This is a genomic window from uncultured Shewanella sp., assembly GCF_947491715.1.
GTDB lineage: Bacteria > Pseudomonadota > Gammaproteobacteria > Enterobacterales > Shewanellaceae > Shewanella.
Window position 1 is genome coordinate 1 of the sequence record NZ_CANLKR010000025.1, and the last position, 57,671, is coordinate 57,671.

The window sequence follows — 57,671 nt, forward strand, 5'->3', positions numbered from 1 at the left end:
AAAGGGTTAGCTGTTACGGGGGAGCAGAGATGTTTAATTGTTTTGTCTTATTTCGTCACATAGAGGGTTAGCTGTTACGAGGGAGCAGAGATGTTTAATTGTTTTGTCTTATCTCGTCACATAGAGGGTTAGCTGTTATGAGCTGTTATGGATCAATTGAGACATTAGATTGTTTCGTCATCGTCACTCATGTCACTCATCATATTGACATAAAGGGTTAGCTGTTACGAGGGAGCAGAGATGTTTAATTGTTTTGTCTTATTTCGTCACATAGAGGGTTAGCTGTTATGAATAATGAAGTGAAGCAGAATATGTTTTTGCGCTACCTGTCAAGTCGAAGTGCATTAGAAAACATCATGGTACCTATCATTCTTTATACCGTAATGTTTTGGTGTTTTGGTGCCGGCTGGGCGGTGATTTCTACAGCCATATATGGTGTTTGCGTTGCGCTCATTCGAAAGGGGGAAAACACGCTGTCTGTGGTGCTATTACTGCTTTTTTCTGGTGGGTGCCATTATGCGTTTTCTAAAGGGTTTACTCCGTTTGGTATAACACAAGAAAGTGTCTTTTTATCGGTGAGCAGTGCGGTGAGTATGTTGGTGATCTTGAGCGCTTATTCATTAGTGAATCGTCCAATGATCAAGGGATTAGCAGAATCAGGGTTACCGTATCTTAAAACCTTACCCATTAGCGAGACAGCTTTATATCACAGGGTGTGGCATGAAGTGTCAATGGTGTGGATCATCGCCCAAGCCATTAAATTGCTTGTGGTACTGATCTGGGCTCAAGAAGGCAATAAGAGCCTAGATATGATTGTTTTTTTATTTAGTTGGCCTTACACGGTGGCCTTGATAGCGTTCAGCGTGAAATGGCCTAAGAAGCGATGGCAGCGTGCTCTGTAAGGTGTGTTGTTCTTTTATTAATATTAAACAGGTATACGAATATGAAGCAAACAATGAATCAATCTGTTGTCCTAGCCAAACATCCTGAAGGGGTGGTTGAACTCAGTGATTTTCGTATTGAAGAGCAACCACTGCAAACACTTAAAGAAGGAGAAGTATTAATAGAAAATCATTGGTTATCTATTGATCCTTATGTTCGTCCTAGGCTCAATAAAGATGTATCTATGGTGAATCCCATTCATCTTGGCGAGGTGATCCAAGGTGAAGCGGTTGGATTTGTGCATGAGTCTAAAAATCCTCAAGTGAAAGCGGGGCAATGGGTCTTTCTATTGTCAGCTTGGCAGCGTTATTTTGTGACGAATGGTAAAAACACGATTATTTTACCTTTGCCTGAAACCTCATTACCTAAATCGGTCTTTTTAGGCCCCCTTGGCACAGCAGGAAGGGCGGCTTATTTTGGCATGAACCGAATAGCAAAACCTCAGAAAGGGGAAACGGTTGTGATTTCGGCCGCATCGGGTGCGGTGGGCTCAGTGGCTGGACAAATTGCGAAAATGGCTGGCGCACATGTGGTCGGTATTGCCGGAGGGGAGGAGAAATGTCGTTATGTGCTTGACGAATTAGGCTTTGATGCTTGTGTTGACTATAAAGCGAAAGATTTTAAAGTGCAGTTGCGTCAAGCCTGTCTTGATGGCGTTGATGTGTATTTTGAAAACGTGGGAGGCAAGGTGTCTACTTTTGTTGCTCAGTTACTCAATGAAGGTGCGCGTGTTCCGGTTTGCGGGAACATTTCAAAATACAATAAAGCGAATGTACAAGCCGGGGGGCCAGAGCAATTTTTCCAATCATTACCGAGTGCGCCTCATGCACAATTCTTTCTGGTGACACAATGGCTTAAAGATTACCCAGAATCTGATCCTTGGTTATTGAATGCCGTTGAATCAGGACAAATTAAATATCGAGAAACTGTTCATCATGGACTTATCCAAGCACCTCAAGCCTTTGCGGATTTATTTGAGGGGCTAAATAGGGGAAAGCAATTGGTCAAAATGTAATGGGGAGCACTGCTGACAAGGAGCTGTCAGCAAATCATTATGTGGGGGAGAATGATCGAAGTGGGTAATATTATGAAAAAAAATGTAAAAAAAATATCACTCTTTGTGTTAGCGGGATTAATGGTGATTGGTGGAAGTTATTGGTTGAGTTATGGCCGCTATTTTCAAACAACGGACAATGCTTATGTGACAAACGATATCACTAAGTTAAGTGCCAGAACATCTGGGGTGGTGATGGTGTCGTATATTCATGATAATCAAGTTGTGAAGAAAGGCCAATTGTTATTAGTGCTGGATGATAGCGATCAAAAAGTGACTTTGCAAAGAATGCAAGCCAATGTAGAACAAGTGTTGTCAGAAATTGACAATGCGAAAGCTGAGTACCAAATGCAGCTTAGCAAAGTGGCAGAGTTTCAATCACAAACAAAGTTAGACTTAGCAAATGAAGGTTATACTAAGCAACAATATCAACGCTATATGGCGTTATTGAAAAAACACTTTGTCGCGCAAGGGGATGTCGATAATGAGGAACTTAAATATACCCAAGCCAAAATCCAATATCGAAAAGATAGTCAAAGTTTAAAAACCCAGCAAGATCAATTGAAAGTCTTGGCGAGCAATGTGAAACAATCTCAAGCCAGTTTATCTGAAGCGAAGGCTAATTTAGCACAGGCCAAGTTAGATCTCAGTTACACTCGTATTATGTCCCCGATTGATGGTGTGATAAGTGATCGCAGTGAGCAAGTAGGTACTATGGTTCAATCAGGGGAAACGATTGCGAGCATTGTTTCAGCTAAACCCGTTTGGATTGTGGCCAATTTTAAAGAAACCCAGCGAGCGCATATGAAAGTGGGTCAAAATGTGAAAATAAACCTCGATGCCTATCCTGATCAAACCTTTTATGGGAAAGTGAGCAGTGTTTCCCCCGCAACAGGCTCAACCTTTGCTTTATTGCCTGTGGATAATGCAACGGGGAATTTTACTAAGGTGGTGCAGCGTCTTCCTGTACGGATTGCTTTTGATCACATTCAACATTTAGCCAGCGGTTTGTCTGCAACTGTGACTGTTGATACCCGTGTCTAATGAAGGATCATTTCCCTGTTTTTTTGTTGTCAATGCCCTCTAGTTTATGTTTTTTAACTTTATTTTTACGTAAACGAATATTTAGCATTTCAACGGTAACAGAAAAAGCCATGGCAAAGTAAATATAAGGTTTAGGAACATGAATATCGACCCCTTCAAGCATGAGAGTCAATCCAATTAATATCAGAAAAGATAAGGCTAACATTTTCAACGTGGGATTGGCATCTACGAATTCATTGATCCTTTTAGCTGCAAATAACATCACAATGACAGTGAGAATAATGGCGGTCGCCATAATAGAAAGATCTTGAACCAGTCCAATAGCGGTGAGCACAGAATCAAAGGAAAAAATGGCATCGAGCGCGGCAATTTGTAATAAGACCAATCCCATACTCGAGGCAATCCGAGTGGTTGTCATCTCGCCATGTTCATTAAAGCTATTATGAATTTCATGAGTCGATTTCGCCATTAAAAACATACCTCCGCCAATGAGGATGATGTCTCTTCCTGAAATGCCATGTTCAAAAATACTGAACCAAGGTGTGGTTAGTGAAGCGATGGCGGCTAAAGAAAACAGTAATAATAACCGTGTGCACATTGCCAGTAATAAGCCGATATTACGAGCAATATTCCGTTGATGGACAGGAAGTCGTCCCACCAAAATACCGATAAAAATAATATTATCGATCCCAAGCACAATTTCTAGAGCGGTTAATGTGGCTAACGCTACCCAAGCTTCTGGGCTGGCTAAAAGGTGATACATTAGGATAAAGATCCTTTGTTGGTAGCAGAGCGTCTGTTAGTGAAAGAGTAAACGTCAAATAATGATTAATCAAGGGGGTTATTTTTCTCAAGATCCTTAAATGTCTCGGGCTTTAGCGATAACAAACACAATGCTGAGGTAAGAGGGTTGAGTGATATGACATTTTATAAATGTCTTCTTTTATGTTGCTTCTTAAAAGTGGGTATAAAAGAAGGCAATGTCTATTAGTTTGACTGCAGTCACACACTTTAAGTGATAATAACTATATTGTTACAAATGTATCTACTTTTTATGGTGTAATGAATTAAGGTAACAATTGCTAGCTTCTATTGGCTAAAAGCAGTGTGAAGGTTCGTCTACTTTTTATTACTTTATTCATTTCTATATCAAAGTCTCATTTAAATTTTTTTTACATATGTATCCTTGTCGCGCTTTTCGATATTGCCTGTTTTGCTCTTACCTAACTCAAGTGCGGAGTGATAATAGTGGAATACTCCGAAAGACGAATAGAAATGGTTATTTTGTGTTATCTAGGAGTTGTATTATGTTATTTCGTACTCAATGTGCGGCACTGCTTGTTGCCTCTTTGTTTGCGGGTCAATCTTTCGCTGAAACCTATGGTGTTAGAGGCAGTATTTTGCATTTTTTAAGTGATCCTGCACAAACAGCGGAAGTGGAAAACAGCTATGAATATATTGAAGATGGTTTATTGGTGGTCAGAAATGGTAAAGTTGTGGATGTGAAGCCTTATCGCCAACGTCACTCTCAGCGCTTTTCACGTATCGAAGATTACAGTGGTAAGTTGATCATGCCCGGTTTTATTGATACCCACGTGCATTACCCACAAACACAAATGATAGCCTCTTATGGAGAGCAATTATTGGAGTGGTTAGAGACGTATACTTTTCCGACAGAAAGGCAATTTGAGGACAAGGCACATGCTACAAAAGTGTCGAAGCTATTCTTAAATGAGTTGGTGAAAAATGGCACAACCAGTGCACTCGTCTTTGGCACGGTTCACCCGCAATCGGTTGATGCATTATTTGAGGAAACAGAGAAGTTAAATATGCGCTTGATTGCTGGTAAAGTGATGATGGACAGAAATGCGCCGAGTTATTTATTGGATACCGCCGATTCTAGCTATGAACAGAGTAAGGCGCTTATCGAAAAATGGCATAATAAAGGACGTTTACAATACGCTATTACCCCGCGTTTTGCGCCTACCTCAACACCTGAGCAGTTAACGGCTGCTGGTCGATTGAAAGCTGAATATCCTGATGTTTATGTACATACGCATTTATCTGAAAATACGAATGAAATTGCTTGGGTGAATGAGCTATTTCCAGCTAGAGACGGGTACTTCGATGTTTATCAGCATTATGGTTTAGCGGGTGATAAATCTGTTTTTGCTCACAGTATTCATTTAACCGATGAAGAATGGGATGAATTTGAACGTACTGACTCTGTGATTTCATTTTGCCCGACCTCTAATATGTTCCTTGGCAGTGGCTTATTTAAGTTAGGAGAAGCGGAAGAACATCATGTGAGAGTCGGCTTGGGTACTGACGTCGGCGCGGGAACCAGCTTCTCTCAGCTTCGCTCTTTGAGTGAGGCTTATGGCATTATGCAATTACAGTCTAAGAAAATGTCAGCATTTAAAGGCTTGTATTTAGCCACATTAGGAAGCGCTGAAGCATTGAGCCTAGAGGACAAAATTGGCAACTTTAGCCGTCGTAAAGAAGCGGACTTTGTTGTGCTTGATTGGGCGGCGACCGATTTTCAAAAATTGCGCTATCAAGAGACCAATACATTAGAAGAGAAGCTCTTTGCGTTAATGTTACTTGGTGATGATCGTAATGTGGTTGCGACTTATGTCGCCGGTGAAAAAGTCTACCCTCAATAAAGGTTGAGTGAATAAAAAAGCCCTCAATTGATTGAGGGCGATTCATTGATTGAGAGTCGCTCATTTTTTATCATTGAAAAACCAATCATCATGGCGATGGCGTAACTGACAGGAATTAAGAATAACATGATGTGAAATTCTTTTAAGTCGGGATAAAGGCTTGGCATATCAAACCATTTAAATAGGCCTGCTATCACAAGTAGAGCGAGTGCGCCTCCTAGATTTGAACATACACAGTTTATACTTAATGCATAGGATTGCTTCGTTGTAGGCGCAAGATCGGCTGTAATAGACACAGCGGTGACGATAAAACCACTCACAATACCGAGTAAGCATAGCAATAAAAGCGTTAATACATCATTAATGGGGAAATAAATGACAAGGAGACTGATCACTAATCCTATTCCACTGATATAGGTGAGTATGATTGATCGCATATGATAGAAAGTTTTCGTGAGCCAGCCCGCAAAGGGGGAGCCAATGATATACCCAACAAAAACGGCTGCAGTGGATGATTTTGCATATAGGCTACTTGCACCGAGTTTATCTGACATGAAAGGCAATAGCCAAGAAGAGTAAAATGACACCATAGGCAGGCCGTGAAATAGCACATAAGCATAGGATCTGCTGAGATTGGGATGAGTATGATTTTTTAGCTGACTTGTTAATGCTTCATGCTGATGTAAGATGCAGGGGTAGGTCAGTGGATTGCCTTGTTTGACTTGTATGATCAACAACACCAACATAATAATCACAAGAATGCTTGGGATAATAGTAAAGAGCTTTAACGCATAGGTTGGCCCAACATTGGTTGCAAGTGGTGTGAAAAGCAGGCTTGCAAGAATGGCTGCAGCGCCGCCAAGGCTAAAAATGAAACCCGATGCCAGTGGGTAAAAGGTGGGCTTAAAGCATTTTTTAGCGACAAATAAGCTTAATACGAGGGAAAAGCTTGATGCTATGCCCATAAGCAATAAGGCAAAGGCGATGATATAAAATACTGATGAGCTGGCAAGGAGTAAAATGGCCAAGATATGTAATGTTAATACAGTGACTAAGGTGAGAAGGTAAGACAAGCGATTAATGATCAATCCCGCAAAGGGTTGAAACCCGACAAAAGCAATCCAAAAAATAAACAAGACAATATTATATTCTACCGATGATAAGTGCACGATCTCTTTGTCATTCATGGCGGGGAGGGCAATACTGGGAATAATTCGAAACATATACTGATGAAAGTAGAAACAAAGGGATAATAGCCAAGTAAACAACAGTGACGATAATCCCAGTAATGCGGGGCGTCCTTGAGTAACAGAAGTGGGACTATAGGCCATAAATTTGATTCATTTCCTCATGGTAAGAAAGCATTGTTTGACGTCAGTATTACGATTGTTAATCGTACACTTTTAGGTGGTTTCAATTATTGTTATCTTAGATGATAATAAACTTTCTGTAAAAGTTGCGTGATTTAACGCTGTGTCGTGATGAAAAATAATTGAGAATGTTTATATAAATAAAAGGATTTTATTATGTTTAAATATTTAGGGATATTATTGACCTGCTTATTTTCTTTTATGGTGCAAGCCGCTGATTATCAAATTCGTATTTATAATGGTACCGATAAGAGGGTGAGTCGTGGTAGTTTTTCTTGTATTGGAATGGATTGTTCTTTTCCAAGTAGCATTGGAGCGGGAAGTTCTGGAACGATATATGCTGATGTTGATTCAAATACAAGTTCTGCAATGATTATTTTTGAATATGGGTCTTATCAGTATGAATGCCGAGGAACCATTCGGTTTACTATTAGCAGTGGAGATATTTATGCCATATCAGGCACCCCGTCTTATATTGCTTCAGCTGGTAGCGCCGGGAATTTACCCGATTGCAATAGTGATTATTACAGTTCTAGTTCATGGCAAGTGAGTATGTATTAATGAGTCAAACCAATCTGATCAAGATCAGATTGGTTTTTATTAAAATTAATTGATTTGATTTTTAAAGGTAAAACTTGACAGTGCGTTATTCACTATTTGTTCAGCAATAATATGGTGAGCTTGGGTTGTTGGGTGGGTGATCCCCCAAAATAAATACGAATCAGAGCCATTAACGGTACAATCTGATCGTAGCGGATGTGTCTGCAAATAGTCACTTGAGGCACTGCGGTTTATATCTAAGCATGAATCGGTGACATTTTTTAGTCCATAACTTTCTGGAGAATCAATCACATTATTAAATAATGTGTAAGTATCATATAAAACAAAGTTATATCCTTGAGCTTGATAATTCGCGACTTGGTTTTTGATAAAAGCATTATATTCAGATATTTTATCTTTCACTTTAATGGCTTCTGCTGCACTGGCATATTTAAATTGTGGCGCATGGCTAGCATCGGGTAAGTTTAAAACCACCATGTTGGTAATGCCGCTGTCGATGAGCTTTTCAATGATTTCGGTAAAATCACTACTGACTTCTGCCACGCTGCGATCATAGTTGACAAAATCATTGAGGCCAAATTCAAGTGTGACTAGGCTGTCTTTAGGATCGTAGTTTTCAGCGAGTTGCATATATTGAACATATGAGTCAATTTGATCGGTCACACCGGGTAAAATAACGTATTGATCTTCACCCGCTGCACCACTAATAGCCCAATTATAAAGTGGTAAGCCCATTTGTTCAGCTAGATATTCTGTCCAGACATCACCATTTGAAAAGTGACCCAAAAACCATGAGTTATTATTTGGAAATAACCACTGGGAGGCATTATATAAATTGCCAGTATCAGAAATACTGTCGCCAAAGCTGATGACTTTATTGACTAAACTTTTATCATCATTGTCGCTGCTGATATCATTGGTCCAAATAGTTTGGTTATAGGAAAAGCGTGTGTCTGCTGCAAAAAAGGTCATATCGGAAGCGGCATAATCGGTATTTAAGGTTTTTTGGCAGCGTTCGAGTAAGGTCTCCTGACTCGTTTGGGTGTAAAACATATTTTTCCAAGAGAGACTTGAATACCAATAACCTTTGACTTTGTAATAGCTACCGTCATCGTTTAGTCCCCATTCCCAATCCGTTGCAACATCATCATGACTGTCGCTGGGTCTGTACCAACATCTCAAGTAAGTGTAGGTTTCTTTAGATTGTAATTTAACGATCTGTGAACTTGATAATGTGCTGTTAGCGGCAAAAGCTGAAAAAGAGAGTAGGCATAATGTGAGGTAGACGGCATTTTTTAGGATCATATAATGGTTTCTCCATTGCAGTTCAGGCCAATGATGTGGCTTATTAACAGCCTGAATCGATATTGTTGTCAGTTATCATCTTTGAGGAAATGTGGTTTATTGTTTTATGTATTAGGTTTTTCTAATTCAATTGATAACAATTAAATGCTATTGACGCTATTTTTATTTTGAGTTTTAACTCTAAATTGGTTTTGTTGTGTCTTTATATGGGGTTGTGTTTTCTTTTTGATTTAAACTTGTTTCAAATAATTTGTTATTTGGTTTGTTTGTGGTTTGGATGTAGATGATCCCATTCACTTACTTTCAATGCATAACTTTGTGGTAGGGATTGAAATAACAAAAATAACCACCATCTCTTTATAAATATAAGAATAAGCGCTTTGTCTCGCATTGTGGTATTTAAGGTGCAGTGATAAGCGGTAGAGGGAAGGTGATCGTTTGAACTTTAGTCATATTCGCTGGCTTGATGAGAAAGGGCAGGTTAAACCGCCAATTTATCTCTATGGAATGTTGATTTTTCTGGCTCGAGCTTGGTGCATTTGGATAGTTTCATTAACACAAGCAAGTGATAGGGCTGGGTTAGTGAGTTTACTTTATCCCCATAAAGCTGACTTTATCATGTCGTTAATGGCGGGACTGGGTGCTGTGCTTGTTTATATTTTTATTATTGCGGAACGTAAGCGTAGTCCTGAGTGGCTTCGTATTCCCTTTGGCCAAATCAAGTGGTTGTTGTTAGGATTATTATTACTTGATGGGGGATTACTCATCTCTCGGGTTATCAATAGCCACTTTTTGTACAGTTGGAGTATGGGGTTAGATGCATTACTTTTATTTTGGAGTACGCTGTATTTAGTGAAGTCAAAACGGTTATCTTTGTATTTATCAGATTGGAAAGTAGCGTCGTAATTGTACAAGATCAATGCACTTTCATGATGAAAGCGCATTGGTCTATATTGAAATATTAAGTGCACATTGAGCAATAAGGCTAATGGCTTTTTAGGGCATTATTTTTTGACCCAATTGCCTTTTTTGTTTTGATAAAATTGACCTTTCTTCGTGGCTGAAATGGCTTTTTTCGCTGCAAGGTTAGCCACTTCTGCTAATGGAATACCATTCTTTTTAGCTATTCTTTGATAAGAACTGCGACGTTCATCATTGACTCTTTTTGTTAACTTATTCACTTCGGGACTGGTTTTAACGACACCAAGGTAGCCGTTTTGCTGTTCGCCGACTTTGCCTTGCATTTTTGCATCTTGTAAGGATAGGGCAAAGGCATTAAGGCTGAAGAGTAAGACTGTTAACAGTGTTAAAATGCGCGTTTTCATGAGAGCTCCATTTGTAGGGTTAAAATAATTCATCATTAGTGAGGAGTTGATCCAGCTCTTTGTCTACTTTGATTTTAATTTCGTGTTCGATTTTCACATTTAGGTTGATCACAATCGGTTTATCTGGCGGTGCGAGTTGAACCTTTGGGGTACAGGCACTGATTAAAAACAAGGCCAGTAAACTTGTTAATCTATATTGAGGTAACGCCCTGTTAAACATTCAATTTCCTTACATCATAAAATGGCTTTTTGGTGAGTACTCTAGCGTAAGTTTAACCATATTTATTGATTGAGTGAAATATTATCGGTATTGTATTTCATCGAATGTTTTGAAGTTCATTTACTTAATTGATTTTTCTATCTCACTTTGTAATTTTCCACTGAGCTGTAGACTTCTGAGTAACTGTAAGAGGTTTTCTTCTTGGGTGTAATTAAAGTGAATAGGACGTTGAACACCTCTACTTTTTCCTTTTATGTGTGCTTTTAAAATAGCATCACCATTCGATTTCATATTTAAGTGACTGGTTAATTCACTGTATTCTAGATGTTCTAATGCTGAAAAAGCAAAATCTAAGTAAGGTTGAGATACTTTCATTTGCTCTACATTGGGGTTATTGTTGATGGCAATTAATCCGCCAGGGGGACGAGCGATAAGTTCTCCATTATTGATCGTTAGTTTATTATATTCAAACTGGATAGGTAATACCGCATCAAATAGGCCATCAGCATAGACTCCTTCCACAGGGTGCAGAGTCATTAACTGGTTTAGACTGACGCCCTGTAATAATATGTAGGCGGTTGTTTCGCCCTTTGTATTAAGCTGAAACTCCGGAATAGCTAATGTGCCTTTTAATGTATTGGCTTTGAGATTGAGTTCGAGTTGTGTGTGGTTGAGCCCTAGCGTTTTCCATAATGTTTGCCAAGCACTCGAGTGTTGAGTGATATGCTCTGATAATTTCGGTTCCGTTATTGGGTTGAGTCTTGCTTGAATATTGAGATCCGTGATGATAATGCCGGGATTAAATGCCTCGAGTGATAAGGTTAATGTGTCACATTTTAGTGGCAATTTGACTGTTTTCGTTTGCTTTTGAGCCAATTGAGAAAATTGGTAATGACATTGGGCTTGTAATTGTCCGCCTTCAAAAGGGAGGCCATTAAATTGGCCTGCAATATTATCGCTATGGGTCTTGAGTTCAAACAACCAGGGGACTGCTTTTTCCCCTTTCTGGTAACTGAGCTCAAATTGACTCATTCCTGTGAGCGATAGATCCAATGGGGTCGTTTGCGCTTCTTTTATTAAAGTGACTAATTTATTCAGTGGTCGAGTAAAGGTCAACTGGCCTGTTATTGATTGTATATTGGCGAGTGAGTTTAGTTGCACCTGATGCCGACTGTTTAAGTCAAATTCGTTGATTTTCCAGCTTTCTTTGCTGCTGATAAGGTGTTTATTGAGAGTAATGGATTGGTTTAACGAGAGGTTTTTAACATGCGCTAACTGTTGTCGTGTACCTACTTTTTTTAGTGGTAGAGATGGCTGGTTTTCCTGTAAGGGAGTGGAAGCTGGCTTGGTTTTATCGATGTTTAGATCATCAATATAAAGGGTAATTACTTGCTGTTGTGGCTGATCAATCGATGTCAAGAATGTTTGTAAGACACGTGTTGGTTCAATCGTCTCTGATTGAGGCTGTATTGAGGGCAAATCATAGGTGAGCGATAGGGCATCGGATAAGGTTATATCTAATTGTTTAACACGGGCTTGATAGTCAATGATTGCGCTTTTTTGACTCAGACTCCTTGATTGTTTAGTTATTGAATGTTCCTTATTTGTTAGGCTCTTATCGGTTAAACTTGTGTCACTTTTTCGCCATAAGGCATTCACTTTGTATGACTTAAGGTGAGTGGGGGGGACAGTGAGTGCGATAGACTGCTTTGGAAGGTAAGTGAGTCGGGTACCTGTTTCAATTGTTAAGTCATTTTTTTCGGTATCGAATTTGCGAAAATAATCTAAGGTATTGACGGTATCGCTGCTTTTGGGCGAGTCAGTTAATGGAGCAGTATTATCAATGACATTATCAAGTGTGATGGCGCCGGTACTGAGTTTGATGGGCGCGTCAAATCGAAGCTGGAATTGCTGTTGTTCCTGTTTCTTTTGTTGAACAAAAGTACCTTGGGTTGAGAGGCTAAGTTTATTCAAGGTGATATTGGTTTGAGTATGTTGCTGACTTTTGGAAGGTGAGTCTTTTTGCTCAATATTGAATACTGAGGAGTTATCGGCATGATAACTTTTTTCTGTATGGATTTTGTGTTTAATGGGCACAGGCAGTGAAAGTGTAATGGGAGAATGTTGCTGAGCATTAAATGTCCATTCTGTCGTCATATTAGATACGGAATGGGCATATGGAATGTGCAGTTCGCGCAATGTTAAGTGAGCGGTTACTTGCGGCAAGTCTATTCGAATATTCCCACGTGGTAATGTGAGTTTTTTAGCGGCAAAATTGACAGTTAAAGGCTCGGTAATCGACAGTGTGAGCAAGAAGGAAGCGTTACCTGTTGGCTTGTTTTGATTTGCTTGACTCAACTGTGTTAACAAGGTCTGTGCTTGATGAGGTAATTGAAAATAAGTGGCTAATGTCGTCAGTTGAGCCTTATTGGGCTGGAGAGTCAGAACCATGGGCTTTATTGATAAGGTTGGCTGAGTAATCGAACCAAAAATATCTATCTGCAATTGAGAGTCCTTACAACGCGAAGTGTTTACTTGCTTGTTTGTTTTAATTGCAGCCATGTTCAGTGGAATACTATTGTGATTATTCGAGTTTGTCGGTTGGGTTGTTATCAATGCATCAAGGGGAGAAATATAGAGCGGTATACCACAAAGTTGATGCATTGATTCTAGAGTGAGGGGCGCTATTCCTAGCTTTATTTGACTGTAAAGCTTGCCTGATTGTGGCAATGTTGAGTCAATAAGTTTTGATAATCGATGAGATAATAATCTCATGTCTTTGTTATTTAGTGCCGAGAGCTGGGCTTTTGCGTGTGGTTGATTGACTGTTGGCGATTGAGAAAGTGATTGTATTAAGCTTGGATCATCTAGTTGATGTGACAATCTCTTTAAACCATGTGTTAACGCGGTAAATGATATTTGACTCGAGAATGCCCATTGTGTTTCGGTGAATTGACCGGACAGTGTCCAAGTCGGCAGGTTGTCCATCAGTACCTGTGTTGAAAACTGTCCTTGATGTAAATTCAGAGATTTGAGCGTAGCGAGTTGAATAGCCTTGTGGTGATCGAGCTTTTTAAGAGAAAGGTTAATGCGTTCTATATTGAACTTAGGGAACTTTGCGAGTAATGCGACGAGATCAGAGCTGGGTGGTTGAACCTTAGGGCTTGTATTTGAGGTTCTACTGTCGTCCATCAAGGCATTCATTTTTTTGATTAGTGGTAAAAGGGTGAGGGCAATGTCGATTTTTTTTATGGTCACATTTTGAATATCATTACTTGAAAGTTGAAAAAGCGACGTTTCTTTTTTGAATTGGATATCAATATCATTTAGAGTCAATTTATCTTGGTTGATATTAATGGTGAGGTTTTCAATAGACCAGTGAGTGAGACTCTCTGCTGAGACATCTATCTTAGTAATTTGAGCGTTAAAAGGGGCTAAATAGTGATTAATGAGTTCTTTTATTAATCGTTCAACATTAAAGCTTGCCATGATAGCTAAGCCAATAAGGAAGCCAGAAGCTATAAATAAAGTCACTATAATACGCCGTTTCACTGACGGTTCTCCCTGTTACGATACATTAATCTTGTTATTACCTTTATGCTTAAGCCATTTAGCGCCCTGTTATCAAGTGGCTTAGGAATGAACTAAGGGGTTGTTTGCCATCGAATGTGGGTGGTCAACGTGTGGGTTTCATTGGGGGCCAAGGTGACACTATCATCGAGGACATTGGCCGCTTCTAAGCAGATCATAGAAAGGTAATCATCATCTCTAAAGCGTGATAAGCGTGTCGATTTTTCAATCCAAGGGTTCCATAATATCGCAGAGTGGCTGTTTTGACGTGAGACTTCGATAATGCCCTTTGGCGTGTGTAATTGCTGCAGCGGCCTTAGTTGGGTAAATACTTTATCTGTTTCTTGGGTAATCACTAGGTTATCTTGCTCTTGTGTAAAAGGGCCTTGATTGAATTCAATGAACTGGGCTTGCCCAAAACCTGTGGCTGAAAATTGATGAATATCACCAATAGAAAAATAACTGTGTAAAGCTTGGGAGAAGGTGATGGTTTTGTCATCGAGATTGGTATTAATCAGTGAGAGGCTTAAGGTGTCACTTAAGCGAAATCGGGCGCTTAATTGGGTACGGTGAGGCCAATATTCTTGTGTGCTGTCATTCAATGTTAATGTAAAGAGTAAATCGACTTCAGTCTCATTAATGTTGACTTCACTGAGTTGCCAAATTTGGGTTCGAGCAAAACCATGTTGAGGCCAATCAGGATTAGCGTGCATGCCAAACCAAGGCCAACAAATGGGGATCCCACCTCGAATGGCGCTGCCGACTTGATAATCATTGTCGCTTGAGCGCCAAAGCAGGGGCTGTTGGCCTTTAGGTTTAAAAAAATCAATTTGAGCACCTTGTTTGAAAATACGAGCCTGACAATGTTGTGTATCAATGTCGATGTATTCCAAACCGTTTTCATGCATTTTGGTGGTGACGGAGCCCATAATGCTTCCTTAATGCTACTAATTATTTGATTTTGTATAAGCTTACCGTATCTTAAGAGGAAGTGAAATCTTCATTTCAAATGCCTAAATAAAAATATGGTTTTGGATAGGTATTGGGTTTTTAAGTTGAAAGTGAATTGTATTTATTCGATGAGTGTAAACATAATTATAATTGTCAGAGGGGCAATAGCGTTGAGTGTGTATCAATTGCCACATAATTGACTCGCTTGTAAGCCAATTATGTGGCGTGGGTCTTTATTGCATTTGATTAAGCGGTAAGGTTGCGCTGAAATTGTCACCAGTTATGTTCATCTGGGTTAATTTATCCCCCTGATAGGATGTTGAGACGGTAACGTTTATCGTTTCAGTTGTATCACCTGTAAAACCTCTCGATTTGATGGTCAGTAAGCCATGACCATTAAAAGGGCCACTTTTTACTGGTAACATATTGATTTGCGTTAATGTAAATGTGTATTCTGTGATGGATGTAATATCCATGGCGCCCCAATAGGCACCTGATAGCAAAATTAACGGAGAGGTCTGACTAATACCGCTACGTTCAAAATACCAGTTACCGCTATTGTTAACCGTTATAACCGAGCTTGGAAAGTGTATGCCATTATAATCAGTGGTGCTGTTTTCTCTGCTGATATTATAAAAAAGCTGCCCTTTGATATCATTTCCATATTCATCTTCTTGTGTTGGGTTAATGTTTAATGCGGGCTCAAAAATAATTTGCCCGAAAAGGGAGGTGCCAGTTTTATAAATATTCAGGTATTGAACGATATTTTCTTCACTTTCAATGGCTTCTATGGTGACTTCTTCGTAGACTTCTGGAAATGAACCAGTTACGGCAGGTGGCAGCATAGCATCTTCTGAATCGCATTCATCAAGGGGGTAGAATACAGTGCAATAGGTCTCTATCCAAGCATAACTGGTGGTGTTTATTCTTGTACTTTCATTGATTAGCTGGTTATTGCTATTACGTGAGAGAACAAGTGGCGTTTCAAAGCGCCAGTCAGAGGTATTACTCATATTCTCCGTATGGTACACCCGCTCACTGATGATACCTAAGTCTTCGATAGCAAAGCCACTTTTATTGCTATCGATTGAATAAGTGAGTACATCCTGTATTTCATCACGCTGAAATTGAATGTTTTGACCGTTGATATCAGTAAAATTAATAGGGGTAACGTTAATACTTTTACCATTGACTATAATATCTTCATCGGCAGCTGCATAAGGAAAATTTCTTATTCCTGTGGCAAAAACCGTAAAGTTGATTTCTGTGATGTCATCTTCAAAGAAGGGGACTTCATTTTCATTGTCTGATATTGAATTAACTTCGTCTTCGTCGGCATAAAAAATGGGCGCGTATTGGATCTTTATGTTTTCCTTTTTTGGATAAAGGTTTACATTGGCTTGAAATGCTATATCGGTACTGGTTGTGTTGTTATCTTCTTCATTGCAGTTTGGGCTTGTTTCTGGGTTAAGTACATCATTAAAAATATATTGATCATCAATGATGTTTGTTGTTTCCATGCTTATGGGCATGAATAAAAATTGTGTATTTTCAGCTGAAGAGTAAGAACAAAATGAATTAGTGATTAAACTGGCAGTGTTTTTACCATGAAAGCCAAATGCCAGATCCCAGTTTTTATCGTGTTTTACGGTGTAAGTTTGGCCATTATTATGCTCAGGGTTGACCTTTGCATAATAGACTTTATCGGCGGGCAGCTGAAATAGGTTAACTGGGTTGTCATTGTTATCAGGGCTAATATTGGTTATAAAAAAATCAACCGTCATGGGGGTATTGGGGTTTTCGCCTACGGCTTTAGTGACGGTCATATAATCATTGACCTGACTTAATGGTACTTCCCAAGCATAATTAGTGGGAGGGTTAACTTGCTTTCCTGATTCATCCGAGACTTTGAAGTATGTAATAACATTGCTTTGTGAGCCATCATTATTGTTTTTGATATAGCTTAAAAACATGCTGTGGGTATGGTTTTCAAAAGGATCTTCTTCAATGTGCACAATTTCTGCAGAATGTCCTTTTAGTTTGCTTATATCATGACTGTTTTCCCAACTAATGTTATGTTTATGGGCTGAGATTTTACCGACTTTAAATTGGATGGTATTATTGTTACTGTTACCATTAGAGCCTGCGACAATCACTGTATCATTATTTAAAAAGGAAACACTGGGTTTATTGATGTTTCCTAAACCCACTGCGTCTCTTTCACTCCATTCAAGACTGTTGTCTTTGTCGTTGAATGTACCGACATGATAACGAACCTTACCGTCTATCTTATACACTAAAATGGCGGTTTTGCCATCATGGGACAGGGCGATGTTGGGAGTTTTGCCTTTATATCCATTAAAGTCGTTATTATCTTTAAAGCAGGTTTTGGAGGCTTCTATAATACATGACCAGTTTGTATTCCATTCAATAATGCCGCCATTAAGGTTACCTCGCTTAAAAAACAGCTCTTCGTTTTCATTTTGTCCTATCACAAATAGTTCACGTGTTGTGGCAGATAAAGTGCTTTTTAGGTATTCAAATGACTGATTTTCTGAATCATCATTAATGCTTGTTTCAGCATTCCACTCGATTTGATTGTATGGAGTGCGTAATCCAGAGCGATAGGCGACTGATGATGCAGTGTTACTTGTATCTGTTTTATAAAAGCTAAACAGATAATTTTCATCTGCAATCAGGCTACTTAACTGTTTTGGCGTAAAATCATGACTGAATGATGAGTTTTGGATTTGTTGCCAGTCAAATAAATGTGGATTATACAGCTCCCAGACACTTTTTAATTGAAATGAAGTTTTATTATTTTTCTCTACAAAATAGCCACTGTCATAAAAGTTATTTTTTATACTGGTTTTTCCGCTTTCGTTTTTGACCCCGGTGCAAAGGCCACCTGGTTTACATCCGGAACTTTGAACTTTTGTAAATTTAATTTCAGATATTATTTGATTTTCTGTATTTTTGACTTGATAGGTAACTTTAACCTTACTACTACAAAGGGTACTGTCATGATCCTGAAAATAGAGACCAAAATTATTGGTAAATCCAGACATGATGGTCACAGTTTCTGTTGTTTTTGAATCAATGCACTTATTTTCCCATTTATTAAAGTCATCTCTATCGATAGGGTACCATCCTGTTTTGGTAACTGGATAGCTTATACCTTTCCATTCTTTTAAGATGGTGAATTCTTGTCGTGAATATACTTCTATTTTTTTTATACTAACGCTAACTGGTTCATTGGATAAGTTTTTTAATTTTGCTTCAAGTCTTTTTCTGGTATCATCAGCTAAAGAGGAAAAAGAAAAAAATGTAATTAAGCTCAATATTAATATTAAATGATATTTATATTTTGGGTTGAATTTTTTCATACTGCCTTCTCAAATCATATTGGATTAACTTTAGTTAATTTTATCTTTATTTATATTTAATACTGTAAGTTTTAGTAACAAAATATTTAGGCTTTATATTCTAAAAATATGAGGCTGAATTCATATTTACATTTCACTATTTGAATACCTGATAAAAATAGGTTTTGGGAGTACATTGTCTGATAGTATCGAAATCTAATAAAAATTATTGGTAAATATAAAGGAATGGTGATTTTATTAGAGTCTATTTTATTCTGTGTTTTATTCTTTTCAGTTTCATATGCTAATTACCCAATTCATGTGGTAAATGTATGATTTCCATTAGGCCGTAGTCGAGTATTGTCCTTTAAAGCGTTGACACTGAATGATTAACATCATGGGGCCTGTTCTATAGACTTAAAGTACGCTATTTGGGGGTCTTGTTTAAATATACTTGGTTTACAATAGCGATTGCTGACTTCGTATGATGAGTCATTGGAGTATTGAGTGTGCTTAATCCCCATTTTTCATATAGTTTACTGATTTTTATTAATTTATCTTACTTTAAAAGGATGTAAAGCGTCCATTTCAAATGCCCAAAGAAAAATATTGGATCTTGATAGGTATTGCGTTTTTAAGCTGAAAATGAGAATAATATTGAGTTTTTACTCAAATGCATCGACAGCAATAATGACAAGAAAGGGAAGACAGTATGCCAGTTTATCAAGCACCACTGCGTGATTATCAATTTGTTTTAAATGAATTACTTAATGTATATCAGCAAGATGAGTTAAGGGGGTTTGATGAGATTGATACTGAATTAGTTAATGCCATTTTACAAGGCATGGCAGAGTTTAGTACTGAAATCATGTTGCCATTAAATCCAGTGGGGGATCTTGAAGGTTGTCGTTTGGAAGAGGGTCAAGTGAAAACAGCGACAGGGTTTAAAGTGGCTTATGAGCAATATGTTGAAAATGGTTGGGGGACGCTGACGAGTGATCCCGCTTATGGGGGCCAAGGATTACCGAATGTGGTGGGGTTGTTTATTTTAGAAATGACGGCAGCGACCAATATGTCATTTGCCATGTACCCAGGTTTAACCCATGGTGCTTATTCGGCTATTCATGCCCATGGCAGTGATGAACTCAAACAGAAGTACCTTGAAAAATTAGTCAGTGGTGAATGGGCGGGCACCATGAATTTGACGGAATCTCATGCAGGTACAGATTTAGCCTTATTGCGGACTAAAGCGCTGCCTTTGGGGGATGAAAAGTATGCCATATCGGGAGAGAAAATTTTTATCTCATCAGGCGATCATGATTTAAGTGACAATATAGTGCATTTGGTTTTGGCGAGATTACCGAATGCGCCCGCTGGCGTAAAAGGGATCTCACTATTTGCGGTGCCTAAATATTTGATTAATGATGATGGTAGTTTAGGAGAGGCAAATCAATTAAGCGCCACAGGTCTTGAACATAAAATGGGATTACACGGTAATTCCACTTGTGTGATGCTATTTGATGGTGCAGTGGGAGAGCTGGTGGGGGAAGCCCATCAAGGTTTACGAGCGATGTTTACTATGATGAATGAAGCGCGTTTAGGGGTCGGTATACAAGGATTAGCAGTGTCAAATATTGCTTATCAGAATGCGCTACTTTATGCCAAAGAGCGTATTCAGGGACGTGCGCTAAGTGGCCCTAAAGACAATGCTCAAGCTGCGGATCCCATTCTTGTACATGGTGATGTTCGCCGTATGTTATTGGCTCAAAAGGCATTCAATGAAGGTACTCGTGGATTAATGGGGCAGCAATCTTTATGGCTTGATATGGCGATAAGGCATAACGATCCTGAACAAGCTAAAGAAGGGGCAGCATTGGCGGCTTTGTTTACACCTGTTGTTAAAGGCTTTGTGACCGATCAAGCGTTTAAAGCCTGTGTCGATGCACAGCAAGTGTTTGGTGGTCATGGTTATGTCCATGAATGGGGGATGGAGCAGTTTGTTAGGGATCTGCGTATTTCAATGATCTATGAAGGGACTAATGGTGTTCAAGCATTAGATCTTGTTGGTCGTAAACTCTTGTCAGATAAAGGGGCGGCGTTGAGTTTATGGTCTGAACAGGTGAAACAGTTTATTGCTGAAAACCATCGAAATATTGCAATGCAACCTTATTTAATGGGGTTGATGCAATCGGCAGGGGATCTGGAAAAAGCCACCAGTTTTATTGCCAGTAAGGCGGAGAAATCACCTGATATCATAGGTGCAGCTTCTATGCCTTATTTACAGTTAATGGGGATCACTGTACTTGCCTGGATTTGGGCTCGAATGGCATCCATTGCGTTACAGGCATTAGATACAGGTACGCAAGAAGACGCTTTTTATCAATCTAAATTACAAACCGCGCAATTTTATATGGATTACTGGGCAGTACAAACTCAGAGTTTGCGTCTACAGGTGGAAACAAGCAGTGATAGCATTGCTGAATTTGATGACGCACTGTTTTAACATTTTACTTGTTTGCCAAGCCACACCTTGTTGTGGCTTTGTCTTTTATTGTTTTACTTTATGCGGTTTTTTGAAAGTGTAAAAAGATATTATTAGCAGGCATTTTTTCTTTTGATTGTAATGTTAATCCTTGTTTACCAGCTAATTTTTCGATCCACTCTAGTGCTTTAATGCCACTTTGGGGGTTATTTTGTTTAAGGCGTAAATCAAATTCATGATTGCTTTCACTGGTATAGTGTCCATTTTGATTAAAGGGGCCATAAATACACAGGTGACCGAGTGGCACTAAATGTTGACCCACACCATGAAAAAAGGCCTCGACCATACTATGACTCATTATGTGCAAAGTGTTTGCTGTATAGAGGGCGTCCATGGGATGGTTGATTGGCCATGGCTCTGTGACATCCAGTGATAAAGGTGGGCGCAAATTAGGGCTAGGGTATGAGGTTAACCAATATTGGATGCCTTGATGGTAAGCTGGCCTGTCACTGGTTTGCCAAATGAGGTGGGGTAAATGCTTGGCAAAATATACTGCATGTTGCCCAGTACCACTGCCAATTTCTAACACCTTATGGCTGTTGGCTAAGATCGGTAAAAGTTGCTTAAGGATAGGGGCTTTATTATTTTCACAAGCCTTTGAAAAATATTCATCTGGTATTTGTAGCATAAGGTTTTATGATCAGAAAAATAAAAAGTATGTCGTATTTTTATCTTTTTTGAAAGTGCCCCACAGCATGGGATAATTCATCGCTGTTGAAGCTTGTCGATTAGCGTATAATGACATGCCTTCTATATCAATGAGCAGTAATATGACGAAAACAGAGAAAAAAATCGACAAAAACATTCGTGAAGCACTGACGTTAGCTTGTGATGAAATCCTTGAGTTAGTCCCTGGTTTTGAATGGTTAACTCATCAAGTTGACTTTAAAAGTGTGGCGAGCACACTCAAAGTAAGCTGTATTTTTGCGACGCAAATTGCGCAAACTAACGCACTTTATGCGCAATATGATAAACAAATGAGCCAGCTGATCCAGTCGAAACTTGCGAATATAGGGATCCATTTAAAAGACATAAGGCAAATTTGTTTTGACAATGAAGAGCAGTGCTTAGCTGAGCATGGTGGTAACTGGGCATTAAGATTGGCTTGTTGAGTTCATTTTCACTTTGTTCGGTATTTCTACGCTGGATTGTAATAAATAGTCTGCTATTCCTGTCTTATACTTTAATGTTGGATGTATTAACGCTTTGATGGTAGGGAAGTATATGAATAGCTATTTATTGGTGGGCAGTATAGTGAGTTTACTTTTGTGTATTAAGCACTTGACTCTCGATAGGAAAAAAGTGCTTCTTCCTTGTTTCACCAGTGATCTAAGCTTAGAGGTTAAAACACATTTAAGTAGTTATTTCTATTTTATTGCTGTTTTTTATGTGCTTGCAACCTTAATTTTGTTGGTTTGCTGTTTAAGCCTAGTTTCGCAAATGTATGCTTATGGTTTGTTGTTATTTATCGCATTGGATTATGCCTTGTTTGCGATTTGGCAACTTTATGGAAAAATAATGAGCAGTGAAAAGCAGTCTTTTTTATTCTATTGTCATTGGATTGGTTATTTTGTTGTGACAGGATGTATTATTCTCTGGGCTTTGGATTTAGGGTAGCTGTATTCTATTTCTTGGAAGTTAACTGACTTTACCAAGCCACATTCTCATTGCCTCTTTCATTTGAAGAAATAAGGGAAGATGAAGAAATAAGGGAAGATGAAGCAAAATGTGATTAAATGACACCATTGAAAATAACTCTTCAAGTGTTACAAGTAACCACTTGAAGAGTCAGTATTATTATACAAGTGCAGACATACTTTGGTTAAAAGCTGGCTGTTAAGTTCAGGCCACTGTATGAGCTATAACCTCGGATCATAATATAATAGGTCGTTGCACTGCTCACATTAAAGGTACAGCTTTCATTATTGCCTGATAAGTATGGTCGGCAATCATAGTTTGAACGAGTAGGGTTAGTGCCTGCTCTGACATACAGGTCGGCATCTCCTGAGCCACCTGATATTTCAACCGTTAACTGACTATTGGCTGCCACGTCTATTTGATAATAAGCAGTAGAAAGCCAAGAACCACTCAAGTTTGTTTCTTCCAAGCAGTCTGTTCCACAACCTGGGTTTGGATCTGGATCTGGGTCTGGATCGGGTGTGGTTCCACCGGATAGAGAATAGACTAATTCATTTGGTGAGCTCGAAATCGCATCAGATATTTTATTTTTACTTGAACGGCTGCTGAGTAGGTTTGTCATTGCGGTGGTGGATAAACTTGGGTCTTCATCAAGATATAAAGCCACGACCCCGGCAACATGAGGCGCTGCCATAGAGGTGCCGCTAATGGTATTGGTGGCTGAATTAGAGGAGTACCAAGCAGATTTAATACTGGATCCCGGTGCATAAATGTCTAGACATGAACCGTAATTTGAGAAACTTGAACGCGAATCACTGCTAGTGGTAGAACCGACTGTGATGGCGTCTGCAGCGCGAGCAGGGGAATAGTTACAGGCATCGCTATTGTCATTGCCAGCCGCGACGACAAAGCTAATACCAGCCGCAACAGCATTATTAACAGCATTATCTAATGTTTGTGATGCACCGCCGCCTAAACTCATATTAGCGACAGAAGGGCCTGATGCATTATTCTTAACCCAGTCGATCCCTGAGACAACGCCTGATGTTGTGCCTGAACCACTACAACTTAATACTCTCACCCCGACAACATTGACATTTTTTGCAACCCCATAGGTGCTGCCACCAATTGTGCCAGCTACATGCGTTCCATGACCGTTACAGTCAGTGGCATCATTATCATTGTCGACAAAGTCATAACCACTGGATGCACGGTTGCCAAATTCGTTATGCGTATTTAATACCCCAGTGTCAACAATGTATGCAGTGACGCCAGTACCATCATAATCATAGTGATAGCTGTTGCTAAGCCCTAAATCTCTTTGATCAACTCTATCAATACCCCAGGTAGGATTGGATTGATCGCCGAGTGTATTAACAAGAGGATCAATACTGAGTATCTGATCTTGTTCTATGTACTTTACATCGGTATTTTTTTGTATTGCTGCGATTTGTTCTGCATTGGCTTTGACTAGTACACCACTAACAGTGTTGCCAAAGTTTTTAAGGACCTCAACATCATAATTATTTTCAAGTGTTATTGATTGTTGAGTAACAAAGGATTCAATTGATAGTTCGTCGTTGAGGTTTAATACACTTGGGGTGTTAAAGACAACAATATAATTATCTTTTACAGCGTTTTGCTGGTCAACTTTAATTATTTGAGCTTGATATTCGTTAGCATTAACCGAAGAACAGGAAAAAGCAGCTGCAATAGCAAGTGCGAGTAAATGTTTCTTTTGCATGATGACTCCGTATTAGGTTTAATTTTATAACGGCGTAATCAACATAGAACATTTTTATACTTGCATTCAATATCAGTATTCTTTAAATAGAATGATTTTTAAAATTAACAATAATTTAATAAAACGGTTAAATAATAACGGATTAGATGATATTTAAAGTTTTTACTTAAATATCAACTAACAATTGGTTATTTCATATTCCAAAAATAACCTATATAAAGCAACTGATTGTATTTAATTAGTTATTGCTAATATTTTGTTTTTCTATGGCTTTAAAATATATCCTTTTATTTCATGGCAAGAGGTTTTTTATTAAAAGAGTGAAATAATATTTGTATACTAGCCTATAAATACTATATTTACTTTGAATGAAGAAAGTTGTTGATAAAATTTTTTAAATTATATATGCAAAACGAACGATGATATATTTATTATGTCATTTAAAATGAAAAAGTAATGTTTTTCTGTCAAAAATGTGACCTAATACACAAATGTTCACATGACTAAGTCTCAATTGGTTTTTTATTGCTAATACGATTGCCGTAAAACGTTAGGGATAATATTCCTTGGTGAACATTAACAAGCTAAAATGAAATAAGACTGTCATCAATGGCAGTTATATTTACTGTTGCTTCTAATAACGGGAAGCCATCAATAAAAATAAAGACATTTAAGGGAATAATATGTTCATGAGAGATAGCTGCTTAATATTACTTCTAGGTTGTACATTGAATTCTGTTTATGCAGCAGAGCAGTTAATTATATCTGAGTACGTAGAAGGCAGTGGGAATAATAAGGCCGTGGAGTTATATAACACGAGTGATAATTTAATAAACTTAAATGGATACCAAATTCATTTCTATTTTAATGGAAATCAGCATTCAGGTACCAATATCGCTTTACGTGGAAGCGTTGAGGCTGGTGACGTCTTTGTTATTAGTGACGATGATGCCAGTGAGGCGATTTTGACTGTTACCGATATGACTTCATCAATGAGTTTTTTCAATGGTGATGATGCCGTTGTGTTGAGTTATCAAGGAGAAATCGTAGATAGTTTAGGCCAAGTGGGAACTGATCCTGGTGCTGAATGGGGGTCAGGGGAGCTTTCTACCAAAGATAATACCTTAAGGCGAAATGACGTTCAGCCTATAGCCGATATTATAGTGGATGATGAGGTTTCATTGGCAAATTGGTTTGGTTTCGAAAAAGATAACATCAGTGATCTAGGTTTATTTGGAGAAGGCACGCCAACAGAGCCTGAGCCAACAGAACCTTTAGTGTGTTTTGAACCTGCAATGCGTATTAATGAAATACAAGGTGCAGGTGTTGTCAGTGATTATGTTGGTGAGTCAGTGATTATAGAAGCTATTGTGGTGAGTAATAATGAATCTGGTTTTGATGGATTGTTTGTCCAGTCTCCTGATAGCGAACAAGATAGTGATCCATTCACTTCAGAAGGCATTTTTGTTTACACTGCTGACACTCCGCTAGGCTTTCAGCTGGGTGATAGAGTCCGCCTTAAAGGAACAGTGGAAGAGTATTCGACATTAACACAAGTGGCACAGGTGGAACAAAGTGTGTTGTGTGATACTCATCAAACCTTACCCAGTAGTCGGTTAGTGATGTTACCGAGAACAGATGATAGCCACTTTGAATCATTAGAAGGTATGCGAGTGCATTTTTCACAAAATCTAACGGTGAATGAAGTGTATAATTTGGGGCGCTATGGAGAAATTTTACTGGGTAGTGAGCGTCACTTTATTGGTACCCAAGTGGCAGAGCCCGGTGAGGAAGCATTAGCTATTACGGCTCGAAATGCCTTAGATTCAATCATACTAGATGATGGTTTAACAGCTCAAAATCCTGAAAGCATTCGTTTTCCTGCTCCAGAGCTAAGCGCTGAAAATACCGTAAGAGTGGGTGATATGGTGACGGATTTACATGCCATTATGCACTATGGATTTGGTGCTTATCGTCTATTACCGACAGAAAGTGTGAATTTCATTGCCATTAATCAGCGAACAGCTTCGCCGACATTACCAGAGGAAAGAGACGTTGTTTTGGCGAGTTTTAATGTGCTTAACTTTTTCAATGGTGATGGTCTTGGTGGCGGGTTTCCAACTGCTCGGGGGGCAAATGATCTGCTTGAGTTTGAACGTCAGCGGGCCAAAATTGTGGCCGCAATGTTAGCCATTAATGCCGATGTTTTCGGGTTAATGGAAATTGAAAATGATGGCTTTGATCGTTATTCTGCGATTGCGCATTTAGTTGATGCTTTAAATGACCAAGTTGGGAGTGAGCGCTATGGATTTATCTCACCTAGGCTGTCGCGTCTAGGAGATGATGAGATTTCGGTCGGTTTAATATACCGTATCGATACTGTCATGCCATTAGGTGAAGCTCAGATCTTGTCCAGTGATAATTCTCCCGTAGATGAGTTGGGTGTGCCCTTATTCAATGATGACAAGAATCGACCTATGTTAACGCAGTTATTTGGACTAGTCGATGATGACGGTGTTGTTTTTGATGAGAAATTTACGGAGCAAAATCACCAAGGTGTTATTGCACAAAATGCTTCTGCTGAATTTGTGGTGGCGGTGAATCATTTTAAATCGAAGGGAAGCAGTTGCAGCAGCATTGGGGACCCAGATCTTAATGATGGACAAGGAAACTGTAACCTGACACGAAAACGAGCTGCGATGGCTGCATCTCAGTGGTTATCGACGACGTATGCGGATAATAATATTGTATTGATGGGGGATTTAAATGCCTATGCACAAGAAGATCCTCTCACTGAATTGCGTTTATCTGGATTTTATGAGCTGTTTGATTATTTTGATAAAAATGATGCATATACCTATATTTACTCGGGGGAGTCTGGACAGTTAGATCATGCATTAGTGAATGAGGCACTCTTAGATGCTGTGATTGATGTGACACATTGGCATATTAATACCGATGAGCCTAGAGTATTAGATTATAATTTGGAGTTTAAAACTGCGTCTCAACAAGAAGATTTATATAGTGACGGTCCTTTTCGCTCGTCAGATCATGATCCCGTACTGGTTTCTTTGCAGTTTAGTGAGCCTAATCTAGCACCAATTGCTCGTTTTGATTTTTATCAAAATAGGGGATGGCTGAATGTCGAGAGTACATCTTACGATCTTGATGGTGACATTTTAAGCCATGAATGGGATTTTGGTGATGGGCACGTGGGGAGCGGTGTTAATGTTTCCCATGAGTATACGCAAAGCGGGGAATATACGGTGACATTAACGGTGACTGACGATGGTGGCTTGACGCATTCACAGACTCAAACAGTTCAAGTGATTATTACGCCTGAAGGAAAAGCACCCACTGCGATTATTCAACATCAGGCTTGGTGGTTTATTCATTTATTTACATCTTTGAGTGTTGATGAAGATGGTCATATTGAAAGCCAGTCTTGGCGTTTTGATGACGGTTTTGTATCAAGTTTTCCTTGGGTTATTCGTTTTGATAGTCAAAATCATCATGTTGAGTTGACTGTTGTGGATAATGATGGCTTAGACAATACAGCTGAGCTGTATTATTAGGTTTGTTTGCGTGGGATCTTGTTAGGTTTTATTATTGAATGATGAGTAGTACACCCTAACGCAGTGTCATGGTGATATTTTGATGTTGCGTTAGGGACTTGCCGCCTTGACATTTTTTATTCTCAATTCATCTGCAGTTTTTCTCAAATCATCTATAGTCAATAGTAGAGTGTTTATCATTAAAATCTAAGCCTTTTATTGTGTTGGATAGAATGAATGCTAAAGCAAATCAATAAATATACAGCAGTAGCAAATTTAGGAAGAGCGATATGCTACAACCCCCAATTTTTTTGAGTGCATTGATTTTAATTTGTGGGGGAGGATCTTGTTTAAAGGTGTATGGAATGAGCGATGAAAATAACATTTTTAATCGTGAGTTGAGAGGTCGCCTACTGACAGATAAGCCCACTTTAAGTGATAGCAATGTATGTAAAATGCCTGATGGACTGAATAAGTTGAAGCTCGTGTTTGTGACTGATCCCCAATATGCGCCTTATAATCCTTTTGCAAATGCACTTATTGAGATGGATTTTACCAAAAGAAGTTATGTGTTTGTGGAATTACAAAGGAAGCGATCATTTATCGGGGCATATCAATACCGAAAACTGGCTCAAAATGTGGGTTATCTTGAAGGAAAAGACGCCATTGGTTCGCATATCCTACGTTATTCGATTACTTTTGTATGTAAAAATGCATTTGAAGGACATTATATATACAGTCAGGCGCAGGAAGGGGCTTTATTTGATATTAACCAAAATATGGGGCGCTATTATATTTACCCGTAATAACATGATCTTAGTTAATTCGTTACTGGATTATATGTGTTTGAATACCGTTAACTTAATATATTAGGTTTGACCAGTATAAATGATTTTAATTGTAAGTATACATTGTTTAATAAAATGTACTCTTTTGTTTTTTATTTTGCGTTCTTAGTGTTATATTTGTTTTTTTTGGTTGCAACTATTTTGTTTTAATATTTAAAATTAAAACAAACTGAGTGAATAATATTTCTTTTCTTTCGATGAAAAAAGAAATAGGAGCTAAAAAATCAATGTTGATATTTTTATTTTGATTGTTCTTAAAGATTGTCTTATATTACTGCGTGGAAAATAAGACTGTGGGATGATAATTCCTATGAATATCGAAGTGATATCAATAGGATTAATTTATGGTTTTTCTAGTAACCCTATTGAAAACAACATCTAAAGGTCACCTTTCGATGTTTTTTTTGTATTTTAATGGGGAACTTTACACTCTCGTGTAAATATTTTGTGTTTGCTGTTATTAATTAAGTGTAAGGAAAACGAAGTCAATAACATTAAAGGTTAAAATAGATAAATAATATGACATACCCAACAATGTGTGACTGTAACGCTATTTTTAGTCGTCACTTGTGAAGGTGTGCGTACTCTTAAAACTTTCTAATCGAGTTGTAAAATGAATATATGTAAAAAATATATTTTTTGGTTAATCATACCATTAACTATGCTATTAAGTGGTTGTAATATGGGAACCCTTGATCCAAAAGGTCAAGTGGCTGCCGATGAAAAATCACTGATTATTACCGCGACATTACTCATGTTAATTGTTGTGATCCCCGTTCTCGTTATGACCTTTGTTTTTGCATGGAAATATCGGGAAAGCAATACCAAATCGACTTACTTACCCAATTGGTGTCATTCCAATAAGATTGAGTTTTGGGTATGGGGGATCCCTTGTGTCATTATTTTGATATTGGGCATCATTACATGGCGTACAACTCACGAATTAGATCCGTACAAACCGCTTGATAGCGATGTGCAGCCTATCACCATTGAGGTGGTTGCATTGGATTGGAAATGGTTGTTTATCTATCCCGAACAGAAGATTGCAACAATCAACCATATTGAGTTCCCTGAAAATGTACCAGTGAATTTCAAAATCACCTCTGATGCACCAATGAATTCGTTTTTTATTCCAAGATTGGGTGGGCAAATTTACGCCATGGCAGGAATGACGACCTTATTACATCTGATTGCTAATGAGCAGGGCACTTATCGTGGCATGTCAGCCAATATCAGTGGGGAAGGTTTCTCTGATATGACATTTACTGCTACGGCGACCTCTAAACAAGGCTTCACCGATTGGGTGAATAAAGTGAAAGCATCGGATCAGTATTTAGATAAGGAAAAATATAACACTCTGTTAGATAAGAGTATTGCCGATCCTATTCAGTATTTCTCCAATGTTGAACCGAATTTGTTTGGTCAAATTGTACATAAGTACATGATGCCAGGCATGCAAGATGATGATCATAAGTTTATTTTAAGGCAGGAATAAGATGTTTGGTAAATTAACCTGGGATTCTATCCCTTGGGATATTCCGTTACCTATGGCTGCAGTGACAATGATGATTGCTATTGTGATCTTGATTGCTGTGTTGGTAACAAAAGCGGGCAAATGGGGTTATTTGTGGCATGAGTGGATAACCTCTGTTGATCATAAGAAAATCGGTATTATGTATATGCTGGTGGCCTTTGTCATGATGTTACGGGGCTTTTCCGATGCGATTATGATGCGCCTGCAATTGGCCATTGCTTCGGGCAGCGAAGGATATCTCCCACCTGAGCATTATGACCAAATCTTTACCGCCCATGGCGTGATTATGATTTTCTTTGTGGCGATGCCACTGGTGATCGGACTTATCAATATTGTTGTTCCGCAACAAATTGGTGCACGTGATGTCGCATTTCCCTTTTTGAACTCCTTAAGTTTTTGGTTATTTTTTGTCGGTATGGCATTGGTTAACATTTCATTAGGAGTAGGAGAGTTTGCTAAAACCGGTTGGTTGGCTTATCCACCTTTGTCTGAATTAGGCACCAGTCCGGGTGTGGGGGTGGATTACTATATTTGGAGCTTACAAATCGCGGGTGTGGGCACCTTGATGACAGGGATTAACTTCTTTGTCACCATAATGAAAATGCGCTGTCCTGGTATGACATTGATGCGTATGCCCATTTTTACTTGGACGGCATTATTCACCAACATTCTGATCATTGCTGCTTTCCCTGTATTGACTGTGACGCTTGCATTATTAGCCCTGGATCGTTACATCGGGACACATTTCTTTACTGCCACTGCTGGCGGCGATCAAATGATGTACGTTAACTTGATTTGGATCTGGGGTCATCCAGAAGTTTATATTCTTATTTTGCCCGCTTTTGGTGTGTTTTCTGAAGTGGTGAGTACTTTTGCTCGCAAGAAGCTTTTTGGTTATACATCAATGGTCTATGCCTCAGCCGTGATTGCGGTATTGGCATTCAGCGTTTGGCTGCATCACTTCTTTACCATGGGGTCGGGGGCCAACGTTAACGCCTTCTTTGGTATTGCCACCATGATTATTTCTATTCCTACCGGGGTGAAAATATTTAACTGGCTGTTTACCATCTATCGTGGTCGTTTAAAAATTAACTTACCGATCATGTGGACGCTAGCCTTCTTATCGACCTTTACCATAGGCGGTATGACAGGAGTGTTATTGGCTGTTCCGGGCGCAGATTTCTTATTACACAACAGTTTGTTCCTTATTGCGCACTTCCATAACGTGATTATCGGTGGTGTGGTATTTGGTATGTTTGCGGGTTACAGCTACTGGTTCCCGAAAGCGGTTGGTTTTACCTTGGATGAGAAGTGGGGTAAACGTGCGTTTTGGTTATGGGTTTCAGGTTTCTACTTTGCCTTTATTCCGCTCTATGCACTTGGCTTCATGGGCATGACACGTCGTTTAAGCCATTATGATCCATCGACTGGATGGCAGCCGCTATTATTGGTTGCGCTAGCCGGTGCGGTGCTCATCATGTTTGGTATTGGTTGTCAACTTGTTCAGCTCTATGTGAGTATTCGTGACCGCCATTTAAATCAAGATGTGACAGGCGATCCATGGGATGGTCGTACCCTTGAATGGGCTACCAGTTCTCCTCCTGCAAACTATAACTTCCCATTCACTCCTGTGGTTGAAGATCGTGATTGTTTCTGGGATGAAAAAGAGAAAAATAATGGCAAGCGTCCAAAAGAGACACGCCAATATGTTGACATTCATATGCCGCGTAATACGGGAGCCGGCGTCATTATCTCTGCTTTTTCCTTGGTTTTTGGCTTTGCAATGATTTGGCATATTTGGTGGCTAGCGGGTGTCGGTTTACTGGGGATGTTTGTGAGCTTAATTCAACGCTGTTTTGAAACTGATGTGGATTACTACATACCAGCGGCGGAAGTGGAAGCGACTGAAAAATTGAGGGTACATAATGTCTAGTGTAGCAGTGGACACACAACAGCATCAAAGTGATCATGGCCATGATCACGAACATGATGAAAGTTCAACCACTATTTTTGGTTTTTGGATTTATATCATGAGTGACTGCATATTGTTCGCAACTTTGTTTGCAACCTATGCAGTATTGAGCAGTAACACTTTTGGTGGACCTGCAGGTCACGAAATTTTCAGTATGCCTTTCGTGCTCGTTGAAACGTTTTTACTGCTAACCAGTAGCTTTACTTATGGTTTAGCTATGCTGGCTATGCATAAAGATAAGTCTAAGCAAGTGGTAGGTTGGCTAGTGGTGACCTTCTTACTCGGGCTAGGTTTCATCTGTATGGAGCTGTATGAGTTCCATGAATTGATCACTGAGGGTCATGGCTGGCAAACCAGTGGTTTCCTATCGGCGTTCTTTGGCTTAGTGGCCACGCACGGTTTACATGTAACCTTAGGCCTTATCTGGATGATAGTGATGATGTATAGCGTATTACGTCATGGCTTAACGAAGCAGGTGAAGACACGCTTAACGTGCTTAAGTCTGTTCTGGCATTTCCTTGATATTATCTGGATTTGTGTATTTACAGTTGTTTATCTGATGGGGGCGATTACATGAGCCAGTCTAATGTCACCAGTAGCGGCGCCGATCATGGCACGTTAAAATCGTATATTGTGGGCTTTTTATTGTCGATTTTATTGACCGTTATCCCTTATTACTTAGTGGTTGAGCAAAGTCTACCGACGGTTACATTGGTTTTACTTGTCGTCGCTTTTGGTTTCGTTCAGTTATTAGTGCAATTAATTTTCTTTTTGCACTTAAACACTAAATCTGAGAAAGGTTGGAACTTTCAATCATTTGTGTTTACCGCGTTGATTGTAGTCATTCTACTTGCAGGCTCATTATGGATCATGTACAACCTCAGAATAAACATGATGTAGTCAGATTAAGCTCGCTTATTTCAGTGACAAAGCCTGGGATTATCCTGGGCAACCTTATCACTGTGATAGGCTGCTTCTTTCTTGCGTCAAAAGGAGAGTGGCATGCCGCTCTTCTGTTTAAAGTCATCATAGGGATCAGCTTAGTCATTGCCTCTGGTTGTGTTTTTAATAATTACATAGACAAAGACATTGATAAGTTGATGGAGCGTACGCAAACTCGCGTCATGGTACGTGGGTTGCTACCAGATTGGTTTGCGCTAAGTTACGGTGTGTTGTTAGGCGGTCTAGGCTTTGCCTTTTTAGCCAGCATTAACTTATTGACACTCGTAATGGGGGCTATTGGCTTTATTTTCTATGTGGGTGTATATAGCTTATGGGCTAAGCGTCATACTGAATATGGCACTGTAATCGGTGCTGTATCAGGTGCGATGCCGATGGCTGTAGGATATTGTGCAGTCAGCAATCATGTGGATGCTGGAGTGCTAACGCTGATTTTAATCAGCATTTTGTGGCAAATCCCTCATTCTTATGCGATTGGCGTGTTTCGTTCTAAGGATTATCGCAATGCGAGTATTCCTATTTTATCGGTAACAAGAGCGATATCGACAGTCAAAGTACACAGTTTGGCGTACATTATCGCGTTCAGTGTGGCATGTGTCGCACTGTATGCACTAGGGTATGCAGGTAATATTTATCTGATTTCGATGCTTGTACTCAGTGCTTGGTGGGTCAAACTGGCTTGTGAAGGTTTTTCTGCTGAAGATGATAAAAAGTGGGCGAAGAAGATGTTTTTCTTCTCCATCATTATTATCAGTATCTTTAGTTTGCTAATTGGCTTAGGTTTATAAGCGAATAGAGACTGCGTGAGTCATAAAACCATTAAAAAAGGAATGATGTTTTAAGCATCATTCCTTTTTTGTTTGGCGTATCCTAAATATGTCGATGATGTTTATCCATTCAAATTAAATGCATTTGGCCGGTTTTGGTAGACCTGCAATTTTAGTGGCTTGTTTAGCGGGGCCTTGTGGAAACAGCGTATACAAATATTTAGAGTTGCCTTTCTCACTGCCTAAGGTCTGCCCTATTGCTTTAACTAATACGCGAATGGCTGGGCTGGTTTTATATTCTAGGTAAAAATCACGTACAAAATTAATGACTTCCCAGTGAGCATCCGTAAGTTGAATATTGTCTAATTGTGCAATAACCTCGCCCAGCTCGGGAGACCAGTCGGTGACATTTTTCAAGTAACCTTGGTGATCGATTTCAATTTGTTGGTGATTAAATGTAATATGGTTTACCACGTGATGACCTTTTCGTGCTTGAGTGTTTGGTTGATAAATTCGTTATAATCTATGATGTTAAAGTGGGATAATCGAGAGGCTAATCCTCTGGCAACCACATCGTCTTTTAATAAATAAATCCTATACATTTTAAGCTGTTCTTGCCATGGTGTTTGTAATAAGGCGTAAAGCCCATTGCCGCTAAATAATAGGCTGTCATGGCTTGCAGCAAAGCGAAGGCAAGTCGCTAGGGCATTGTCTTCTGTGGCTGAATGTTGAATGTGATGTAAAATCATTAAAATACCCAAACTTGATCGGCAGTTTGTAATTGCTTTTGAATGCTGTCAGGTTGACAAACTGTGGTGGGAATAAAAAAGTCATCATCAGTTAACCCAAAAGTATCCATGCTCTCTTGGCACACGAGAATAGTGTCTATGTCGTATAAGGGTAATGCTTTAAAGGTGGCGATATAATCTTTACAGCCGATATGTTCAGGGGCCTGATTTTTGAGTAAGTTAAACAGGCCATCAGAGGTAAAAATTAAGCTGACTTCTTGCTCATAACTCGCGCTGAGTAAGGCAAGATCCAATCCTTCTCTACCCGAAGCATTATCATGGGGGCCTTTTCTGAAAATAATAGTCACTTTTTTCATTTGGTTTCCTGGACGCTTTTTCTTAAAAGCTTTTTCTTAAAAACTGAGCAATCTATCGGCTTTTTCAATACCCGTTACCAGTTCACCTAACCCTGCCATGGTAAAAGGGGGCTGCATATTCCAGTGTGAATAGCCATTGTCTTTCGCTTCGGTTTCGGCGATCACACCACGTCTTAGCGCTGCCGATGCGCAATTGACCAAAGGGATTTGGTATTGTTCGCTTAAGGTTTGCCAAGCAGCATGTAAATCAAACTCATCATTAGCCGGTGTATTAAGTTGACTGGTATTGAACACCCCGTCTTGGTAAAAGAAAATATGTAAGACATTATGGCCAGCCTCTAATACCGCTTTTGTGCAACGATAAGCTCGATAGCTAGCACTGGTACTGTATGCGGGGCTGTTGACTTGTATGATAAATTTGCTCATGTAAAAAAGGGTATACTTTAAAATAATGTGTCTATGGTAACGCAAAATCGACAATGAGGGGATTTTTTGTGTGTTAACCCTGGTTAGGAGCATTGATCTGCTTGAGGTGACTGTTTTCGATATAGTTAGCGATATTTTCAACGTTACCTGGCTGTAATTGTTTTAAATGAATATTGCCAATGCGTACGCGAATTAATCGCAACGTCGGTGATCCTACTGCGGCGGTCATTTTACGTATTTGTCGATTTTTTCCTTCACTTAGGCAGATGCTTATCCAGCTGGTGGGACCGTGTCTTGCATCGCGAATTTTTCGGCCCCGTGGTGGAAGTTTGGGCTCAGTGTTAAGTCGACGTACTTGGCAAGGCAAGGTTCGATACTTTTCGCCTTTAATGCCTATGTCCACGCCGGTTTGCAATTTTCTGATCGCATTCTCATTAATTTCGCCATCGAGCTGTACCCAATATTCTTTTTCAACATGTTTACCGCAAATATTATAGCTAAATTGACCGTCGGTGGTGAGCAATAATAACCCCTCAGAGTCATGATCGAGTCGACCAACGGCCATGGTTTTTTCAGGGAAAGGATAAAGATCACCTAATACTGGTTTGGGTCTTTTGGCTTCTTGTACAAATTGACTCAAGCATCCATAGGGTTTGAACAACTTAAAGTATTGCTGGACAGGCGCTAACTCTTCTGGATTTAAGGAGTCAATTGGCGTTGAACTCAGTATGGGAGTGGGTTGGTTATTTGTCATTGGGATCACAAGGTTTCAAGTTTGTCATGAAAGGGATAACAAAAAAGGCCCGATGAGGGCCTTTAAATGGAGCTCTGAATTATTATTCTGAGCAGTTAAACGATGATTAATCGTTATTACCAATGCCCATCAAGTTAAGCAGGGCGATAAATAGATTAATAAAATCTAAATATAATGAAACCGTTGCTCGAATATAGTTGGTTTCACCGCCATTAACGATGCGGCTCGTATCGTATAAAATAAAGCCGGTCATTAACAATGCAAGTCCAGCATTCATTGCCATAAATACCGGTCCACTACCGAGGAAAATATTGACAATAGAACCGACAATGACAATCACAAGACCTGCCACTAAGAAGCCTCTCATGAATGAAAAGTCTTTTTTAGTGGTAATGGCATAACCCGATAGTGTGATAAAAATCAGTGAGGTTAGTCCTAATGCTTGCATGATAAGCTGTGGCCCATTGGCCATGCCTGCATAATGGTTAAGGATGTAACCTAAAGAGGCACCTTGCATCCCAGTAAAAGCAAAAACCCAAAAAATACCCGATTGACCTTCGGCTTTTCTTAGCGTGACAAAAAGCAAGATTAAACTGCCAATAGAAAGTCCAAGAGACATCATTGGCCCAATTGCCATTGCCATTGCCAAGCCGGCACAAACGGCTGAAAAGGCTAATGTCATTGACAATAACATGTAGGTATTTTTTAAAAGTTTGTTTACTTGCAGTCTTGATTGATCAGCAGAATAAACCGTTTGTTGTGACATAGCTTTCTCCAAAAACAGATTGATTAAGCAAAGACAGTGTAGTGATAAAGGTGCTACTGTTCTAACATCCTGTTATTTTACAAAATCACTTACTAATTAATTAAATCATACCTCAGCCAGCGTCAAGGTTAAAGAGAGTCTGGTTAAAGTTTATACAGAAATGGCAGAAATGTCAGATAAATCGATTTTTTTGCTCATTTGTGTTCATTTAAGTCACTAACAGATCAGTAGAGTAGGCATTAAAAGAGGAATACTTTGTTAATCTAACCAATCTTTATGCAGTTTTTTGGTATCACCTAAATAATCTAATACCCAAGCCATTGCGGGAGACTGATTAGCAGCGTTCCAAGCGAGGCAACAAGGACTGGGGGCTTTTGGTCGTTCAAGTTGCTTTTCAATTAAGGCGCCGGTTTTAATAAAAGGTGCCGCAAAATGCATTGGCATATAGCCTATTCCTAGTCCTTCACGGAAACAGTTAATGGCACGGATCCAGTCTGGCACCACTAAACGGCGCTGATTTTCCAGCAGCCATGTCATGCGCTTGGGAATTTCTCTGGAGGTATCTTCTAAACAAATGGAAGGATATGGGCGCATTTCATCATCTTGCAGTGGTCGTGTAATTGCGGCTAATGGGTGGTGGTGACTCACTAGAAAAGCCCATTCAATTTCGCCCATGTCTTTAAAGTGAAACTCCCCTCCAACGGGGATGGCAGTGGTCGCCCCAATGGCAATATCACTGCGCTTAGTAGCAATGGATTCCCATACGCCATTAAATACTTCGATGCGAATAATAAGTTCGACATTTTTGAACGTACGATAAAAGTCAGCAATTAATGTGCTAATCTTGTCGGCGCGAACAATATTGTCAAAGGCGATGGACAAGGTGGGTTGCCAGCCATTGGCAATGCGTTTGGTATCACTGCGCATTTCTTCCATGTTAGTTAGCAAGCTGCGAGAATGTTTAACAAAATATTCGCCAGCAGGGGTGAGGCTGACGCTACGGTGGTGGCGCTCAAATAATATCACGCCTAATTCTTCTTCTACTTGTTTTACGGCATAACTGACCGCAGAAGGTACTTTGTGTAATTTATTGGCTGCAGCAGTGAAACTGCCGACACGCGCGACCATATCGATAAGTTGAAGTGATTGTTCTGAGAGCATTATCGGCAATTCCTTGCTATGAGATTATTTGATAGCTAAGTTCAAAAATAAACGTTTCACAAGCTTTTAGCAAATGATTAAACTGTGCTGCTGTATTACTTAGTCTTGATTTTTTAGTTTATGAATTCCATTATTGATGTTAAATATTTCTTATTTCTCGCTTATCTTGCCTTATTGAGCATGTTAGGTTTTATTGCAACCGACATGTATTTACCTGCATTCAAAGCGATCGAAACCAGCTTTGGGGCTTCATCGAGTCATGTGGCCATGTCACTAACCAGTTTTTTAGCTGGGTTAGCGTTAGGACAATTACTGTATGGCCCATTAGTGCAACGCATGGGGAAACGTGGAGCATTGATCTTAGGCTTAGTGATTTTTGGCTTAGCCAGTTTCTGGTTAGCCAGCAGTGAAACGATGCTGAGTTTTAATATAGCACGTTTTTTCCAAGCGTTGGGAGCTTGTAGCGCTGGGGTGATCTGGCAAGCCATTGTGATTGAAAAATATGATGCTGAAAAGGCACAAGGGGTCTTTGCTAATGTTATGCCTCTGGTTGCTTTATCGCCAGCATTAGCCCCTATTTTAGGTGCATTTTTATTAAACATTACGGGTTGGGAAGGGATTTTCTTTACATTAACAGGGCTGGCAATTGCACTTATTTTATTGACTTTGGTACTTGTGCCCAGTGATAAACACCTTAAAGGCACTGTCAAACCGAAAAATATTTCTTATTGCTCGATTTTAAAGAATCATCGCTATTTAGGTAATGTATTAATTTTTGGTGCTTGTTCAGGCGCCTTTTTTGCTTATTTGACCCTTTGGCCTATTGTGATGGAGCAGCATGGGTTTGCCGCAACAGAAATTGGCTTAAGCTTTATTCCACAAACTGTTATGTTTATTGTTGGGGGCTATGCCAGTAAAATTGGTATTCGTAAGCTAGGGGCAGAAAAAGCATTAAAAGTATTGCTGACTTTGTTTGCAGTATGTGTCATGGGGATAGCGGTTTGTACTCTCGTTTTTACAGGGCTCAGTTTATATCCTCTACTGATTATTTTCTCTGTATTGGCTGCCGCTAATGGGGCTATTTACCCGATTGTTGTGAACAGTGCTTTACAAGAGTTTAGTGATAATGCGGCGAAAGCAGCAGGCTTACAAAACTTTATTCAGATCAGCATTTCATTTGGCGCTTCAAGTATAGTGGCAATGTGGGCTGCAAAAGGTGAAATGGCGATTGGCGTTGGGATAAGTATTTGTGGCTTATTAGTACTCGCAGCTTATAAGCTTAGAAGCTATAAAGGTAAACGTGATTTAGCGGCAGTCGCTAGTTAGGCATTGTCCATAATAAGGCTTTGATGAGTCAATTGATGCTTAACTCATCATTCAGCCAGTTTTTTTATGCTTGGGCTTTACAAGCTAGCTTGTAGCTTATATTATTCGCCGCACTGGAGAGATGGCAGAGTGGTCGAATGCACCGGTCTTGAAAACCGGCATGGGTTTGTAGCCCATCTAGGGTTCAAATCCCTATCTCTCCGCCAAATTTAAAATAAAAAAACCTATCCTTAAAGATAGGTTTTTTTATGTCTGTAATTTAACAATGAGTTTGTAGCGCGTCTATGTAGGGTTCAAATCCCTATCTCTGTGCCAAATAAAACAAAAAAGCAACCTTAACGCTTGCCTTTTTTACATCTAGGCAATGACTCGATATAGTTGATATTGATAAGTGGGTTTGTAGCGAGTCCATGTATATGTAGGGTTCAAATCTCTATCTTTCCGCCAAATAAAACAAAAAAGCCATTGGGTAGGCAATGGGTTGATAGCATGTTCATGTTGGGGTAAGATCCTTATCTCTTTGCCACTATATAAAAATGAGCTTATAGCACCCTTATGTCGGGTTCACATTTCGTCTCTTTTTGCCCCATTCTTTTTGCATTTCGTAGGAACTTGTTTACAGCGTTATTGCTTTTGTGTAAATCGGGCGATCAATTGTGTAATGAGGCCAGGATCCCCTAAGAGTTTTGCTAATAATGCAGCGCCATCTAAGCTTGCGATAAGTTGCTGTGCACTTAATTTGGCATTTTTTTGATCAGCGAAAATGGCTACTGAGAGCCAATTGATATTATCGATAAAAAACTGTTTAACTTCTGTTTGGATCTCTTTTGGTAAGGCATCTATTTCAGCGCCTAAAATAGTACATGGACAAATTTTATTATCAATGATGATAGCGCGTTCAAAAAAGTTAGCATAGTGGTAGAGTCTTTCTTCGATATTGGTGTAATTTTCGCTGATTTTTGCTAGTGCCTCATTGACTGTAAGACGGTATCTTATTACAACGGCAATGCTTAGTTTGGCTTTGGTAGGAAAATAGTGTTCAATTTCTTCGATGCTGATATTTAATGTTGCAGCGAGTCCTGAAAAGCTAAGATTACTGTAACCACCGCTGCGGATCCCGCTTTCTGCTGAATCTAAAATTTGTTTTTTTATGCTTGTCATAGTGGTGACTCCAACGCATGGTGCTTACTTGTGGGTGGCGTTAAAAATTAAGTGGTGATCATATATTAATCACCTTCATTTGATGTGTCTAGAGAAGGAGCATCTCAGTGAGCGAAACTTCATTGGAGTTTCATTGTTTATTCTCGCTGTTATGAAGAACAAGTTGGTCGTATTATTGATTTATTGCTAATAAAGATATCCGACACATTTTAGGCTGAGTATTCCTTTAAAATATGCCAGATTTTTTCTGTTAGAGTACTTGCAGTACATCTTCTGTTGATAGGCGAGATTTTGGTAAATTTACATTATAATCTTCATCACTATGGTGATAACCAATAGCTAAAGCAACGTCACATTGATAACCGTTGAGTTCTTTTTCAAAAGCTTTGCTAATCATTTCACTATCAACACCTTCCATTGTTGTCGAATCGATACCTAAACGTGCTAAGGTATGTAAGGTGTTACCCAGTGCTAAATAAGTTTGTGCTTTTGTCCAAGTGGCATTGTTACCTGTGGCATCTGTATTACTGTCGACAAAGGCAAATCCTGCGAACGCTTGTTCTCGATTTTCGAGTTTTACACGCTTGTCTAGAATACTTTTATCCACCACTTTGGCATAGTCTTCGCGGGTATAATTGGGATTATAGGCAAACAAAATAACATGGGAACATGATTTTATATGATCTTGATTAAATTTGAATTTATTAATAAAAGTATCGTGCATACGTTGTTTTGCTTGTTCACTCTCAATGACGATGAATTTCCAAGGTTGTGAATTAATCGATGAGGCTGATAGGCGCATGGCTTCATAAATGACTTGCATCTTGTCATTTGAAACACGTTTAGAAGCATCGTAGCGTTTAGTGGTATAGCGATGGGTTAGATCGGCAAGGATGGCATGCGTCATTTTCTCTCCAAATACACATTGAGTACAAATAGAACTTTATTGAAAAGGGCATGATATTACTAAAGAGTGATGGGATAAAGAACATAACTTTAGAAACATTATCAAAGATTGATTGATAATATTCCCGTTTTCAGATTTTATGGAGAAGAGGTTGCCAATGAGCGTTGTAAAATAAAAAGAGAATAAACAGCATAGAGAGCGTTAATCGACTATGATTAATACAAACATTACTCTTTATCATATTGATAATTATTAATTTATAGGGAATGTCTATGAAAAGTTATCAAGGATTATTTCTTCTTTTCAGTACGATTATTTTGTTTGGTTGTTCTTTCAGTGACGATGCTTCTACAAATACAAATGATCGTTATTTAGTCATTGGTGGTGGTAATATCATGACTATGGCAGGTGGGATGAATGGCTCTGCTACCCCTGAGAAATATATATATGAAAAAGATTATGCTATTTTAATCAAAAATAACATCATTATCGCGATTGCTAAGTCATCTGAAATTATAGCAATGATCCCTAAAAATCAGCTAATTGATTATTTAGATTTAAAGGGGCAAACAGTATTGCCCGGTTTTATTGAACCTCATGCTCATTTGCAGTTGACCGTATCTGGGGCAGCAGTGACGAACCTAATGCCTTGCTTACCTGATAAATATCAAATTATTTATCAAAAAGACTTTGATTGGCTTTATAAGAATGAACATGTTTGTTTATTGTATATTGACGATGCTATCGAAACTTTAGCTAAGAGCAAGCCTATTAATGGTTGGTTAATTGGCAATGGACTCGATCCGTCTCGTATGATGCAAACAAAGCAATCCAAATCACTCAATGATAATCGCAATTTTTTGGCTTACCCTGCCAGTTATTTTGAAAAATATGATGATGTGTATAAGCAAACTCCGGCTTTTATTCTTGATCAATCTGGGCATCTAGCTTATGTCAATCGTATTGCTTTTGAGAAGGCTGGGATCTGTGAAAAAGTCCCCTGTGAAGGCACGAAAAATGAGATGGAACGTGCACAAATACAAGCTGCTCAATTATACGATTTCACTGATGGTGAATGGGAGATTGTCCAGACACCTGATGGGACTTGGGTTTTCTCTGGTTTGTTAAAAGAAGAGTCTGCATTTTATCCGCTTTTAGGGCATACCATCGATTGGATGAAGGGATTGCCAGGCAATCAAAAAACTGCTTTTGATCAGAAAATGCAGCAAGATATGTTACAAGTACTGAATGTCGCTTCGCAGCAGGGAGTGACGACTTTTGTTGATGGTGGAGTGTCGAGTCCACAGGTGATTACGGCTTATCAGGCGATGGCAAAATCGGCAGAGATGTCGACGCGTTTACGTGCCTTATATACCTGGGATTTTAACAAAAAAAATGCTCTGCAGGGCAAGGACAAGGATTTACCTCAAAAAGTGCCGTTCGATACTGGGTTGTTTTCAGCAGAAGGTATTAAGTTGTGGGCGGATGGCTCAACTCAAGGCTGTAGTGCCTCTCTTGTCGCTCCCTATAACACTGAAGGCTTGTGTGCTCGCTTTGGTATGGGTCATCAAAATTATACTCTGACTGAGATGAAGGATAATCTTAACGAATATGCTCAAAAAGGCTGGTATATTCATATTCATGCCAATGGCGATGCTGCCATTCGTGATGCTATTGACGCCTTATCTTCACTGGCTGATGACAATACTGCTTTTAAAAGTTTACCTAGCGTGATTATTCATTCGACGGTGAATGGAAAAAGTGGGCAAAAGGCGACGATTCCAGCACAAATTGCAGCAGCGAGAAGTCAGCGTTTACCGGCATTATCAAGTAGCCATTTAATTGGGCATGTGGCTTATTGGGGTAATGCATTTGAGAATGAGTTAGGAAAAGAGAGGGCTGCTTTTATTATTCCGACTCAAACGGAGTGGAAGGGGGGGATTCCATTGTCATTTCACAGTGATATGTCGGTGACACCACTTTATCCCTTATGGTTTGTTGAACAAGCTGTGACCCGCAGTACATGGCGCTATCCTAATTTAACTGGAGAAGGTCAACCACTCAATGAATTGGAAGTGTTAACGCCATATCAAGCATTAATGGCCGTGACAACCCATCCTGCGATGCAGCATAATATTGCAGACAAAGTGGGTTCGTTAGAGGTGGGAAAATTGGCTGATATGGTGGTATTGGCTAAAAGCCCTCTGGATGTGGATAAAACGGCTATCCATAATATTGGTGTTTCATGTACTTTTTTAAATGGTAAACGGGTTAAATGGGCAAGAATGAATAAATGGGATCATACTCGAAAAATCATTAATACATTCCAGTGCCAGATAGAAAAAGGAGTGGATAGAAGTCGTTTAATATCAAAATAATGGCAGGAAGTATTTGCTAGACACCCCGTATTAACGTTATACCCAATAGGTTAGTACAAGCGGTAAGGTAATAATGCTTAATATTGTTGAAATAAAGATAATCCCTGATATTTGAGAGGCATCTTGGGGCCTGAAAATAGAAATCCATAAGTAAGTATTAATGGCGGTTGGCATCATGCATTGTAAGATTAATATGCCTCGCATGTTGCCTTCAAAATTAAACAAGCTTGTCAATATAACGGCGACAAGTGCACCAATTAATAGATGGATTATAGAGAAGATGATCCCAATTTTAATATTGCTCAACTTAATTTGAGCCAGGCTATAGCCAAGGGTAATTAACATAAGAGGGATTGGCATACCCCCTAAGATCTGAAGTGATGAAGTAATAGGTTTAGGGAGCTGTATTTGAAAATAAATGATGCATATGGCAAGAATAACACTATAAATTGCAGGGCTGATGAAGGCTTCTTTTAAATGCCAAGTGCCAGAGGTGACTGCTGGCGTGACAATAAACATGAAAATCATGCCGATAATCACAAAAGTGACACCGTAAAGTATGCCATCATGACCAAAGGCGAGGGCACAAACGGCTAACCCGATGTTACCCACATTATTCATGCTTAAACATGAAAAATAAGTGGGAATATTCTGTTTGGTGATACGCAAAAAAAGATAAACAAACATAGCGAATAACATAAACATTAAAAATGCAGCAAAAATCATTTCTAATAACTTATTTATTTCAACATCTTGGCCAAGCATGTGAGCTAGTATCAATGCGGGGTAACCAATATGCGACATGAGTTTAGAGATCATTTTAATATCAAGCTGCTGTTTGCACATGGCAAATAAATAGCCGACAAAAGCGGCGATTAATATGGGGAATATGACTTCAATGACATTGTGAAATAACGGCAGCATAAAGGTGACATCCTATACAGAATGAATTTCTACTTATTCATTATAGGTGAATATAATGGTTGGATTATCAGGATACTGTCAAACACCACTTTTATAAGAAAAGCGGTGTTTGACATGAGATATTTTATTTTGTTTTTTTGGGGTTTTTAAATAGCTATTGGCCATTGTTTGATGAATAAATCAATACCTATGATGATTAGGGTTATTCCCATTAAACGATTAAATACCCTTTGCCATTTTCTATGCTTGATTAAGTCAGCCATTTTAGCGCCCATGATTGCCCAACTTGCGATAGAGCTGTAACAAATGACACTATAAATGCCTACAAACATAAATAATAAAATGTTTGAGTTATTGAGTCCAAAACCTGATATACCGGCAAGACAGGCTAGCCAAGCTTTAGGGTTTAACCATTGCAAAATGACTCCTTGGAAAAAGTGTGGTTTTTTACCTGCCTGTTTAAATTCAATGCTGGTTTTACTTCTGATTAATACTATCCCCATATAAACGATATAAAAGGCGCCTAAATAGCTCAATAGGATGTAGGGTAAAGAGGTCTTGAATGTGACAGTTCCTAAGCCCAAGCCAATGATAAGTAGTAATAAACTAAAACCCACAGTGGCGCCTGTAACAAAACTTAAGGTTTGACGAAAGCCATATTCAAGACCATTGGATAGGGTTATTAGGTTGACAGGCCCTGGTGTAATAGACATGGATAATGCAAAAGCACATATTGATAAGATTAATGACATAATAAAATAGATGGCTCTATAACTGATTGATAGACAGTGTAGATTGATTCAAATACAATTAAAATATCGTATAATTTGATTTCTTTGTTCGGTTTTCTTTAACTATGATTGATGAATTGAAATCTATAGCTGTGTTTGCAGAAACAGTTCGTTTTGGGTCCTTTAGAGCAGCAGCTCAACATTTAGGACTTTCTCCGTCAGTAGTGAGTCATCATATGAGCTCATTAGAATCTAGAGTGGGGTATGCACTTCTTTACCGTTCGACGCGTAAACTGTCTTTAACTCATGAGGGTAAAAAGCTATATGAGCATGCTCAGCGCATGCTTGAACAAGCCACTTTGGGTCTTCAGTCATTACCAATGGAGCCAGTAGCATTAAAAGGAAAATTGATTGTCAGTTTTCCAAGCTATTTCCTAAGTGTTGAAATTCGGGCGCGTTTAGCTCAGTTTTTAAAGAAGCATCCCCAGCTATCCATTGAATTGAAGTTTGGTGCTGAGGTTGATGATATTATTGGTAATGGTATCGATCTTGCTATTCGAGCGGGGCAGCTTAAAGACAGTGCATTAAAGTGTAAAAAAATCGCTGAAGTTGAGCGAAAGTTAGTGATTTCCAATTGTTTGTTGAAAACATTTCCTGCGCCAAAAGTATTGGAAGATATGTCAGATTTTCCTTGGATAAAACTGGCTCCTCTCCCTTTATCTCGTCCTTTTATTCATAAGCAAACAGGCCTGCAAAAAGTCATGCAATATTCGAGTCGTATTAGTGTTAATTCTTTGGACGCGATGACTGATTTTACGCTGGAAGGACTCGGTGTCAGTACGCCACCAACCAGTATGATTGATGTGGCAATTGCCAATGGGACATTAGTTGAATTACTCCCAGATTGGAAAGTCCAAAGTATCAATTTATACGCAGTATGGCCTAAAAATGTCACGACTAATAGTGCTGCATATCATTTATTGCAAGCACTGCAAGAACCCTCGTAAACATATTTTTTACTCATGACCTTTCGTCATTTTGGTGCAACTTTCTAATATTGAGCGCCTAGCATTAAAATGTTCCAAACATCGCAAAATGTACTAGTACAAACTAGTCTTAAATGAGTCGATATGGGGAAGGATAGGCTTGTCTGTAGCAAAAAACATCATGCTTTACTGTTATTTCATTTGTCGCGTTAAAGTTAACCCTTTAATGCGGATGTTTGAATCTAGCTTACGCAGTTTTGTTAACGTGACTATCCCCACTCCAGTTTTTGTTGTTTCGTACTTGTTTACATCAAAGGAGTGCAATGATGAGTGGATATTGTTACAGGGATGTCAGGCTTTTTTCGCGTTTATTTTTAATCGGTTTAACTTTTATTTCAATGACTTGTTTTGCTAATGATGAACCCCCGATCAATCCCTATTTGGCCGACTCTCCATGGCCCATGGCCCATGTCCCATCGAAATCCTTATAACCAAGCCTCTTCCCCGCTGAAGGGAATAGAGCCTAATGACAATGTGCAAGTGTCTTGGCAATCTGCTTGGCCATCAATTACTTTGGCCTTCAGTGACGATCCACATCGAGTATGGGGCTCGACATTTAAGTCTGTCTATCAAGTGGATTTAAGTGACAGTGACATTAATAAATTGGCGACTCAAGCGCTTAATCAGCCCGAAAATGGTATTTCAGGTGCCTACACCTTAGTGGATAGCGAAGGGAAATTCTTCTCACCCAGAGATTTGATATTATCGCGTTTTTCTCAGGTGAACGAGGGGAATGACTCCCGTATTGTAACAGAAGACAGCTTTAGTATTCCTCAAGCGTATTTGACAATGGCTGGTGAGCATATTGTGGGGGTGAATATGACTTATGACGGCTTTATTGCCATGGCAACCTCTGCAGGATTGTTGGTGGTAGTGAGTCGAGATTTTCATTTTCACACCGCACTCTCCATGGGCGTCAATCAAAGCGTATCAAATTCCATTGCGATTGATGAAGAAGGGGGCATTTATGTGCTAACCAATAAGCAACTGCATCGTGTGCAATGGAATGGGGTTCAGTTGGCGCATTTATGGAGTACAACCTATGAATCAGGGCCTGATGAGCCGTTACCGGGTCGCTTAGGGACGGGATCGGGTTCAACACCGACATTAATGGGCAAGCAAGATGGTGATAAATTTGTTGTTTTTACCGACGGCGGTGAATTAATGAATTTAGTTTTGGTGTGGCGAGATGCTATTCCTGATGATTGGCAACCCATTGGTGAGGGAAAAGATCGCCGTATTGCCGCAGAATTTCCTATCACCTTTGGAATTGAAGAGGCGACACGCAGTGTTTCAGAGCAATCAGTGTTGGTAAGGGGCTACAGTGCGATGGTGGTGGACAATCATTATAGTTTGGATACATCAGATTGGCTTGATGGACCGAATGCGGGGGCGATTACCGTGCTTTTTTCTAATTTGGGCTTTAATGCGCCTTATGGCGTTGAAAAAATGAGTTGGAATAGACAAACTCAGCAAGTTGAAAGTGATTGGGCTAATCAAGAAAGCTGCCCTAATGGGATACCGACGATGAGCGTTGCATCGAATATCGCTTACTGTTGGGGACAACGTAATGCCAAGTGGACATTACTGGGCTTTGATTGGGATACTGGAGAAACGGTTGTTGAAGTCCCTATGGGTTATGGCGTGCGTTATAATTCCACTTATGCGGCGACACAAATCGGTCATGATGGTCAAATATTATCGGGTACGTTACTCGGCCTGATTCGAATTGAGCCTAATGATTGATAGCTTGGCTGGATTGAGTTAAGTACATGAATATTATTAATGGTGATTTAGTTAAATTAAGCCAACAAGGGCACTTTGATGTCATTATTCATGGATGTAATTGTTTTTGTACTATGGGGGCTGGCATCGCAAGGCAAATATGCCAGCACTTCCCTCAGGCTTATTGTGCCGATCGACAAACAAAGAAAGGTGATGTTGCAAAGCTTGGCTCTTATTCCAGCGCTAAAGTGATCACTTTGCAGTATCACTTGGTAGTGGTGAATGCATATACTCAATTTCATTGGTCTGGTGAGGGAGTGAAAGCGGATTATGATGCAATTGCTCATGTTTTTACATTAATCAAACAGGACTTTTCTGGATTAAGAATAGGTTACCCTATGATTGGAGCAGGACTTGCTGGCGGAGACTGGAATGTTATCGCTCCAATCATTGATGAAGCACTGTTTGAAGAAAATCATACTCTTGTCATATGCAGGGGGTCGTTATCTGTCTATTTGACTTAGTTTCAAGTGATTGAGGCTTCAAGTGAAATGGAGCTATGGAGCACAGAGGGGGGATTAATCATGAGAGATTGATCTTTTCTAGCAACTCATCCCATCTAGCAACAATGACTGCACCTGCTGATAGCCCTATTACTATAGTGATAGCATGTTGTGGCGAAGTATTCATGACTCTAAGTAATAACAATAGTAAAAGGGGTAATCGTGCATAAAGTGTTAATTTTAATATCTTAGTGAAATGGGTATTTTTTAATTGATTGCATGTTATATTTCACCTTAAGTGATGATTTTTATCATTTGTGCATAAAAGAGCTGACATCAATATGACAATGAAATTCAAGTGAGATTATTTGTATTTTGTTAAATAAAAATTAATAACAGATTTTAAAATAAACAATGGTAATTACTTTTATCTAAAATTAAACGCATTGCTGTTACTTGATAACTTTTATGGCTATTGAATACCTATCAGTTGATTTAACTCATCTTAGACTTAAGTGATTAATAAGATGAATGAATATTAAATAAATATTCATTTAATTGATTTTTCATTCTGCGTGCCTTCCTCACCTTTCTTGTTTAATATGTTGTTTTAATTGTATTTTTTCATATATTTATTTTTATTGTTTAGATTAATTGATGTTTATTTTTCTGTTGTTATATCGATAGTATCTTTTTTGTTATTATTTTAGCTTGTTTTAATGTTTCATCTGAATTATTTGAGAGGCTGCTTGAATTTTTATATTCATGATAATAAGTTAATGGTAACGGCTACATAAAATATGATTAATTTACTTATTGATGAATGATCTTTAATTTATTTTAATGAATGAACTTGATGTGCTTAAAAGCGCCATGGTTTTTATTCAATGATTCATTCATGTGCTTTGGTACAAATAGTTGAATAAGGAAACATTATGAGCTTTTGGAGTACAGTTAATAATGATCTACAAACATTTACGAATAATTTAACCCAGACGGGTAATGATGCGACAGCCTCTAAAAAGGGTTCTGGTTCAAAGTTTAGAACGAATAATGTAGTGGGTTATGTTGTTGGATCGCAAACTTACATTACTTTGGGGGGAGGGGCTAATTTTTGTGCGGGGGCGAGAAACTCTGTGGTGACGGGCATTGCAGCATCAGCCAATATATCACCTTATATTCCGAGTGTGACGCTTTCTTTAGCGGAGCAGAAATGGACTGAAAACTATCGAGAAATAAAAGTAGGCAAGCAGAAAGTCACTGCGGCTGAAGAAAAAGCCGTCGCCGATAAAATGAAAGTCTGTGCCACGGAAATGCCAAATGTTTACAATAATTTTCGAGCCATTGTTAAAAATAATCAAACAGAATTGAGCCGATTAAATGCGTTGAATGACAGCATTAAAGCGGTAAATATGCGAGCAAGTAACGTAGCATTAGAGGCACGCCAACTAACGACAAACATTGATGATACTGCCAATTGTCAAAATACAGTAACCAGTAAAATTGCGCAGTTGAATACTCTAATAAGCAGTACGGTTAATACTATCGCAGATATTGAGTCAGAGCTACAAACTGCTGCTTCTAAAATAGTCAGTGCAAGTTTACATATACATAATTAATGTTAACTGGGAGATATTATGGGCTATTCACAAGGTGCTGACGAAACGGGTGCCAACAGTGGCAAGGTTAAATCGAAAACGATTAATGGTATTAAATTTACCACTAAAAATTTTTATTCTGTGACTTATGGTACAAAAAATTATTTAACCTTAGGGGCATACAGTTCGGGAACCTTAGGCGCTGATGGTGGAATATCAGTGACATCTTCTTTTAATCTATATACTTTTTTAAAAGTCTCTTTATCGTTGTGGAAGTTTGGCTCTTCGAAAGATTTTTTTGAGGTGAAAATAACAAAAAAACAACGAGCTGCAGCTGAAGAGAAAAAAATGACGCTTGAGACAAGCAAGTTAATTTTTCAAAATTGGGATACGGTTATGTCAAAAGTAACGAACACTTTGACTATGACACAAGTGAATGAGAATCGTATTCAAAGTTGTGTGAGCTATCAAGACAATGTGATGAACAAAGCTGACGTTTTGAGTTCTGATATTAAAACGACAGCGACTGCTAATCGTTTTTGTACCTCTATGCAGCAAGTTATTAATGAGGGGGCAGCCAGTTTAGTGAATGACACACTAAGCATTAAAAGCCAACTTAATAGTACAAAAACACTGATTACAGCTGCAAATGCGAGCAATATAACCTGCTCTGATTTGATGATGCTTTAATTACATTAAGAGTAAGGAGTTTATTATGCCAACAGCCTCAGATGGTAAAGATCCAGATAAACCCAGTTCCACGAGTATTAAACCACTTCATGAAGGGAGCCAGACTGGCTATAACAATACGACCAAATACGGGTTGAAAATGAGCGTGAAAACCGCTTATAAATTCACGCCTGGTTCAGTGAGTTGGCTATGCTCCGGAGGCAGCTGGTGGACAGCTGTGGGGATAAAGTCTAATGTGGTTGTTGGGGTCAAAACCGGCATTAATGTCGGTGGTCAGTTTGGCTTTTCAGTGAAAAAGCACTCTTATAGTCCTAATTTTCTGGCGATTAACCTTCAGCAATATACGGCAAAAGGTAAAGATGACGCTGTGATGGCTTTGAGACAGGAAGCGCTTCTAAAATCATGGGAAGATTTTGGCAATAAGCTTGATATTGAGGCTGAAACTGCCACATTAATGAGCGAGAATTTATCGCTAAGATCAAATGAGATCAACCTTGCTGAAAGAGAAGTCTCTGCTGCTGTTTTACAACAGCAACAAAGTGGAAATAGAATTGAAACCATTGCTAATGAATTAGTGTCGGGCGTTAACCATATCAACAGTTTGGGGGTTGATATGAAAGCTGTTAATGCTTCTAGTGAGGTGCTTACAAATAAAGTCAAGACAACGGTTATTTCTATGTTAGAAGCGAATTTAACGACTTTTGCATGATAGAGCTTTTGGTTGTAACTAATTTTTTGTCGGAGCTTTCTGATGCGGATAATAAAAAGTGATGAGCATGGTATTTTACTGGTACCGTTTGATATAAAGGGTCGCCCTCATCTTGCGATCACTATGATCTTGGGTTTTGACTTATTGGATCCCAGTCAAACCGTTAGCGAGCAAAAATTGTGGCAGTGGGTGAATGCGAGTTTACAAGGAGAAGTGTTTGATACTGGAATGCCTAAGCTAAATGCAGAATGGTTGGTGTCAGGCCATGCTTATTCTGGACACAAACCCCGTCAACAGGTAAGAGTATCGGTGGCATTGGCTGGCAGTGAGAAAACATTAGATGTATTTGGTCAACGCTATTGGCGTGTTCAAAAAGATAAATTAGTTCCAAGTGAGCCTGATTATTTTACTCAGCAGCCCTTAACGTGGGAATGGACATGGGGAGGGGAAGAAATAGAGGAAAATGCTTTAGGTTGTAACCGTATCATTGAAAATGCCCCCCTTCCATGTGTGTTTTATGCTAACAATGCAACATTGGAAGATTTATCTCGACATGCTGTTATTCCTGCGTCGTTTTTACCGCTTGCAATCGAACATCCATTTAGAAAAAACTGTATGGGAACTTATGATGAAGTCTGGTACAGAGAGCTGTGGCCTCATTTTCCTCATGATTTTAATTGGCAATTTTTTAATCAAGCTTCGAAAGATCAATGGCACAGTGATAACTTTCAAGGTGGAGAGTTTTATCGTTTGATTAATTTACACCCTGAGCATGAGTCCATTACGGGTTATTTGCCTTATTATCAACCTCGAGCCTTTATTCGTCAGCAGATACAGAGTCGAGCACACCAATATCCAAGTGATGAACAAGAGACAATGAATGCTGAAATTGAATATAGAACCACTGAGGTACGATTACGCAATGATACTGTTTGGTTTTTTCCTGATAATCAATTAGGCATTCGAATTTTTCGTGGCAGTGTCCCTGTTTTTGATGAAGAAGCGTTGGATGTGACGGATGTCTTGTTGGTGACGGAAGAGGTAGGCAGTCAAGCTAAACCACTTGATTACTATGCGGATTATATTCGTACTTATCAAATAAGCAAAGCATATGAGCCTGAGGTGATAGCGGTAACGCAAGAAAAAATGCAGCTAATGTTAAATGAGCTTGCGCAAGCTAAAAAAAACTTGTCGGACTTACCCCGTTATTTTAAATTCAAACAAGGGCAATTAACCAATAAAATTCCCTCACCGAGTATGACACCGAGTGTGTTGCTTGAATCGTTGCCCGCCCAGCTTGATCGTAATATCATTAAGCTTGAAAAATTAAAAAATAAGCTATCTGATTTACCCATTTCTAGATCGGCCATAACGGAAATAGAAACAAGTATCAATAAAATTAAGGCATCAAAGGTTAAGTTTAGTGAATTAGAGCAGTCTTATAATGAAGTTAACAATCAAGTGTTTAAACAAGCTCGGTCGATTTCGCCACCTCCTCTTCCCATGTCAGAGTCGCCCAAGATAAAAAAGCAATATGCTGAGGGACTTCAAAAAGTTGAAATGGCGATATCTTCACTAGAGTCAAATACCAGTGAACAGCCTTGGCATGATAAAGCCAGTCAAGTTATTGGACTTGCTCAACTTAATTTAGCCGATTATGCTTCAACACTTAAAGGTTACGGCTTTAGAAATGTGGCGATAAAAAAACACATGTTGGTTTTCATTAATGCTCCACAGATTTTTTCAGGTAAAGAATGGGGATTGAAAGATACTGATGAAATACTTATTCCTAGAGGGTGGTTGCTTCCTGAGTATTCTGAAGGCCAATTTACGGCACTAAACAGCCGAGTTGACTTATTTGATGTTTCAACTGAACAATTAATTGATGGCAGTGAGCCAGCATTTTGGCATTCAGAGATTGTTGTGGGTCAACCGGTTTTATTGTGCCAAGATAAAATGATTGCTTGGCTATTGGCACAAGATCTACAGCCTTATTGCAATGTAATAGAGCTTCCATCTCTAGCGGATAAGGTGTCTGATGAGGCTGAACAAGCAATTAAAGCTGCTAGCCAAATTTTTGTCTTTACACAAGCAATCGATGATTTAGAAGAATGGGAACGGTCTTTTCCTGATGCCGAATTTATTGGGTTGAAAAATCAATTACTCATCCAAGATGCTTATCAACAAGGCGTCGATTTAGTCGATTGGTTTATACCTTATTTAACATTGAAAGCTGATGATGCGATGCCAGTCGAAATGACGGCAAGTCAAAAAGCAAAGCGCCAAGCAAAGTCTTATTTACCTGATATTAATGTTGAAAAAGTGGTTAATGATCAATATCAATCCAGTTTATCCAATATGGGAATAAAGCCTGGGCAAACTATTGCTCAAGCTATGGCTAATAAATTTGCTGAAAGTAAAGAAAAAGTCGTGAGCGATTTTGCAAGCCCCAGTATGAAAAAAGCCTTACAAGAAAAAATGCAATTGAGCTTATTTCAATCTAAACCAATATCTTTGAGTGAAGCGATGAGGGAAGCATCAAGTCAATTGGGTGATGTGTTGCAATCCAGTGCTCAAAATATTACTGATCCGGTTACTCTGGCTAATATAAAGAAAGGAGGAGAGCAATTAAAATCGGGAATGGGTGATCTAACGGATTTTGTTCAGGAGTCTGAAGCAAAAATGGAGGCGGCTAAGCTCCCCTCTGATGATGCCATATTACCTTTAAGCCCATTAACACGTGAAGAGGTGATTGAGTATCGAGACAATAATAAGAGCTTAGTTGAGAGAGATTTATCAGAGCTTGATTTATCTGGATTGGATTTATCAGGTGTTGATTTTTCTAAATCGATTATGTCGAGTACCGATCTGACAAAAGCCATTTTAACCGATGCAAAATTCGATAATATTATAGGTGACAGTTTGTTGCTAAATGATGCTTTAGCCAGTGGTGCGTCATTTGATAAAGCCATGTTAGTGGATGCAAGTTTTAAAGGTGCCAATTTGTCTAACTCTCACTTTGCTAGTGCGATGGCGACGGGAGCACATTTTACTGGGTGTGTGATGACACAAGCCTGTTTACATCAAATGTCGGCTATTGGTGCTGACTTTTCAGATTGCATTTTAAATGGCAGTGATTTATCAAAAGGGATATTTCTTAATGCGATGTTTGAAGGTGCCCAATTACGTGATATTGATGGTACTAAGATGAAGGCCTATCAAGCATCCGCTCGAAATAGTCAATGGCAAGGAGCGACATTAACAAAAGCCCTATTTTGGGAAGCTAAATTAGACCAAGCAAACTTTTCGTCGATTGATGCAATTAATGCTCGTTTTTCTAAAGCAAAGTTAAATCACGCGAATTTCAATGAGGCTAGATTGATGAAATCGAACTTTGCAGAGTCGGAATTATATCAGGCAAATCTGAGTGAAAGTGATTTAAGTTCAACTTGCTTTAATCAAGTCTTAGCGAAAGAAGCTAATTTTGAAGCCGTTAAATTAAAAGGTGCGCAATGCATGCGAGGTGATTTCACTTTGGTGAATTTTAATGGTAGTGATGCGATGCAAGTTAATTTTATGCGGTCGACACTCATGTCTGCTCAATTACAATATGTGAATTTATATAATGCGGATCTGTATAAGGTCACATTGGGTAACAATTCAATGAAAGGTTGTAATTTAAAAAGGACATTACTGGCTCAAAAGGAGGAATATATTCATGAATAAGACTGAATTTATTGAAGCCCTTGAAGAATCTTTTTCCTTTGAAAATATAGTGTTGAGTGGAGAGTCTTTACCTGCGATCACATTAAAGCAAGTATTTTTTACAGATTGCCAATTCATCAACATTGATTTTTCTCAAGTACAATTTAATCGCATTCGATTTGTTAATTGTCAGTTTATTAATGTGTCGTTAAATGATGCCATGTTGAATATGGCAGAGTTTAGCCAGTGTCAATTTCAAGGAGTAACTTGGGTACGCTCAGTGTTAGAGCAAGTCGCTTTTACTGAGTGTGAATTAAAGGATCTTGACTTTTCAATGTCTCAGCAAAACATGTGCACTTACAAAGGTTCGGCTCAGAAAAGTGTGCTTTTTGATGGGGCTAACTTAGCAATGTTAGTTCAGATGAAATCTCAACTCGATAATGTGAGCTTTACTAATGCGAAGCTTTATAAATTTGTAGCCAATGATATTGAGGTCGCTGATTGCGTGTTTGATCGTGCAATAATCGAGAAAACGTCACTATCGAATACGATTTTCAAAGGAAGCTCTTTTCAGTCGGTTAACTTTTATGCTGTACAATTAAACTCTTGTGATTTAACTGGTGTTGATTTTAGTCACTGCCGTATTGAGAGTTGTTACTTTATTGGTAGTCAATTACAACATACCTCTTTTGTTGGTGCTCAAGCCTCTTATAGTGTCTTTAAAGGTGCCGATTTGAGTCATGCAGACTTCAGTCAAGCGATTGTATTGGGCGGTAGTTTTGAAGAAATAATAGGGGAGAAGGTTAACTTTTCTAAAGCTGAACTATCACAAACAAATTGGCAAGAGGCAAGTGTGGTTGGGAGTGACTTTAGTGGTGTGAAGGCGCAGTATGCTGACTTTTCTCATGCCGATCTTTCCAATTGTTCTTTTCATCAAGCCGACGTTTCTTCTTCAAAGTTTCATTTAACGATAGAAGATAATACCCATTGGACTCGTGCGAATCGTTTAGGATGCAGTGGAACCGATCTTGAACTTGAGCAAGCGCAATCATGGAAGATCAGGAAAATACAATGATGATTGAAAAGGGGAGATGAGCTGAGTGAGTTCGATATAAGGCGATGGGGGCCGTTTACAGGTTTGAACGTCTGATTGTTATAAGGTGATATCATTGTTCAGTTAACGTACAAAGTGTTTAGTAAAAGCATGCAATAAAAAATAGATATAACACGTAACTAGGCTAACAGGAAAAGCGGTTATTTAAGTTTATTATATTTCAGTTAATTCTGTTTCTAATCGTATTATTTATTGGTTTATGATATTGCCTTTCAATTGTATTTTTTTGTTTTTTTAAGTGTGTCTTATTTGTTTTTTATTGTTGTTTTTTCGTGTTGTTTTTATTTGTCATTACTCTTGTAATGTCTATTTGTTTACTTTAACCGCATAATTACACTTAAATTTAATTATATTTACGTTTTTTATGTAAAAGAGGCTCTTTATTAATAATTGTTTATTTATTCACCCTTTCGTTTGTTTTTTCCACTATATATGATATCAAAAAACTCCGGTATGCTTCTTTTTTTGTCTTTGTTAGCTGGAGATTATTTATGTCGACTTGGGATAAAGAGTACGATGATGATGGAGATGCACTTTTTAACGACCCCAGTAAAGGTGCAAACAGCCAAAAAAAATTGGATTTTATTGGTGGCTATAAAATATTAGCGGAAAATAAATATTCGTTAGTGATGGGGGCGAGTAATTCTATTACACTTGGCCAGTGGTCTAGTTTAAAAGCGGGAGCAACTTTTTCAGGTACGTTAGGGGTCGCCTTTTCGTCTTTTACGGGAATTAAGACAGATTTAAAATTAGCCCACTGTGATTTTACTATTGATAAGAAAAAGTTTGTAACCGCAGAGATGAAGGCTGCAGCTGAGGAAGCCACGCTAGCGGCCAATCGATTGGATTTAATATCTGAAGGCGTTGCAATTGCAAATAATAAATTATTAGGCGTTGCGACAGCACTGACTTTACATGGCCAACAAATACAAACTGCGACTACTAATATTACCACCAATGCCAATTCACTTAATGTTGAAACCAATAGGGTTAATACAATAGTGAATCAA

General features: G+C 38.9%; 48 protein-coding genes and 1 tRNA gene (1 of these 49 running past the window's edge). 28 read left to right on the forward strand and 21 right to left on the reverse strand.

Annotated elements, in window-relative coordinates; genetic code table 11:
• Nucleotides 1-287: 287 nt before the first annotated feature.
• The 3 genes from Q0779_RS16190 (at nucleotide 288) to Q0779_RS16200 (ending at nucleotide 3,040) form a co-directional block, all read left to right on the forward strand.
• Complete coding sequence (locus Q0779_RS16190) at nucleotides 288-902, forward strand: hypothetical protein (RefSeq protein WP_298774087.1); 615 nt, start codon at nucleotides 288-290, stop codon at nucleotides 900-902.
• A gap of 41 nt (nucleotides 903-943) precedes the next feature.
• Nucleotides 944-1,957: an NADP-dependent oxidoreductase gene (locus tag Q0779_RS16195; protein WP_298774090.1), complete on the forward strand. Its 1,014-nt coding sequence runs from the start codon at nucleotides 944-946 to the stop codon at nucleotides 1,955-1,957.
• A 72-nt stretch (nucleotides 1,958-2,029) separates the two neighbouring features.
• Nucleotides 2,030-3,040, forward strand: a complete 1,011-nt coding sequence (locus Q0779_RS16200) for an HlyD family secretion protein (protein ID WP_298774092.1) — start codon at nucleotides 2,030-2,032, stop codon at nucleotides 3,038-3,040.
• Nucleotides 3,041-3,047: 7 nt separating this feature from the next.
• On the opposite strand, the gene Q0779_RS16205 is transcribed toward Q0779_RS16200, so the two are convergent.
• Entirely contained in the window at nucleotides 3,048-3,803 is a 756-nt protein-coding gene (locus tag Q0779_RS16205; protein WP_298774094.1) for a TerC family protein, read from the reverse strand.
• Nucleotides 3,804-4,347: 544 nt separating this feature from the next.
• On the opposite strand from Q0779_RS16205, the gene guaD reads away from it, so the two are divergent.
• Nucleotides 4,348-5,706, forward strand: coding sequence for a guanine deaminase (guaD, locus tag Q0779_RS16210; RefSeq protein WP_298774095.1), 1,359 nt, complete (start codon nucleotides 4,348-4,350; stop codon nucleotides 5,704-5,706).
• Nucleotides 5,707-5,729: 23 nt separating this feature from the next.
• Here guaD and Q0779_RS16215 read toward each other — a convergent pair whose 3' ends face one another.
• Nucleotides 5,730-7,037 carry an MFS transporter gene (locus Q0779_RS16215; RefSeq protein ID WP_298774097.1) on the reverse strand — a complete coding sequence of 436 codons (1,308 nt, stop codon included), beginning with the start codon at nucleotides 7,035-7,037 and terminating at the stop codon, nucleotides 5,730-5,732.
• 195 nt (nucleotides 7,038-7,232) lie between these two features.
• On the opposite strand from Q0779_RS16215, the gene Q0779_RS16220 reads away from it, so the two are divergent.
• Complete coding sequence (locus tag Q0779_RS16220; RefSeq protein WP_298774098.1) at nucleotides 7,233-7,637, forward strand: hypothetical protein; 405 nt, start codon at nucleotides 7,233-7,235, stop codon at nucleotides 7,635-7,637.
• A gap of 45 nt (nucleotides 7,638-7,682) precedes the next feature.
• Here Q0779_RS16220 and Q0779_RS16225 read toward each other — a convergent pair whose 3' ends face one another.
• Nucleotides 7,683-8,942, reverse strand: a complete 1,260-nt coding sequence (locus Q0779_RS16225) for an SGNH/GDSL hydrolase family protein (protein ID WP_298774099.1) — start codon at nucleotides 8,940-8,942, stop codon at nucleotides 7,683-7,685.
• Between the two features lie 438 nt (nucleotides 8,943-9,380).
• Here Q0779_RS16225 and Q0779_RS16230 point away from each other — a divergent pair, with 438 nt between their 5' ends.
• The gene (locus Q0779_RS16230) at nucleotides 9,381-9,848 is read left to right on the forward strand and encodes a DUF2919 domain-containing protein (protein WP_298774101.1); all 468 of its coding nucleotides are present in this window, start codon (nucleotides 9,381-9,383) and stop codon (nucleotides 9,846-9,848) included.
• Nucleotides 9,849-9,946: 98 nt separating this feature from the next.
• On the opposite strand, the gene Q0779_RS16235 is transcribed toward Q0779_RS16230, so the two are convergent.
• The 5 genes from Q0779_RS16235 to Q0779_RS16255 all read right to left on the reverse strand — a co-directional run bounded on the left by Q0779_RS16235 (nucleotide 9,947) and on the right by Q0779_RS16255 (nucleotide 18,394).
• The gene (locus Q0779_RS16235) at nucleotides 9,947-10,267 is read right to left on the reverse strand and encodes a YdbL family protein (RefSeq protein WP_298774103.1); all 321 of its coding nucleotides are present in this window, start codon (nucleotides 10,265-10,267) and stop codon (nucleotides 9,947-9,949) included.
• Nucleotides 10,268-10,286: 19 nt separating this feature from the next.
• Nucleotides 10,287-10,487 carry a YnbE family lipoprotein gene (locus Q0779_RS16240; protein ID WP_298774105.1) on the reverse strand — a complete coding sequence of 67 codons (201 nt, stop codon included), beginning with the start codon at nucleotides 10,485-10,487 and terminating at the stop codon, nucleotides 10,287-10,289.
• 120 nt (nucleotides 10,488-10,607) lie between these two features.
• Entirely contained in the window at nucleotides 10,608-14,039 is a 3,432-nt protein-coding gene (locus tag Q0779_RS16245; protein ID WP_298774107.1) for a YdbH domain-containing protein, read from the reverse strand.
• 92 nt (nucleotides 14,040-14,131) lie between these two features.
• Nucleotides 14,132-14,986: a D-hexose-6-phosphate mutarotase gene (locus tag Q0779_RS16250; protein ID WP_298774108.1), complete on the reverse strand. Its 855-nt coding sequence runs from the start codon at nucleotides 14,984-14,986 to the stop codon at nucleotides 14,132-14,134.
• Nucleotides 14,987-15,241: 255 nt separating this feature from the next.
• Nucleotides 15,242-18,394, reverse strand: coding sequence for a hypothetical protein (locus Q0779_RS16255; protein ID WP_298774110.1), 3,153 nt, complete (start codon nucleotides 18,392-18,394; stop codon nucleotides 15,242-15,244).
• Between the two features lie 691 nt (nucleotides 18,395-19,085).
• Here Q0779_RS16255 and Q0779_RS16260 point away from each other — a divergent pair.
• Nucleotides 19,086-20,876: an acyl-CoA dehydrogenase C-terminal domain-containing protein gene (locus Q0779_RS16260; RefSeq protein ID WP_298774113.1), complete on the forward strand. Its 1,791-nt coding sequence runs from the start codon at nucleotides 19,086-19,088 to the stop codon at nucleotides 20,874-20,876.
• Between the two features lie 58 nt (nucleotides 20,877-20,934).
• On the opposite strand, the gene Q0779_RS16265 is transcribed toward Q0779_RS16260, so the two are convergent.
• Nucleotides 20,935-21,543, reverse strand: a complete 609-nt coding sequence (locus Q0779_RS16265; RefSeq protein WP_298774116.1) for a DUF938 domain-containing protein — start codon at nucleotides 21,541-21,543, stop codon at nucleotides 20,935-20,937.
• Nucleotides 21,544-21,685: 142 nt separating this feature from the next.
• Between Q0779_RS16265 and Q0779_RS16270 the strand changes: the two genes are divergently transcribed.
• Entirely contained in the window at nucleotides 21,686-22,027 is a 342-nt protein-coding gene (locus Q0779_RS16270) for a Fis family transcriptional regulator (RefSeq protein WP_298774118.1), read from the forward strand.
• Nucleotides 22,028-22,139: 112 nt separating this feature from the next.
• A complete protein-coding gene (locus tag Q0779_RS16275) occupies nucleotides 22,140-22,532 on the forward strand; it encodes a hypothetical protein (protein WP_298774122.1) in 393 nt (130 codons plus the stop codon).
• 205 nt (nucleotides 22,533-22,737) lie between these two features.
• On the opposite strand, the gene Q0779_RS16280 is transcribed toward Q0779_RS16275, so the two are convergent.
• On the reverse strand, nucleotides 22,738-24,297 hold the full coding sequence (locus tag Q0779_RS16280; protein ID WP_298774124.1) for a S8 family peptidase: 1,560 nt from the start codon (nucleotides 24,295-24,297) through the stop codon (nucleotides 22,738-22,740).
• 683 nt (nucleotides 24,298-24,980) lie between these two features.
• Here Q0779_RS16280 and Q0779_RS16285 point away from each other — a divergent pair.
• The 7 genes from Q0779_RS16285 (at nucleotide 24,981) to cyoE (ending at nucleotide 33,953) form a co-directional block, all read left to right on the forward strand.
• Nucleotides 24,981-27,872, forward strand: a complete 2,892-nt coding sequence (locus tag Q0779_RS16285; RefSeq protein ID WP_298774126.1) for an ExeM/NucH family extracellular endonuclease — start codon at nucleotides 24,981-24,983, stop codon at nucleotides 27,870-27,872.
• Nucleotides 27,873-28,216: 344 nt separating this feature from the next.
• A complete protein-coding gene (locus tag Q0779_RS16290; protein WP_298774129.1) occupies nucleotides 28,217-28,657 on the forward strand; it encodes a hypothetical protein in 441 nt (146 codons plus the stop codon).
• 655 nt (nucleotides 28,658-29,312) lie between these two features.
• On the forward strand, nucleotides 29,313-30,194 hold the full coding sequence (gene cyoA, locus Q0779_RS16295; RefSeq protein ID WP_298774130.1) for a ubiquinol oxidase subunit II: 882 nt from the start codon (nucleotides 29,313-29,315) through the stop codon (nucleotides 30,192-30,194).
• 1 nt (nucleotide 30,195) lies between these two features.
• Entirely contained in the window at nucleotides 30,196-32,166 is a 1,971-nt protein-coding gene (cyoB, locus tag Q0779_RS16300) for a cytochrome o ubiquinol oxidase subunit I (RefSeq protein ID WP_298774132.1), read from the forward strand.
• The gene (gene cyoC / locus Q0779_RS16305; protein ID WP_298774133.1) at nucleotides 32,159-32,782 is read left to right on the forward strand and encodes a cytochrome o ubiquinol oxidase subunit III; all 624 of its coding nucleotides are present in this window, start codon (nucleotides 32,159-32,161) and stop codon (nucleotides 32,780-32,782) included. Before cyoB ends, cyoC begins: the two co-directional genes overlap by 8 nt.
• A complete protein-coding gene (cyoD, locus tag Q0779_RS16310) occupies nucleotides 32,779-33,105 on the forward strand; it encodes a cytochrome o ubiquinol oxidase subunit IV (RefSeq protein ID WP_298774135.1) in 327 nt (108 codons plus the stop codon). Before cyoC ends, cyoD begins: the two co-directional genes overlap by 4 nt.
• A complete protein-coding gene (cyoE, locus tag Q0779_RS16315; protein ID WP_298774136.1) occupies nucleotides 33,069-33,953 on the forward strand; it encodes a heme o synthase in 885 nt (294 codons plus the stop codon). The genes cyoD and cyoE overlap by 37 nt, the downstream gene beginning before the upstream one ends.
• Before the next feature lie 114 nt (nucleotides 33,954-34,067).
• On the opposite strand, the gene Q0779_RS16320 is transcribed toward cyoE, so the two are convergent.
• The 7 genes from Q0779_RS16320 to punR form a co-directional block, all read right to left on the reverse strand.
• Complete coding sequence (locus Q0779_RS16320; RefSeq protein WP_298774137.1) at nucleotides 34,068-34,406, reverse strand: TusE/DsrC/DsvC family sulfur relay protein; 339 nt, start codon at nucleotides 34,404-34,406, stop codon at nucleotides 34,068-34,070.
• Nucleotides 34,400-34,681, reverse strand: a complete 282-nt coding sequence (gene tusB, locus Q0779_RS16325; RefSeq protein WP_298774138.1) for a sulfurtransferase complex subunit TusB — start codon at nucleotides 34,679-34,681, stop codon at nucleotides 34,400-34,402. The genes Q0779_RS16320 and tusB overlap by 7 nt, the downstream gene beginning before the upstream one ends.
• Nucleotides 34,681-35,037 (reverse strand): sulfurtransferase complex subunit TusC, encoded by a 357-nt coding sequence (gene tusC / locus Q0779_RS16330; RefSeq protein WP_298774139.1) that lies wholly within the window; start codon nucleotides 35,035-35,037, stop codon nucleotides 34,681-34,683. The genes tusB and tusC overlap by 1 nt, the downstream gene beginning before the upstream one ends.
• Before the next feature lie 36 nt (nucleotides 35,038-35,073).
• Nucleotides 35,074-35,463, reverse strand: coding sequence for a sulfurtransferase complex subunit TusD (tusD, locus tag Q0779_RS16335; protein WP_298774140.1), 390 nt, complete (start codon nucleotides 35,461-35,463; stop codon nucleotides 35,074-35,076).
• A 73-nt stretch (nucleotides 35,464-35,536) separates the two neighbouring features.
• The gene (locus tag Q0779_RS16340) at nucleotides 35,537-36,217 is read right to left on the reverse strand and encodes a pseudouridine synthase (protein ID WP_298774141.1); all 681 of its coding nucleotides are present in this window, start codon (nucleotides 36,215-36,217) and stop codon (nucleotides 35,537-35,539) included.
• A gap of 106 nt (nucleotides 36,218-36,323) precedes the next feature.
• Nucleotides 36,324-36,983, reverse strand: coding sequence for a Bax inhibitor-1/YccA family protein (locus tag Q0779_RS16345; protein WP_298774142.1), 660 nt, complete (start codon nucleotides 36,981-36,983; stop codon nucleotides 36,324-36,326).
• A gap of 258 nt (nucleotides 36,984-37,241) precedes the next feature.
• Nucleotides 37,242-38,144, reverse strand: a complete 903-nt coding sequence (gene punR / locus Q0779_RS16350; protein WP_298774144.1) for a DNA-binding transcriptional activator PunR — start codon at nucleotides 38,142-38,144, stop codon at nucleotides 37,242-37,244.
• A 120-nt stretch (nucleotides 38,145-38,264) separates the two neighbouring features.
• Here punR and punC point away from each other — a divergent pair, with 120 nt between their 5' ends.
• Together punC and Q0779_RS16360 are read left to right on the forward strand one after the other, a co-directional pair.
• Nucleotides 38,265-39,470, forward strand: a complete 1,206-nt coding sequence (gene punC / locus Q0779_RS16355; RefSeq protein ID WP_298774145.1) for a purine nucleoside transporter PunC — start codon at nucleotides 38,265-38,267, stop codon at nucleotides 39,468-39,470.
• 115 nt (nucleotides 39,471-39,585) lie between these two features.
• A tRNA-Ser gene (locus Q0779_RS16360) sits at nucleotides 39,586-39,676 on the forward strand.
• A 418-nt stretch (nucleotides 39,677-40,094) separates the two neighbouring features.
• On the opposite strand, the gene Q0779_RS16365 is transcribed toward Q0779_RS16360, so the two are convergent.
• Entirely contained in the window at nucleotides 40,095-40,631 is a 537-nt protein-coding gene (locus tag Q0779_RS16365) for a TetR/AcrR family transcriptional regulator (RefSeq protein ID WP_298774146.1), read from the reverse strand.
• A 250-nt stretch (nucleotides 40,632-40,881) separates the two neighbouring features.
• Nucleotides 40,882-41,538, reverse strand: coding sequence for an NAD(P)H-dependent oxidoreductase (locus Q0779_RS16370; protein WP_298774147.1), 657 nt, complete (start codon nucleotides 41,536-41,538; stop codon nucleotides 40,882-40,884).
• 272 nt (nucleotides 41,539-41,810) lie between these two features.
• On the opposite strand from Q0779_RS16370, the gene Q0779_RS16375 reads away from it, so the two are divergent.
• On the forward strand, nucleotides 41,811-43,916 hold the full coding sequence (locus Q0779_RS16375) for an amidohydrolase family protein (protein ID WP_298774149.1): 2,106 nt from the start codon (nucleotides 41,811-41,813) through the stop codon (nucleotides 43,914-43,916).
• Between the two features lie 36 nt (nucleotides 43,917-43,952).
• On the opposite strand, the gene Q0779_RS16380 is transcribed toward Q0779_RS16375, so the two are convergent.
• Nucleotides 43,953-44,840 carry an AEC family transporter gene (locus tag Q0779_RS16380; RefSeq protein ID WP_298774151.1) on the reverse strand — a complete coding sequence of 296 codons (888 nt, stop codon included), beginning with the start codon at nucleotides 44,838-44,840 and terminating at the stop codon, nucleotides 43,953-43,955.
• Nucleotides 44,841-44,986: 146 nt separating this feature from the next.
• Nucleotides 44,987-45,553: a LysE family translocator gene (locus Q0779_RS16385; protein WP_298774152.1), complete on the reverse strand. Its 567-nt coding sequence runs from the start codon at nucleotides 45,551-45,553 to the stop codon at nucleotides 44,987-44,989.
• 143 nt (nucleotides 45,554-45,696) lie between these two features.
• Between Q0779_RS16385 and Q0779_RS16390 the strand changes: the two genes are divergently transcribed.
• The 9 genes from Q0779_RS16390 to Q0779_RS16430 form a co-directional block, all read left to right on the forward strand.
• Entirely contained in the window at nucleotides 45,697-46,578 is an 882-nt protein-coding gene (locus Q0779_RS16390; protein WP_298774154.1) for a LysR family transcriptional regulator, read from the forward strand.
• 447 nt (nucleotides 46,579-47,025) lie between these two features.
• Nucleotides 47,026-48,363: a hypothetical protein gene (locus Q0779_RS16395; protein WP_298774156.1), complete on the forward strand. Its 1,338-nt coding sequence runs from the start codon at nucleotides 47,026-47,028 to the stop codon at nucleotides 48,361-48,363.
• A gap of 26 nt (nucleotides 48,364-48,389) precedes the next feature.
• Nucleotides 48,390-48,866 (forward strand): macro domain-containing protein, encoded by a 477-nt coding sequence (locus Q0779_RS16400; RefSeq protein ID WP_298774157.1) that lies wholly within the window; start codon nucleotides 48,390-48,392, stop codon nucleotides 48,864-48,866.
• 914 nt (nucleotides 48,867-49,780) lie between these two features.
• Nucleotides 49,781-50,464 carry a hypothetical protein gene (locus Q0779_RS16405; RefSeq protein ID WP_298774158.1) on the forward strand — a complete coding sequence of 228 codons (684 nt, stop codon included), beginning with the start codon at nucleotides 49,781-49,783 and terminating at the stop codon, nucleotides 50,462-50,464.
• Between the two features lie 18 nt (nucleotides 50,465-50,482).
• The gene (locus Q0779_RS16410; RefSeq protein ID WP_298774160.1) at nucleotides 50,483-51,133 is read left to right on the forward strand and encodes a hypothetical protein; all 651 of its coding nucleotides are present in this window, start codon (nucleotides 50,483-50,485) and stop codon (nucleotides 51,131-51,133) included.
• 25 nt (nucleotides 51,134-51,158) lie between these two features.
• Nucleotides 51,159-51,842: a hypothetical protein gene (locus tag Q0779_RS16415; protein ID WP_298774161.1), complete on the forward strand. Its 684-nt coding sequence runs from the start codon at nucleotides 51,159-51,161 to the stop codon at nucleotides 51,840-51,842.
• Between the two features lie 42 nt (nucleotides 51,843-51,884).
• Nucleotides 51,885-55,568 carry a DUF2169 domain-containing protein gene (locus Q0779_RS16420; protein ID WP_298774163.1) on the forward strand — a complete coding sequence of 1,228 codons (3,684 nt, stop codon included), beginning with the start codon at nucleotides 51,885-51,887 and terminating at the stop codon, nucleotides 55,566-55,568.
• Complete coding sequence (locus tag Q0779_RS16425; protein ID WP_298774164.1) at nucleotides 55,561-56,622, forward strand: pentapeptide repeat-containing protein; 1,062 nt, start codon at nucleotides 55,561-55,563, stop codon at nucleotides 56,620-56,622. The genes Q0779_RS16420 and Q0779_RS16425 overlap by 8 nt, the downstream gene beginning before the upstream one ends.
• A gap of 530 nt (nucleotides 56,623-57,152) precedes the next feature.
• Nucleotides 57,153-57,671 carry the 5' portion of a hypothetical protein gene (locus tag Q0779_RS16430; RefSeq protein ID WP_298774165.1) on the forward strand. Its footprint extends 159 nt past the window's final position, so the window shows 519 of its 678 coding nt (coding positions 1-519); the start codon lies at nucleotides 57,153-57,155; its stop codon lies off the right edge, out of view.

Coding starts and splice junctions, on each gene's coding strand:
- Q0779_RS16190 (WP_298774087.1), top strand. CDS start 288: ATGAATAATGAAGTGAAGCAGAATATGTTTTTGCGCTACCTGTCAAGT.
- Q0779_RS16195 (WP_298774090.1), top strand. CDS start 944: ATGAAGCAAACAATGAATCAATCTGTTGTCCTAGCCAAACATCCTGAA.
- Q0779_RS16200 (WP_298774092.1), top strand. CDS start 2,030: ATGAAAAAAAATGTAAAAAAAATATCACTCTTTGTGTTAGCGGGATTA.
- Q0779_RS16205 (WP_298774094.1), bottom strand. CDS start 3,803: ATGTATCACCTTTTAGCCAGCCCAGAAGCTTGGGTAGCGTTAGCCACA.
- guaD (WP_298774095.1), top strand. CDS start 4,348: ATGTTATTTCGTACTCAATGTGCGGCACTGCTTGTTGCCTCTTTGTTT.
- Q0779_RS16215 (WP_298774097.1), bottom strand. CDS start 7,037: ATGGCCTATAGTCCCACTTCTGTTACTCAAGGACGCCCCGCATTACTG.
- Q0779_RS16220 (WP_298774098.1), top strand. CDS start 7,233: ATGTTTAAATATTTAGGGATATTATTGACCTGCTTATTTTCTTTTATG.
- Q0779_RS16225 (WP_298774099.1), bottom strand. CDS start 8,942: ATGATCCTAAAAAATGCCGTCTACCTCACATTATGCCTACTCTCTTTT.
- Q0779_RS16235 (WP_298774103.1), bottom strand. CDS start 10,267: ATGAAAACGCGCATTTTAACACTGTTAACAGTCTTACTCTTCAGCCTT.
- Q0779_RS16240 (WP_298774105.1), bottom strand. CDS start 10,487: ATGTTTAACAGGGCGTTACCTCAATATAGATTAACAAGTTTACTGGCC.
- Q0779_RS16250 (WP_298774108.1), bottom strand. CDS start 14,986: ATGGGCTCCGTCACCACCAAAATGCATGAAAACGGTTTGGAATACATC.
- Q0779_RS16255 (WP_298774110.1), bottom strand. CDS start 18,394: ATGAAAAAATTCAACCCAAAATATAAATATCATTTAATATTAATATTG.
- Q0779_RS16260 (WP_298774113.1), top strand. CDS start 19,086: ATGCCAGTTTATCAAGCACCACTGCGTGATTATCAATTTGTTTTAAAT.
- Q0779_RS16265 (WP_298774116.1), bottom strand. CDS start 21,543: ATGCTACAAATACCAGATGAATATTTTTCAAAGGCTTGTGAAAATAAT.
- Q0779_RS16270 (WP_298774118.1), top strand. CDS start 21,686: ATGACGAAAACAGAGAAAAAAATCGACAAAAACATTCGTGAAGCACTG.
- Q0779_RS16275 (WP_298774122.1), top strand. CDS start 22,140: ATGAATAGCTATTTATTGGTGGGCAGTATAGTGAGTTTACTTTTGTGT.
- Q0779_RS16280 (WP_298774124.1), bottom strand. CDS start 24,297: ATGCAAAAGAAACATTTACTCGCACTTGCTATTGCAGCTGCTTTTTCC.
- Q0779_RS16285 (WP_298774126.1), top strand. CDS start 24,981: ATGTTCATGAGAGATAGCTGCTTAATATTACTTCTAGGTTGTACATTG.
- Q0779_RS16290 (WP_298774129.1), top strand. CDS start 28,217: ATGAGCGATGAAAATAACATTTTTAATCGTGAGTTGAGAGGTCGCCTA.
- cyoA (WP_298774130.1), top strand. CDS start 29,313: ATGAATATATGTAAAAAATATATTTTTTGGTTAATCATACCATTAACT.
- cyoB (WP_298774132.1), top strand. CDS start 30,196: ATGTTTGGTAAATTAACCTGGGATTCTATCCCTTGGGATATTCCGTTA.
- cyoC (WP_298774133.1), top strand. CDS start 32,159: ATGTCTAGTGTAGCAGTGGACACACAACAGCATCAAAGTGATCATGGC.
- cyoD (WP_298774135.1), top strand. CDS start 32,779: ATGAGCCAGTCTAATGTCACCAGTAGCGGCGCCGATCATGGCACGTTA.
- cyoE (WP_298774136.1), top strand. CDS start 33,069: ATGGATCATGTACAACCTCAGAATAAACATGATGTAGTCAGATTAAGC.
- tusB (WP_298774138.1), bottom strand. CDS start 34,681: ATGATTTTACATCACATTCAACATTCAGCCACAGAAGACAATGCCCTA.
- tusC (WP_298774139.1), bottom strand. CDS start 35,037: ATGAAAAAAGTGACTATTATTTTCAGAAAAGGCCCCCATGATAATGCT.
- tusD (WP_298774140.1), bottom strand. CDS start 35,463: ATGAGCAAATTTATCATACAAGTCAACAGCCCCGCATACAGTACCAGT.
- Q0779_RS16340 (WP_298774141.1), bottom strand. CDS start 36,217: ATGACAAATAACCAACCCACTCCCATACTGAGTTCAACGCCAATTGAC.
- Q0779_RS16345 (WP_298774142.1), bottom strand. CDS start 36,983: ATGTCACAACAAACGGTTTATTCTGCTGATCAATCAAGACTGCAAGTA.
- punR (WP_298774144.1), bottom strand. CDS start 38,144: ATGCTCTCAGAACAATCACTTCAACTTATCGATATGGTCGCGCGTGTC.
- punC (WP_298774145.1), top strand. CDS start 38,265: ATGAATTCCATTATTGATGTTAAATATTTCTTATTTCTCGCTTATCTT.
- Q0779_RS16365 (WP_298774146.1), bottom strand. CDS start 40,631: ATGACAAGCATAAAAAAACAAATTTTAGATTCAGCAGAAAGCGGGATC.
- Q0779_RS16370 (WP_298774147.1), bottom strand. CDS start 41,538: ATGACGCATGCCATCCTTGCCGATCTAACCCATCGCTATACCACTAAA.
- Q0779_RS16375 (WP_298774149.1), top strand. CDS start 41,811: ATGAAAAGTTATCAAGGATTATTTCTTCTTTTCAGTACGATTATTTTG.
- Q0779_RS16380 (WP_298774151.1), bottom strand. CDS start 44,840: ATGCTGCCGTTATTTCACAATGTCATTGAAGTCATATTCCCCATATTA.
- Q0779_RS16385 (WP_298774152.1), bottom strand. CDS start 45,553: ATGTCTATTACACCAGGGCCTGTCAACCTAATAACCCTATCCAATGGT.
- Q0779_RS16390 (WP_298774154.1), top strand. CDS start 45,697: ATGATTGATGAATTGAAATCTATAGCTGTGTTTGCAGAAACAGTTCGT.
- Q0779_RS16395 (WP_298774156.1), top strand. CDS start 47,026: ATGTCCCATCGAAATCCTTATAACCAAGCCTCTTCCCCGCTGAAGGGA.
- Q0779_RS16400 (WP_298774157.1), top strand. CDS start 48,390: ATGAATATTATTAATGGTGATTTAGTTAAATTAAGCCAACAAGGGCAC.
- Q0779_RS16405 (WP_298774158.1), top strand. CDS start 49,781: ATGAGCTTTTGGAGTACAGTTAATAATGATCTACAAACATTTACGAAT.
- Q0779_RS16410 (WP_298774160.1), top strand. CDS start 50,483: ATGGGCTATTCACAAGGTGCTGACGAAACGGGTGCCAACAGTGGCAAG.
- Q0779_RS16415 (WP_298774161.1), top strand. CDS start 51,159: ATGCCAACAGCCTCAGATGGTAAAGATCCAGATAAACCCAGTTCCACG.
- Q0779_RS16420 (WP_298774163.1), top strand. CDS start 51,885: ATGCGGATAATAAAAAGTGATGAGCATGGTATTTTACTGGTACCGTTT.
- Q0779_RS16425 (WP_298774164.1), top strand. CDS start 55,561: ATGAATAAGACTGAATTTATTGAAGCCCTTGAAGAATCTTTTTCCTTT.